Origin of the sequence: Microbacterium tenebrionis (assembly GCF_903645325.1) — a bacterium.
GTDB classification, from domain to species: domain Bacteria; phylum Actinomycetota; class Actinomycetes; order Actinomycetales; family Microbacteriaceae; genus Microbacterium; species Microbacterium tenebrionis.
Genome location: NZ_CAHJXQ010000004.1, coordinates 1 through 57,319 on the forward strand (window position 1 = coordinate 1; position 57,319 = coordinate 57,319).

Genomic DNA, 57,319 nt, shown 5'->3' on the forward strand with positions numbered 1-57,319 from the left:
CGACCTGGCTCGACTACTACAACCTAGACAGGCACCACCTCGGCATCGGAGGCCGCACCCCCATCGACCGAATCAACAACGGTCGAGGTCAGTACAGCTAGACACCCAGTCCGACCCGGAGGCTGGATCAATTCGCCAGTCGCCGTCCTTCCAGACGAGCTTTACCGACAACGAGCCGGCAGCCTGATCTGGAACGCCTGCTCGAAGCTCGATCACGGCAGACTCGTCGTCGAATGCGACGATGCGGTAGCCCATGAACTGGATGCTCGCCAGGTCCGCGTCGGGGGTCCGGACCTTGGCGCCGTTCTCTACTGCCTCGACATGCTGGAGGGTCTCATCCTTCAGCGGGCCGTCGAGCAGCGCGTACTCCAGCAGCGCTCGTGTGCCTTTCCCAGGGGCGTCCACGTTCCCGTGCACAACGTAGTGATAGGTGGCGAGGAGGGCGCCGGTCTGTGTCTGGGCGAAGCCCACACGGTATCCGTCGCGCTCGGTGCAGGGACCGGCGCCGTCGACGATCGGCAGAGCTGCCCACCTAACTTGAGTCATGCGGCGGAGCCGTGGACGACCTCGAAGGAGCAGGAATGGCAGCCCCCGAACGCCCGCAGCAGCGCCCGCAGCGTCCTCAGATCGTCCTGGAGGTGGCCGAGCGGATCCGCCTGACCCCGCACCTCGTGCGGATCGTCGCCGGTGGGCCGGGCATCTCTGCCGTCGAGGACAACGGATCCACCGACGCGTACACGAAGATGCTCTTCGCTCCGCGCGAGGCAGGGCTCACGCCGCCGTACGACATGGACCAGCTGCGCGCCCTGCTGCCGATCGAGATGCTGCCGACGCGCCGCACCTACACGATCCGCCGATTCGACCTGGATGCCGGACAGATCTGGATCGACTTCGTGACGCATGGCGACGAGGGTATCGCCGGGCCCTGGGCGGCGTCGGCGCAGCCGGGGGACCCGGTCGTGCTCGGTGGGATCGGCGGCGGGTACGCCCCGGATCCGGATGCCGACTGGCACCTGCTGGCGGGCGACGAATCGGCGATCCCGGCCATCGCCTCGGCGCTGGAGGCGATGCCGGCGGATGCTGTGGGCACAGCCTTCCTCGAAGTGCAGAACGAGTCCGAGCAGCTCGAGCTGACCGCGCCGGCGGGCGTCGAGGTGCGCTGGCTGCACCGTGGCGACCATGCTGCCGGCACGACCGACCTGATCGTCCACGCCGTGCGCGAGCTCGAATGGCGAGACGGCCGCGTGCAGGTCTTCGCGCACGGCGAGCGGGGCGCCATGAAGACGCTGCGCCCGCATCTGACCGACGAGCGGGGAGTGGACCGCTCGCAGCTGTCATTGTCGGCGTACTGGGCGCTGGGCCGCATCGAGGACGCGTTCCAGGCTGAGAAGCGCGAGGCGATCGGTCAGATCTGAGCGGCCACCGCGGTCGCGCGGGAGCGTGGGACAATGGAGGCATGTCCTCCCCCGAACCCCGTGAGACCGTCGAAGCGACTGTGCGGCGCGTGCCGCGCTACGGCGTGTTCATGGCGATCGGCGTCGTGCTCGGCATCATCGCCGCCGGCATCCTGACGATGGTTGGCAGCTACGAGCCGTCCGAGGTGCTCGACGTCGTCTACCCACCGGGCCAGGTCTTCGGATTCGCGCTGCTGTGGACGGTGCCGATCGGCATCGCGCTCGGCGGGCTCGTCGCCATCCTGCTCGAGCGCATCGCCCGTCGCCACGACCGCGTGGTGCGCGTCGACCGCGAGACGGTCATCGAGCAGGACTGACCGCTACGCCAGCTCGCCGATGATCGGTCGGATGGCGGCGTCGAAGGCCACGACGTCGCGCCGCATCCCGTCCGTCACGGCGACCGTGAGCGCGCCGATCCACCAGATCCCCCGCTGCGAGAACGGCAGCACCTGCACGTTCAGCTCGAACGAATGGGCGCGCCGTCCCACCTCGCGCTCGAACTCCGCGATCGCACTGGCGTAGGCGCGGTAGGCGCCTCCCCCGGTGGCGGTCTTCATCGTGTCGAAATACCTGCCCCGGGCCTTCTGCGCGTACTGCAGAGCGGATGGCGCGAGCGGAGCGATCGCCTCGCGCAGCTCATCCGCGCCGGTGGTGGGGAGCGCGACCAGCGTGTCGAAGCCGTCGATGAGCTCGAGCGGGACGTCGGACGGGTGCGCGCGCGGCTCGACGGTCATGTCCCAGTACTCCCGCCACTGCTCCTCGAGCGCGGGCGTCGCGTCCGCGGCATCCGGCGCGCGCACCGGCAGGTCGCGCAGTGCGGGCAGGTCGTCGGGCACTCGGATGCCGAGCATCTGCCGCAGCGCGAGCGCGATGAGCACCGGCACTCCGGCGTCTTCGCGGATCAGCCACTGCGGCTTGTCGGACATGGCCCCATCCTATGGAGGTCAGTCCGGCAGGGAAGGGCAAGCGGGAAACTCAGTGGGTGTGCGGCCGGTAGTCTTGTCTCGTGGCTGCCTCCCCCACCAACCCCTATTCCGAAGCCGGTGTCGACACCGCTGCCGGCGACCTCGCCGTCGAGCTGATGAAGTCGTCGGTGCGCGCGACGCACGGCCCCGAAGTGCTCGGGGGAGTCGGCGGCTTCGCCGGCCTCTTCGACGCGAGCGCCCTGCTCGGCTACACCAAGCCGCTGCTCGCGACCAGCACCGACGGCGTCGGCACGAAGGTCGCGATCGCGCAGGCCATCGACAAGCACGACACGATCGGGCAGGACCTGGTCGGCATGGTCGTCGACGACATCGTCGTGGTCGGCGCCAAGCCGCTGTTCATGACCGATTACATCGCGTGCGGCAAGGTCGTCCCCGAGCGGATCGCCGACATCGTCCGCGGCATCGCCGACGCCTGCACGGCCACCGGTACCGCGCTCGTCGGCGGCGAGACCGCCGAGCACCCCGGGCTCCTCGGCCCGCGCGACTACGACGTCGCCGGGGCTGCGACAGGCGTCGTCGAGGCGGATGCCGTGCTCGGCGCCGATCGCGTCCAGGACGGCGACGTCGTCCTCGCGCTGGCATCGAGCGGCCTGCACTCCAACGGCTACTCGCTCGTGCGTCACATCATCACGGGTGCGGGCATCGGCTACGGCGACAACGCCGCCGACTTCGGCGCGACGTGGGGCGAGGCGCTCCTCGAGCCGACCCGTCTGTACACCCTGCCGCTGCTGCGCCTGATCGATGCGCTCGCCGACGGCAGCATCCACTCGCTCAGCCACGTCACCGGCGGCGGCATCGCCGCCAACCTCGCCCGCGTCCCGCCCGTCGGCAGCTGGGCGGAGGTCGACCGTTCGACGTGGTCGCCGAGCCCGGTCTTCCGCGTGCTCAGCGACATCGCCGGCACGCCCCTGGAAGAGACCGAGGGCACCTGGAACCTCGGGATCGGCTTCCTCGCCGTGATCGAGGCGGGTCAGAAGGATGCTGCGATCGCGGCTCTGGCCGCCGAGGGCATCGACGCCTGGCAGGTCGCCACGGTCTCCACCGGCGCGCGTCCTGCCGGTGCATTCGAAGAGGGCGCCAAGGGCGTCGACGGCGGAGCGGTGCGGCTGGTCGGCTCGTACCGGGACAGCGCCCGCGGCCACAACTGAAGAACGGATGAAGTAACACCCCATGTGCGGAATCGTCGGAATGGTCGCAGGCGGCCCCGTCAACCAGGACATCTACGACGCACTCCTGCTGCTGCAGCATCGCGGGCAGGACGCGACCGGCATCGCCACCGCCGAGTCGAACGGCATCATGCACATCGCCAAGGCCGAGGGCCAGGTGCGTGAAGCCTTCCGCACCCGCGACATGCGATCGCTGCTCGGGAACGTCGGCCTCGGCCACGTCCGCTACGCGACCAAGGGCACGGCATCCAGTGAGGAGGAGATGCAGCCGTTCTACGTGAACGCCCCGTACGGCATCGTCCTCATCCACAACGGCAACCTCACCAACACCCGTGAGCTGACCGCCGACATGGCCAGGCGCGACCGCCGGCACCTGAACTCCTCCAGCGACACCGAGCTGCTGCTGAACGTGCTCGCCGGCGAGCTGCAGCACACCACCAGCGACGTCGACCTCGACCCGGAACGCATCTTCGAGGCCGTCGGGCGCACCCACGAGCGCATCGAGGGCGCCTACGCGGTGATCGCCGTGATCGCCGGCTACGGGCTGCTCGCCTTCCGCGATCCGTTCGGCATCCGTCCGCTCATCCTCGGGCGGCGCAGGCGCGTCGAGGCCGACAGCGCGAGCCGCGACGAATGGATCGTCGCGAGCGAGTCGCTGGTGCTCGAGAACGGTGACTACGAGGTCGTGCGCGAGGTCGCCCCCGGCGAGGCCGTCTTCATCACGAATGACGGCGAACTGTTCACCCAGCAGTGTGCGGCGGACCCGAAGCTCTTCCCCTGTGCATTCGAGTACGTCTACCTCGCCCGCCCCGACTCGATCATGAACGGCATCGCCGTGTACGAGTCCCGGCTTCGCATGGGTGAGCGGCTCGCCGACACGATCGCCAAGCACGTCCCGCGCGACAAGATCGACGTCGTCATGCCGATCCCGGACTCCGCACGGCCGTCCGCGATGGAGGTCGCCCGCAAGCTCGGCATCGAGTACCGCGAGGGCTTCTACAAGAACCGCTATGTGGGCCGGACCTTCATCATGCCCGGGCAGGCCGTGCGCAAGAAGAGCGTCCGGCAGAAGCTCAACGCGATGTCGACCGAGTTCCGCGGCAAGAACGTCCTGCTCATCGACGACTCGATCGTGCGCGGGACGACGAGCAAGCAGATCATCCAGATGGCGCGGGATGCCGGCGCCCTCTCGGTCACGTTCGCCTCGGCCGCGCCGCCGGTGCGCTTCCCGCACGTCTACGGGATCAACATGCCGTCCAAGCACGAGCTCATCGCCCACGGACGGACGATCCCCGAGATCGCCGCGGAGCTCGGCGTCGACCACCTCGTGTACCAGGAGGTCGATGACCTGAAGGCGGCGATCATCGAGGGCTCCGAGGTCGCCGACCTCGACATGAGCTGCTTCGACGGACGCTACGTCACCGGAACGGTCACCGAGGAGTACCTCGACTGGGTGGAGAGCTCGCAGTCGTCGTGAGCACCGCCGCGCCCTTGTGGCGGGGGCGGGCTCTGGCCGTCCTCGGCATCCTCCTGTGCGCGTTCTCGTTGCGCTCGGCCGTGGCGTCGCTGTCGCCGGTTCTCGATCACATCGCCGCGGACTTCGAGCTGCCCACCGCGGTCGTCGGGCTCATCGGCACCGCGCCGCCGGTGTGCTTCGCGGTGTTCGGACTGTGCACGCCGCTGCTCGAGCGGCGATTCGGCATCGAGCGAGTGACGATCATCGCCTTGATCGTGATCGCCGCAGGGCTCGTGCTGCGCGGACTCGCGTTCGACGCGACCGGACTGCTGCTCACCTCCGCCCTCGTCTTCGCCGGGATCGGGATGGGCAACATCCTCGTGCCGCCGCTGGTCAAGAAGTACTTCCCCGACCGCATCGGCATGATGCTCACGCTCTACACGACGGCCATGGCGCTGTCGACGTTCCTCCCGCCGCTGGTCGCGGTGCCGGTGGCGGATGCCGCGGGCTGGCGGGCCTCGCTGGGACTGTGGGGTGTGTTCGCGCTCGCCGGTGCCGTGCCGTGGATCCTGATGCTCGTGTCCGGGCGCGCCGCGTCGCAGCCCGAGCCGGTCGCGCAGCCGGAGACCGTCGCACGGACATCGCCTGCGGGCTTCTCCGATCCCGCCGAACTCGCGACCGGTCCGATCGTCGTGGCGCCGGCCGACTCGCAGGTGTTCTTCCGGCTGCTGCGACTGCCGCTCGCCTGGGCGATCGCCGTGGTGTTCGGCACGTCATCGACCATGGCCTACGTGTCGTTCGCGTGGCTCCCGGCGATCGTCACCGACACCACCGGGGTGTCGGCGACCGTCGCCGGCCTCCTGCTGTCGCTGTTCGCGATCATGGGACTGCCCGCCTCGTTGCTCGTGCCGACGCTCGTGGTGCGCTTCCAGGCGACACGGACGCTGTTCCTCGTCGCCGTGGGGTGCGGGCTCGTCGGCGTCACCGGTCTCCTGTTCTGGTCCGACGCGGTCACGGTCTGGCTGTGGGTCGCCCTCTTCGGGCTCGTCGGCATCCTGTTCCCGCTGGCGCTCGTGCTCATCAGCATCCGTGCCCGCACGACGCAGAGCGCCGTGGCGCTCAGCAGCTTCGTGCAGAGCACCGGCTACATCTTCGCGGCCGTGTTCCCGTTGCTCGTCGGAGTTCTGCACGAGGCGACCACCGGATGGACGGTGCCGCTGATCGTCCTGGCCGGGGTTCTCGTCATCGCGATCCCGTTCGGTGTCATCGCCGGCCGCCGTCGCACGATCGAGGACGAGTGGGAGGCGCGGTACGGGCGCTGGTGATCAGCGGATGCCGCGGCGTGCGGTCGTGCGACCCCTCAGGCGTACGACAAAGACCCCGCTGCCACGGCAACGGGGTCGACGAGTCGGTGGGCTCAGGCCCTCTCGAGCTCGTCTTCGTCTTCGTCCGCGTACTGGTCGGCCCACTTGTCGACGTAGGCGTTCTCGTCGTCCGACGGGTGACCCAGTTCGCGCTCGAGCGCGGAGTAGTTCACCGACGGACTGTACGCCTTGAGTTCGCGGGCGATTTTGGTGTGTTTCGCCTTCTGACGGCCACGGCCCATGCGCGAGACCCCCTAACGAGTTCAGCTGCCGGGCGAACTGGCGCCCGGGGCATTTCACGACACCGGCGTGCGGCCGGTAAGAGTAGCATTCAGAATAGCACGAGGGCCAGGTCCTCTGGCCTTCGCCGGCAGGTGAAGGGAACGATCATCATGACAGACCAGGCCTCCTCCCCGTCCGACGAACTGGCCCAGAACGCCGAGCTCCAGAAGGCCGTGATCGTGGGCATGCAGCCCGATCAGGCCGGTCACGTGCTCGATGAGGCCGCGCGCTACGCGAAGCTGCTGGGAGTGCCCCTCGTCGTCGCCCACGTCGACGTCACGCGCTTCGTCACGTACGAGGATCCGGACGGCTACGTGCACTCCGCGCCCATCGATCTGAACATCGAGGCCGGGGCCGCGGAGTTCGAGGCGGTGCAGGCTGCGGCGGCGACCGCTCTGAAGGGCACCGACCTGAAGTGGACGGCACGTCAGCTCGTCGGCGACCCGGCTCTGGCGATCAAGCAGCTCGCGAACAAGCTCGACGCGCAGCTGATCGTCGTCGGCACCCGCAAGCGGGGCCTGGGCGAATCGATCCGCGAGTTCTTCACCGGCTCGGTGGCCGCCCGGCTCGCCCACCGGCAGCACCGCTCTGTTCTCGTGGTGCCGCGGGAGGACGCGGTTCCGGACGACCAGCCCGAGATCTGGACCGAGTAGCGCCGTCCAGCCCCGCACAGACCCCGCGTCAGCGACGAGACCCCGTCGTACACGCGTCGCTACGGCGGGGTCTCGTCGAGAAGACGGGGTCTCTGGATGATTCAGCGCTCGGGGGAGTCGAGCGCGCGCGTGACGGCGTGCGCTGCGGCATCCAGCGCGTTCTCGAGTTCGGTGACGACGGTCGCTGCAAGTACCCCGCCGCGGGCGACGTGCGTGCGCAGGTCGGTCCGCACCTGGGCGCGGAAGGCGTTGACCGCGGCATCCGCCCTGTGCAGCTGTTCGCGGCTGCCCGCCCGCTCGTCGCCCGTCGGCGTCGAGGTCGGCAGACGCGACTGCGCCGCCGTGCGTTCTGCGCCTGCTGCGGCGGCGAGGTCGGCGCGCAGGCTCTTCATCGCCGACTGCACGCTCTGGCGCACCTCGTTGGCGATCAGCCGGACGGAATCGGCGAGTCCCGATTCGATCCCGGCGAGGTCCCCCTCGCGCTCGGCGAGCTCGGCGCGTCCGGCATCGGTGATCGCATAGATCGTGGTGCGGCCGTCGACGGTCTTGGTGACCAGGCCCTCCCCTTCGAGCTTCGCCAGCCGAGGGTAGATGGTGCCGGCGCTCGGCGTGTACGTGCCGCCGGTGCGGTCGGTGAGCGCCTGGATGATGCCGTATCCGTGCTGCGGCGCCTCGGCGAGCAGCGACAGCAGGTACAAGCGCAGGTCGCCGTGCGAGAAGACGGCCGGGGTCACGAGTCCCACTCCTCATCGTCAGCGACGGTCGTGAGTGCCCGGCGCAGCACCGTGGTGTCGCCCGAGACGGAGTTCGAGCGGACGTCGACGAAGGACCCGGCCAGCTCGCCCGTGGATCCGGTGAAGCTCGTCGGTCCGGAGGTTCCGCGGTCGATGCCGTCGATCGTGACCTTGCCGCTCAAGGAGCGCACGACGTAGTTCGCCGGCAGGGTCTCCTCGAGTCGGATCGTGCTGTTGCCGGAGACCGTGTTCAGGTTGATGGCGCCCACGGCACCGGAGGCATCCACCCAGATACTGCCGGAGACCGTGTCGACGGTCGCCTTGCGCACGGATCCGGTCAGTGCGACGTCGCCCGAGACGCTGTTCGCGTTCGCGGTACCCGTGAGGCCGCGCACCTGTACGTCGCCGGAAACGGAGTTCAGAGTGAGGTCGCCGGTGTGGGTGTCGACGATGATGTCGCCGGAGACGGTGTTCAGGCGCGCGTTGTTCGCGAGGCCCGACACGAGGGCGCCGGCGCTGACGACGCCGAGGTTCAGGGCGATGCTGCGGGGGACGGCGATGCTGACCTCGGCCTTCGGTCCGCCGGAACCGAAGTTGCGGAAGACCTCGAGGAAGTTGTCCCAGCCCAGCTGCGGGTGGTCGATCTCGATCTGGGTGCCGTCGGATTCGATGCGGAGGTCCTTCACGGTGACGCCGCTCACCTCGATGCGGATGCCGGGGTCGTCGTGGGCGATGACGTCGACCTGCCCGCCGACCAGGCCGACCTTGAGTCGGGTCGCCTGGGCGATGTCGATGACGCGTTCCTCGCCGGGGGCGATGAGCCACTTCTCGGTCATGTTCTCTCCTGAGTTCGTTGAATCGCGATATATCGCGTTAAAGAGAGTAACACGATATATCGCGACTTCGTCAAGATCCTTCGAGATTTGCCTTGACCTTGACGTAACGTCAACTTCTACCGTTGAAGTATCGAGAACGGAAGGGATGCTGTGAGCGCACAGGACTGGTCGATCCAGGAGATCGCGAAGCTGGCGGGAACCACGAGCAGAACGCTGCGTCACTACGACGACATCGGACTGCTCGCCCCGTCGCGCGTCGCCGAGAACGGCTATCGGCACTACGACCAGGCGGCCCTCGTCCGTCTGCAGCGGATCCTGCTGCTGCGCGAGCTCGGGCTCGGGCTGCCGCAGATCTCTGAGGTGCTCTCCCGCGAGGGAGTGCGCGAAGCATCCGCTCTCGAGACGCACCTCGCGTACCTGCGCGAGGAGCAGAATCGGCTGTCGCGGCAGATCGCGGCGGTCGAATCGACCATCAACGCACTGAAAGCAGGTGAATCTCTCATGGCAGAGAACATGTTCGACGGGTTCGATCACACCCGGTACAAGGAAGAGGTCGAGGAGCGCTGGGGCAAGAAGGCCTACGCCGACGGCGACCGCTGGTGGCGGAGTCTCTCCGCCGACGAGAAGGCCGAGTGGCAGCAGCGCGTCTCGGATCTCTCCCGCGACTGGGCCGCCGCCGCCGAGAGCGGCGCGGCACCCGAGTCCGATGAGGCCCAGGCGCTCGCGAAGCGCCACGTGGACTGGCTGACAGGTGTGCCCGGCACGCCGACATCCGCCCTTCGACAGGCTCAGGGACCGAATGCTGAGGTCAAGGCGTACGTCACGGGACTCGGTGAGATGTACGTCGCCGACCCGCGCTTCGGCGCGAACTACGCCACGGCCGACGGCAGCACACGCGGCGCGGAGTTCGTCCGCGACGCGCTGCGCACCTACGCCGAGGCGAACCTCTGATAGCCGGCGTCCCACCAGTCGAGCACTCGCGTGCCGATCAGGGTCAGCCAGCGCGACGGCTCCCCTTCCCCGACATCGACGTCGAACCACGTCCATCCGGGGAGGGGAGTCGTCTGCAACCAGGTGCCGTCCGGCTGCCTCATCGAGCGCACGAGCTCGACGGCTTCGTGCATCCGCGCATCCGGGGCTGAGCCCTCTGCGAGCGACGCATCCCGGAAGTGATCGAGCGCCGTCAGTGCGCTGTACCGATGCCTGTTCGGGTAGACGAACTCCGTCACGAAATCCCCCACGATCTCCCCGGTGGACGCCCGCCGCATGAGCCCCGTTCGAGCAGATACTCCTCGCCGCCGTGCCGTGCCTCGCGCATCGAGAGGTCGCCTGTGAACAGCCCGTAGGCGAGGATGCCGCGCACGGCGTTGAGCGTCGAGTGGAAGGAGGAGCGCACCGAGTCGCCCTCCTCGGCCTCGCAGTTCCACCCGCCGTCCGCGAGGCGGTGCGCCGGGAACCACCCGGCCAGGCGCGAGACATCGGCGCCGAGCCACGCCCCGGCTGCGAGCGTGTACGAGTTGATGCAGACGTCGACCTCGCCGCCCCAGAAGGGCATGTCGTCGTGCTCCCACGGGCAGCTCTCCGCGAGCCTGCTGACGATGCCCTCGAGTGCTGCGGCATCCACGCCCCATTCGCGCAGGTCCTTGAGCGACCAGCTCGTCGCGACCCACGGCTGGCCCGGCTCCTCGCGCTCGTCGCTGTCGAAGAACCCGGCCGGGAAGTGCGCGCCGCCCGCCCAGCGGCCGTCCGCGTCCTGCTTCGCCAGCAACGCTGCGCCGAAACCCTCCGTCGCGACGCGCTCCCGCGTCGCCTGCCACACCTCCTCAGGCGCCCCGACCAGGTCGCGTTCGACCTGGCAGCGGATCGCCGGGTCGGAGTCGAGAAGCCATTCCAGGGTCTGTGCGGAAGCCGGCATGCCCCGCAGGCTACTCCGCTCGCGGCGTGCACGGGAGGAGATCTCACGAAACGGAGTGCGGTGCGCCCGGCATCCGTCCTCCCGTCCGTGAGATCTCCTCCGGATCGAGGCGGGCGGATGCCCGGACTAGAGTTGCCGCGTGACCCTCCGCCGGCTGCTCCTCGTCGTGATCGGCGGGATGCTGGGCACGGCGGCACGGCTCGGCATCGGACTGCTGGTGCCCGACGTCGGCGGATTCCCCGTCGCGACGCTGATCGCGAATGCTGTCGGGGCGCTGCTCATCGGCATCCTGGCCGTACGGCTGCCTGGCTCCTCGGACCGCCGGGTCTTCCTCGGCACCGGCATCCTTGGCGGCTTCACGACATACAGCGCCTTCGCCGTCGGCACGGTCGAGCTCTGGTCGCAGGCGCCGCTGCTCGCCGCAGCGTACGCGGCCCTCACCATCGTGCTCGGCGTCGCGGCAGCCGTCGCGGGGATGCGCGTGGGCAGGAGGCGACAGGCATGACGCCGCTTGTCTTCCTGCTCGCCTCCGTCGCCGGCGGCGTCGGCGCCGGCCTGCGCTATCTCGTCGATCTCGGGATCATGTCGCTGACACGCGGGCGCTTCCCCTGGGGGATCGTCATCGTCAACCTCACCGGGTCGTTCGCGCTCGGGGTGGTCACGGCATCCGTCCCCGATGCCGCTTTCATCGTCGGGGCGGGCCTGCTCGGCGGGTATACGACCTTCAGCACGGCGATGCTCGACGCGATCGCACTGTGGCGCGACGGCGATCGACCCGCGTCGGTCGGGCACGTGATCGGAACGTTCGCCGGTGCGGTTCTCGCCGCGCTCGCCGGACTCGGCGTCGGCTTCCTGATCTGAGAGCAGTCCGACTCAGCCGGCGCACAGATCTGTTCTGTACAAACGTACATGTACAGATGTCCAGGAGGACCATGCCCGAGTCCACGCGTCGTCGTCGCGATCCCGAGGCCCGGCGGAGCGCGATCGTGCTCGCCGCGGCCGAGCTGATCGTCGAGGTCGGCGTCGACGCGATCACCCATCGCCTCGTCGCCGCGCGCGCCGATGTGCCCCTGGGTGCCACGACGCAGTACTTCGACACGCTCGACGATCTGCGTCAGGCCGCGCTGGCGCTGCTGGTCGAACACGTCGAAGCGCACCTGCAGCGGATGCGCGACGCGCTCGCCGCCGACGGCGCCTCCGCCGCGTCGATCGCCGAGTTCGTCTCTGCCGCGCTGACCGATGCGCCGGCCGTGCACGCCGACCGCGCTGTCGTCACCGCCGCCGTGCACGACCCGAAGCTCCGCGAGCTCATCCGCACGTTCTCGCACGCGATCATCGGCATGCTCGAACCCGCGCACGGGGCGGAGCGGGCGACGGCTGCAGCGGTCTTCCTCGACGGCGTACTGTGGCACTCGCAGATCAACGACGTTCCGCTGCCTCGCCACATCATCGAAACAGCGCTCGCCGGCATCCTCGCAGGCGACCAGAGCACCACCTGACCCAGAGAGAACCATTCGTGTCGAAACTCGCCGTTCTGAGTCTGCGCAACCGTGCGCTGATCGCCCTCATCACGATCGTCGCCGCCGTGTTCGGCGGGCTCGCCCTGACGAACCTCAAGCAGGAGCTCATCCCCTCGCTCGAGCTGCCGTCGCTCGTCGTCATGACGACCTACCCCGGAGCATCCCCCGAGGTCGTCGAGAACGATGTCTCCACGCCCATCGAGACGGCGATCCAGGGGGTGCCGGGGCTCGAGGAGACCAGTGCGACGAGCACGACGAACGCCTCGATCATCCAGGCCACGTTCACGTACGGCGAGAACCTCGCGACCGCCGAGCAGAAGATGCAGCAGGCGATCAACCGGATCTCCTCCACGCTGCCCGACGACGTCGAGCCGCAGGTGCTCTCGGTGTCAATCGACGACTTCCCCGTGATTCAGGTCGCGGTGACCGGGTTCGCGGATGCCGAGACCGCGCAGGCCGATCTCGAGAACGTCGCCGTCCCCGCGCTCGAGGACGTCGACGGCGTGAACGCCGCCGAGATCATCGGCGGGCTCGGGCAGCAGATCACGATCACGCCCGACCAGGCCGAGCTCGCCGCAGCCGGCGTCAGCACACAGGCGATCCGCGACGCGCTCGATCAGAACGGCACCCTGTTCCCCGGCGGCGACATCACCGAGAACGGCGAGACGCTGACGGTGCAGACCGGCGCGAAGATCACCTCGGTCGACGAGCTCGCGGCGCTCCCGCTGGTCGGAACGGATGCCACGATCGCCGACGTCGCGACCGTCGAGCTGACCACGGAGCCGGTGACCTCGATCTCGCGCGTCAACGGCGAAGAGGCGCTGACGATCTCGATCACCAAGCTCCCCGCGGCGAACACCGTCGAGGTCTCCGACGGTGTCATCGCCGCGATCGACGAGCTGAAGGCGACCTTCCCCGATGCGGAGTTCACGGTCGTCTTCGACCAGGCGCCGTTCATCGTGCAGTCGATCGAGACGCTGGCCACCGAGGGCCTGCTCGGGCTCGTGTTCGCGGTGATCGTCATCCTCGTGTTCCTCCTGTCGATCCGCTCGACGCTCGTGACGGCGATCTCGATCCCGACGAGCGTGCTCATCACCTTCATCGGGCTCCAGGCGTTCGGCTACTCGCTGAACGTCCTCACCCTCGGCGCCCTGACGATCGCGATCGGACGCGTGGTCGACGACTCGATCGTCGTGATCGAGAACATCAAGAGGCACTATGTCGGCGATGCCGACAAGGGCGACGCGATCCGCCTCGCCGTGAAGGAGGTGGCCGCGGCGATCACGGCATCCACCATCACGACGGTCGCGGTGTTCCTGCCGATCGTCTTCGTCGGCGACATGGTCGGCGAGCTGTTCCGGCCGTTCGCGATGACGGTCGCGATCGCGATGGTCGCATCGCTCCTCGTGGCGCTGACGATCGTGCCGGTGCTGGCGTACTGGTTCCTCAAGCCCGGCAAGGAGCTCACGGATGCCGACGGCCAGGTGATCGACCCCGAGCATCCGGATGCCCCGCCCACACCGCTGCAGCGCGGCTACCGACCGATCCTGCACTGGACTCTGAAGCACTCCGGACTCACGGTGATCATCGCCGTCGTCGTGCTCGGCGCCACGCTCGCGGCGGCGCCGCTGATGAAGATCAACTTCCTCAGCGACACCGGTCAGAACACCATGACCGTGACGCAGGACCTCGGCCCGTCCGCGAGTCTCGAGGCCAAGGACGAGGCTGCCGCCGTCGTCGAGGACGCCCTGGAGGGCATCGACGGCGTCGAGAACATCCAGGTGTCGATCGGTTCGAGCGGTTCGGCGCTGCGCGACGCCTTCTCCGGCGGTGCCGGGGTCACGTACTCGATCATGACGGAGTCGGGCGTCGACCAGGAGAGGCTCCGTGCCGATGTGCAGGATGCCGTGGACGGTCTCGAGGGCGTCGGCGAGATCAGCGTCGCGGCCTCCGCCGGATTCGGGTCCACCGACATCGAGGTCGACATCACCGCACCGAACAGCGAGGCGCTCTCGGATGCTGCGGATGCCGTGACCGCCGAGCTCGAGGGACGCGACGGCATCGGCCAGGTCACGAACAACCTCGCCGCATCCCTGCCCTACATCGCCGTGGTCGTCGACCGCGACGAGGCTGCTGCGCGCGGGCTGAGCGAGGTCTCGGTCGGATCGCTCGTGTCCAGCACGATGCGCCCGCAGCAGATCGGCTCGGTCGAGCTCGACGACACCGCGTTGACCGTGTATCTCGCGGCATCCGAACCGCCGGCGACGATCGACGAGCTGCGCACGCTCACGATTCCGACCGCCACCGGGCTCATCGAGCTGCAGGACGTCGCGACCGTCGAGCAGGCCGAGGGGCCGACGTCGATCACGACCGAGCAGGGCCGGCGGACCGTCACCATCACGGTGCCGCCGTCGTCGGACAACCTCGCCACCGCCACGGCGTCGGTGAACGCGGCGCTCGAGGCCGTGGATCTGCCGGACGGCGCGTCCGCCTCGGTCGGAGGCGTCGCGTCGCAGCAGGCCGACTCGTTCTCGCAGCTCGGACTCGCGATGCTCGCCGCGATCCTCATCGTCTACGTCGTCATGGTCGCCACCTTCAAGTCGCTGCGCCAGCCGCTGCTGCTGCTCGTGTCGGTGCCGTTCGCCGCGACCGGCGCGATCCTGCTGCAGATCGTGACGGGCGTCCCGCTGGGCGTGGCATCGCTGATCGGCGTGCTGATGCTCATCGGCATCGTGGTCACGAACGCGATCGTGCTCGTGGATCTCGTGAACCAATACCGCGAGAAGGGTCTGTCGACGGCGGATGCCGTGATGGCCGGCGGTGAGAAGCGTCTGCGCCCGATCCTCATGACGGCGCTCGCGACGATCTTCGCGCTTACGCCGATGGCGCTGGGGATCACCGGGCACGGCGGGTTCATCTCGCAGCCGCTCGCGATCGTGGTGATCGGCGGTCTCGTGTCGTCGACCGTGCTGACGCTGATCGTGCTGCCGACCCTCTACAACCTCGTCGAGGGTGCGCGCGAGCGCCGGGCCGCCCGCAAAGCGGGGCCCGATGCCGCGGCGTCGGGCGGCAGCGACGATCCCGCGCCGGAGGACCCGGACCACCCGGACCACCCGCTCACGCGTCGGGAGCTGCGCGAGCACCACTGACCCATCCGCACAGACCTCCTCTAGCTACGAGACCCCGTCGTATTCACGTCGATACGGGGAGGTTTCGTAGGCACGGAGAGGTCTGTGGGAGGAGGCGTGCGTGCGGGAGGCGCGCGTGCGTGCGGGCGGGGCGGGGCGGGGGCTCAGCCGAGCTCGATGCCCCACTCCAGCGTCCAGGTCTCGCCGGGCGCCAGGCGCCGGATGCCGAGACCGCTGTTGAACGCGTCGGCGGGAGCCGTCATCGGCTCGATGGCGACGGCGAGGTCCTGGCCGGGGTACGCCTCGGTCGTGTACACCTGCACGTAGTCGAAGCCCTCGCCCTGCCAGAGCGTGAGCCGACGGCCGTCGGGTGCGGCGAGGGTGTGCCGCACGCGTCCGTCCGCGTCGCGGTCGAGGTCGGTGAAGCCGGTGTCGAGGTCGACGTCTCCGAGCCGCACGCCGTCGCGCAGCGACTCGGGCGCCGGTGAGGTGCCGGTCGGCAGCATCCGATCATCGACGTCGAACTGGGTCGCAGCCGGAACACGCAGCACGAGCTCGCGCGGATCCGCGTCGCCGATCGTGATGAACGGGTGGGTGCCGAGCGCGACCGGCGCGCTCTCGGAGGACCGGTTCGTGAGCTCGTGCGTGACCAGGACGCCGGCAACCGTCAGCGTGTACGTGACCGTCGTCGCGACCTCGTACGGGTACCCCGTCTGCGGGTGGATCGTCGCGCTCAGGGTGACCGCGGCATCCGTCTGCTCGATCCCGTAGGCGGTGAAGCGCAGCAGCCCGTGGCTCGCGTTGCCGAACTTCGGCTCGGTGATCGCGAGCTGGCGCACCGTGTCGCCGTCGGACCACCTGCCGTCGCGGATGCGGTTCGGCCACGGTGCGAGGACGACACCGGAGCACGACGGGGTCGGCACGTCCTCGGGATAGCGGGCGACGAGGTCGACCCCGCAGATCGCGAGGCCGCGCAGGGATGCTCCGACCTGGGCGATCTGCGCCGTCACAGCGCCGCGGGTCAGGTGGATCTGGGTTCCGGTGGGGGAGAGGGAGGTCACCTGCACATCGTACGAGGGCTCTCCCAGGTGCGTCCGGTAGGCTTGGGGCGTCGGCTTCGGGCACCCGCGTCACGCGGGGGATCTGAATCAAAGTGTGAGCCCAGGGGCCGATGGTTCATAAACCATCACATGAATGGCCCCGGCCGATGGATGCTCGGGTATGTCCGCCGTGCGCTGATCTCTGTGCGCCGCCCGCGGATGCTGTTCTCGTGTCAGAGACAGTCAGGAAACACCATGCCCAAGAACGGCAAGCCCAAGGGCGGTCGCCCGTCCCGCAACTTCGAGCCGCGCTACGCGAAGAAGACCTCGTTCCACGACCGTCACGCCGGCGGGCGGCCCGGTGCCGGTCGCCCCGATCGTGATAACCGTGACGAGCGCACGGATGCTGGCGACCGCGGCTTCTCCTCCGACCGCAGCCGCACGTCCGATCGCGGCTTCGACCGCCGCCCCGGCAGCAAGAGCCCTTCGACAGGCTCAGGGCAGGCCGGGCGGCGGCCTGGCAGCCGCAGCCCGAGTCATCGCGGCTACCGCCCCGCCGAGGCCGACGGCGGCGCGCCCAAGCGCCGCTGGACCGACCAGGAGCGCGCCGGTCGCGACGAGGCTCGCGGCATCCGCGGCCGCGCCGCGTCCGGACGCCGCGAGGCACCCCATCACCGCGACGAGCGCTCGCAGGACTCCCGCGGCTCGTACGGCGAGCGTCCGCGCTACGGCAATGACCGCGCCGCCGGCGACCGCCGGTACGAGGACCGTCCCCGCCGCGACGAGCGCGGCGGCGACCGCCCCCGCTTCCAGGGCGACCGCCCTCGTTTCCACAGCGACCGCAGCGACCGCCCTCGCTACAACGATGACCGCAGTGGCGACCGTCGGTCGTTCAACAACGATCGCAATGACCGCGCCGCCGGCGACCGTCGGTCGTTCAACGATCGCAATGAGCGCGGCGGCGACCGTCGGTCGTTCAACAACGATCGCGATGACCGTGGCGGCGATCGTCGGTCGTCGGGTCGCGACGATCGTCCGGCTCGCGACGACCGTCGGTCGTTCAACCGTGACGCTCGTCCGGCCCGGGATGACCGTCCGGCTCGGGATGGTCGTCCGTTCACGAACGACCGCAACGAGCGCCCGCGCCACAACGACGACCGTCCGCGCTTCGACCGCGACGAGCGCCCCGCACGCGATGACCGCCGTCCGTTCACCCGTGACGACCGCACCCGTCGTGATGACCGTCCCCGTTTCGACCGCGACGACCGACCGCGTCGCGACGACCGGGGCGCGACTGACCGCGCCCGCCGTGACGACCGCGCGCAGCGTCCGAGCCGCGACGACTGGAACAAGCAGGCTCCGGCGCGCTTCGAGCCGACCGAGGACGTCGTTCACGAGCGCCTCGAGGCCCAGGTCGTCGCCGCCCCCGAGGTCGAGGGCACGACGTTCGCCGACCTCGGACTCGGCTCGAACATCGTCGAGACGCTGACGAACATGGGCGCCACCGCGCCGTTCCCCATCCAGGGCGCGACGATCCCCTCGATCCTCGAGGGGCGCGACGTGCTCGGCCGGGGCCGTACCGGCTCGGGCAAGACCATCGCGTTCGGGGCGCCGCTCGTCGAGAGCATCCTGACCTCGCAGGCCGGCAAGCGCCGCGAGATCGGCCGCGCGCCGCGCGCGATCATCCTCGCGCCGACGCGTGAGCTCGCGCTGCAGATCGACCGCACGGTGCAGCCGATCGCCCGCAGCGTCGGCCTGTTCACCACGCAGATCTACGGCGGCGTGCCGCAGGGACGCCAGGTCGGTGCGCTCAAGAAGGGCGTGGACATCGTGATCGGCACGCCCGGTCGCGTCGAGGATCTCATCAACCAGGGCAAGCTCGACCTGTCCGACTGCCGCATCGCCGTGCTCGACGAGGCCGACCACATGTGCGAGCTCGGCTTCGTCGAGCCCGTGCAGCGGATCCTCCGTCACACGCAGGAGGGCAGTCAGAAGCTGCTGTTCTCGGCGACGCTCGACCGCGAGGTCGCAGCCCTCGTCGACGAGTTCCTCGTGGACCCCGCCGTGTACGAGGTCGCCGGCGAGGACCAGGACTCGAGCACGATCGACCACCGCGTGCTCGTGATCGACCACCGCGACAAGGCCGAGATCCTCACCTCGATGGTCGACCGCGACGGCAAGACGCTCGTCTTCGCCCGCACCCGCGCTTACGCCGAGATGCTCGCCGAGCAGTTCGAGGATGCCGGCATCCCGGCCGTCTCGCTGCACGGCGACCTGAACCAGGCCAAGCGCACGCGCAACCTGCAGAAGATGACCTCGGGTCGCGTGAACGTGCTCGTCGCGACGGATGTCGCAGCCCGCGGCATCCACGTCGACGACATCGATCTGGTGATCCAGGCCGATGCTCCCGACGAGTACAAGACCTACATGCACCGTGCCGGCCGTACCGGCCGTGCGGGTCGCTCGGGCCGGGTCGTCACGCTCATCACGCGTCAGCGTCAGCGCCGTATGAACGAGCTGCTCGAGCGCGCCGAGATCGACGCGCCGTTCGAGCCGGCGCGCCTCGGCGACGACGTCATCGAGGAGCTCGCTGGACGCATGCCGTCCGACGCCGACCTCACCGCCTGATCGCTGTCGGCGCGCGCCCCGCTCTCACACCGCGGGGCGCGCGTGCACGGCGGAGCTCAACGTCGTGCCGTTCAGGTCGAGGTAGAGCTGCCGCTCGGTCACGGTCAGCGTGGCGGCGTTGCGGCGCTCGAGAAGTCCCGCCGCTTGGTCGACGAATCCGGGGTCGAAACTGAACACCTCGATCGCCTCGGCGTTGTAGATCTTCTTGCCTGCCCACGGCGCGATGACCTTGACGGGATCGCGGTGCGTGTACACGGCGACGCGTTCGGCGAGCCGACTGCCGTGGTGCAGGCGCTCGGCATCGGGTGCGCCGACTTCGATCCACGCCGTGACGGCGCCGGTCAGGTCGCGCGCGATCACGGCCGGCTCGTCCGTGGACGAGATGCCCGAACCGAATTCGATCCCCTCGACGTATTCGAGGCAGTAGGCCAGCAACCGGGTCACCATGTACGCGTCCGTCTCGGACGGATGCTTCGCCACGCGCAGCGCGAGATCGTCGTAGACGCCGCGGTCCATGTCTGCCAGCTGCACCGCGAACGTGTGGATCGTCGAACCGATTGCCATAGCTCTCGAGCCTACGCGGCGCGGTGCCAGGCTCAGAACAGCGTCGGCTGCGGGGGAGGCGCCGGTGGTGTGAGGACGGCCGGCCTGGTGAGCGTTCGCTCCGGATAGGCGTCATCCGAGTGCCGGGCCTCGAGCCCGTGCGCGCGGATCAGTGGTCGGATCCGTTTCGCCAGCCATTGCCGGTACGCCCTCGGCGCCTCGGCGGCAGCCCCCGGGTAGAGCCCGCGATACGACGACATCAGCTCGGGATGCTCGCGCTCCAGCCACTGCAGGAACCACGGCTTGACGCCGGCGCGCAGGTGCAGCGCGCCGTAGATGACGTGGTCGGCTCCGGAGGCCTTGATGCGCCGGAGCGCCTGGTCGATCTGCTCCACCGAGTCGGTCAAGTGCGGAAGGACGGGCATGAGGAACACGCCGACCCGGAACCCCGCATCCGTCAGCGCGCGCACGGTGTCCAGACGCGCCTGCGTCGACGGCGTGCCCGGTTCGATCGAATGCTCCAGTTCGTCGTCGTACATCGCGATCGACATCTGCACGTCGACGGGCACCGACGTCGCAGCCTCGACCAGCAGTGGGATGTCGCGCCGGATCAACGTGCCCTTCGTGAGGATCGAGAACGGCGTGCCCGACTCCGCCAGAGCCCGGATGATGTCAGGCATGAGCCGGTAGCGCCCCTCCGCCCGCTGATACGGGTCGGTGTTCGTGCCGAGGGCCACGGTTTCGTGGTTCCACGTGCCGCGGCGCAGCTCGCGCTGCAGGACCTCGGCGACATTCGTCTTCACGACGATCTGCGAGTCGAAGTCTCCGCCGCCATCGAGATCGAGGTAGTGGTGCGTCCCACGAGCGAAGCAATAAACGCAGGAATGACTGCATCCGCGGTACGGGTTGATCGTCCAGCTGAACGGCATCCGTGATCCGCCGGGGACGCGATTGAGCGCCGACTTCGCCAGCACCTCGTGGAAGGTCATGCCGGCGAACTCGGGCGTCGTCACCGAGTGGACGATGCCGGTGCGGTTCTCGAGGCCGGGGAGCGCTGCGGCATCCGCATCGTCGATCGTCTGTCCCTGCCACCGCATGCCATCATTCGAACAAAAAATCGAAGACAAGTCAACCCGATGTGCGATTTATGTTCGATCCGACTTAAGCGACAATGGAACGATGAGCGACGCCCGGTACCCGCGGCACGCGTCGCGTCCACACCGTGCCCTCTCCGTCGCGCTGCCGATCGGGATAGCGGTCACCGCGCTCGGAGCGCTGTGGGCGCTGGCCGACGTGCCGATGGCGGTCGACGCCGCTGTGCCGCCAGTCCCCGCCGCCGCGGGCGAGCTTCCCGGTGTCGAGGTCGCTTCGACCCTCGCCGCCGACCCGTGCGCCGACACGGCAGTGGCCGGAGCGCTCGATGCGGGAGACGATGAGGCGCTGGTCGCGGCCTTCGGTGGCGGCGCTGCGTTCCGCGAGGCCGTCGTCGCGGGGAACGCCCCCTGCATTTCGCTCGCGGACCCCACCCGCGCGTGGGTGGTCGTCAACAAGGCGCGCCCCCTCGTGCCGACCGACTACGTCCCCGCCGATCTCGTCGCCTCCCCGATCCAGCAGACGACGGCATCCCGCCTGATCCACCCGGATGCCGCCACCGCCCTCGCCGCGATGTCAACCGATCTCGCGGACGCCGGTGCGGGCTCGCTCGGGATGAACAACTCCTACCGCTCCTACCTGCTCCAGGTCTCGAACTACACCGGTTTCGTGAGCACCGAGGGGCAGGAGAACGCCGACCGGGGCTCCGCTCGCCCCGGGTTCAGCGAGCACCAGACCGGTCTCGCCGTCGACGTCGTCGCGTGCAGCGCCGGCTGCGGCGAGATCGCCGGGTTCGGCGGGACGCCCGAGAGCGACTGGGTCGCAGCGCACGCATGGGAGTACGGGTTCATCGTGCGGTACGAATCGGGCGCGACCGGCACGACCGGCTACGAACCCGAGCCCTGGCATCTGCGGTACATCGGCCCGTCGCTGGCCGCCGCGTATCACGAGGGCGGCTACCACACGCTCGAGGCGTTCTTCGGGCTGCCCGCCGCCCCCGACTACGCGCACTGAATCCACGTGATCCGGCGGTTCTGTGGCATCCCACAAACGCGGAACCCGGTCTCACGCATCGTGGGATGCATTCTCACAACGCCCTGCCCCGGCATCCCCGCTCCGGCATAGACTCGCCGGAGCAAAGAAGCCAGACACGTTCGGGAGGACGGCATGGAACGCGACATCTACGACGAGGACCACGAGGCATTCCGCGACCTGGTCAAGGACTTCGTCAAGCGGCACGTGAGCACCGAGAGCATCGAGAAGTGGGAAGCCGCGGGCGAGATCGACCGCGAGACCATGCTCGCCGCCGGTGAGGCGGGCCTGATCGGACTCTCGGTCCCCGAGGAGTTCGGCGGCGCCGGGATGCTGCAGGACTACCGCTTCCGCACCATCGTCATGGAAGAGGTCATCGCGGCCGGTGCCGGTTCGCTGGCGGGCGCCTTCGGCATCCAGGACGACCTGGCCGTCCCCTACCTCGTGCACATGGGCACGCAGGAGCAGAAGGAGAAGTGGCTGCCCCGCATGGCCAGCGGTGAGGTGCTCGGCGCTCTCGCGATGACCGACCCTGGTGCGGGCTCCGACCTCCGCGGCATCAAGACCAACGCGAAGAAGGTCGACGGCGGCTACATCGTCAACGGCGCGAAGACCTTCATCTCGTCGGGCACCACCGCCGACATCGTCGTCACGTTCGTGAAGACCGGCGAGGGCAACCGCCCCGACGCATTCAGCCTGCTCATCCTCGAGAAGGGCATGGAGGGGTTCGATCAGGGCAAGAAGCTCAAGAAGATGGGCTTCCACGGCTGGGACACCGCCGAGCTCAGCTTCACCGACGTCTTCGTGCCCGATGAGAACCTCATCAGCGGCAAGGAGGGTCAGGGCTTCATCCAGCTGATGATGAACCTGCCGCTCGAGCGCCTCTCGATCGGTGTCGCCGCGGCCGCTGCCGCGCAGGCCGCGACCGACTGGACCATCGCCTACACGAAGGACCGCGAGGCGTTCGGCGAGCGGATCGCCGACTTCCAGAACACCCGATTCCAGCTCGCCGACATGGTCACCACGACCGAGGTCATGTGGGCGTACATCGACCGCGCGCTGCTCGCCTACAAGGACAGCAAGCTCACCGCCGAGGATGCCGCGAAGGTCAAGTACTGGGCCACCGAGCGCGAGTGGGAGGTGCTCGACACCGGCGTTCAGCTGCACGGCGGCTACGGCTACATCATGGAGTACCCGATCGCCCGGGCCTTCACCGACGCCCGCGTGCACCGCATCTATGGCGGCACCAACGAGATCATGCGCGACCTCGTCGGCCGTCAGATCGCCGGCAAGCGCTGAGGCGCTTGGCGGCCATGCTACTCCGGTAGCACTCTCGGTGCTACCGGAGTAGCATGGCCCGCATGGGCACCACGAAGATCAGTCTCAGCCTGAGCGAATCCGACCTGGCCTTCCTCGACGCGGAAGCGCTGGGCGGGCGGTACGCGTCGCGCTCGGCGGCAGTGCAGGACGCTGTTCGACTTCTGCGGGAGAGCCGCCTCGCGGACGCCTACGCGGAAGCGTTCGCCGAGGGCTACGACGAGGACTGGGACCTCGCGGCCGACGACGGACTGGCGTCGGCGTGACCGTGAGCCTGTTGCGCCGAGGCCAGATCGTCGTGGTGTCCTTGGATCCGGCGGTGGGGTCGGAATCCCGCAAAACGCGGCCCGCAGTGATCGTCAGCAACAACGCTGCGAACGGCGTGGCGGCGCGCACTCCGAACGCGACGATCACCGTCGTGCCGGTGACGTCGAACATCACGCGGGTGCTGCCTTTTCAGGTGCTGCTTCCGGCAGCGGCGACGGGTCTCGATCGGGATTCGAAGGCTCAGGCCGAGCAGATCCGCACGATCGCGGTGGAACGAGTCATCCGTCCTGTCGGCTGGGTTCCCGCCGAGCTCATGGGCGCGATCGACGAGACGCTCCGGACGCATCTCGCGCTGTGAGCAGCGCCCTCAGCGCCGCCCGACGCCGGCGGCGCGCAGTCGATCGGCGATGAGGATGCCGAGCGCGGTCGCGCCGATGCAGCTGGCGAACGTGACCGCGAAGAAGAGGATCTGCGACCACAGCGGCTGCGATCCCATGTGGAAGAACTCCCACGAGAACAGCGGGTAGACCACGCCGAGCACGGCCGCTCCGGCGTAGTGCATCCAGGTCTTCCAGTACCGCCACAGCACGAGCATGAACGGCAGCTCGGCCGGCAGCGCCCAGGACGCGTTCGTGATCACGCTGTAGAAGCCGTACCCCGAGAACGGCACGATCACGAGCCCGGCGATGATGCCGACGAGGATGCCGACCAGGGGCCGGCGCAGCAGCCGCAGCGCGATCACCGACGGCAGCACCCACAGTCCCGTGATCGCCACCGACAGCGTCGGGTTGCCCAGCGACAGCAGCACGGTCGAGAGCCAGTTCGCGGGCGCCAGCAGCAGCCCGCCGGCCACGCCGAGCGCGGCGCAGGTCAACAGCAGCGTCGTCGGCATCGCCGATCTGCGCGGGGCGGTGCCGCTCATGCCAGCGGCTCCGCGGCGATCTCACGGGCCGTCTTCGAGCTCGGCGATGCGGCGCCGACCTTCCAGTAGCCGCAGAAGCTGACGGCGTTCCGATCGACGCCGCGCTCGGTGACGAGCTGCTTGCGCGCCCCGGATGCGAGCGCCTGCTCTCCCGCCGCGTACGCGTGGAACGGAGCATCCGGCAGAGCGATCCCGCGCAGCGCCTCGAGCGCGAGCGCCCCGGGCACGGCCGCATGCGGTCGCGCGAGCCACTGCACGCTCACGTCGACCGGATGCGCGAATCCGAGGGCGTCGTCCTGGCTCTGCACCTCGATGATCACGGTTCCGGACGCCGTCTCCGGCAGCGATGCGCAGATCGAGGCGATCGCCGGCAGCGCCGTCTCGTCGCCGATGAGCACGACACGATCGGTGCCGCGCTCCGGGTTGAACATCAGCCCCTCGTCGATGATCAGCACGCGGTCACCCGGCTCGCAGGTCTCCGCCCAGCGGGATGCCGGACCAGCCGTGCCGTCGGCGGCTGAACCGTGCAGGGCGAAGTCGACGTCGATCTCGGCTCCGCGATCGCCCGCGGCCGGCCGGTACGCGCGCACCGTGTAGTTGCGCATGACCGGTCGCTCGCCGTCGGGGATCCGCAGGAACTTGAGGTAGCCGAACAGCTTGTGCGCCTTCGCCGGTACGCGTTCGAGTCCGGTGTCTCCGGCGACCGGAATGAACAGCCGGAACCACTGGTCGTAGCCCATCGGACGATACTTCTCGATCTCGCCGCCGCCGAGGGTGACGCGCATCCAGTGCGGCGCGAGCCGTTCGGTGCGGAGCACCTCGAGGGGGATGAGCTGCGTGCTGTGCGGCTTGACCTGTTTGCTGAATGCCATGCTGTGCCTCTCAGGCGGGTGCCCACGGGAACGTGAGCGAGAAGATCAGGGCGGATGCCGCGATGAAGGCGGCGATGAAGACGGTGTCGCGGGTGCGGAACGGCACGAGGTGTCGCTCGGTCCGTGTCGGGTGGGCGCCGAAGGCGCGGGCATCCATCGCCAGGGCGACGCGCTCGGCATGCCGGATGGCACCGGCCAGCAGCGGCACGATGTACCCCCAGCCGCGGGCCAGGCGCGCGAACGGCCCGCCGCCGCCGTGATGGCCGCGCACCCGGTGGGCTGCGCGGATCACGCTCAGCTCGTACCCGAACCGCGGCACGAAGCGGTAGGCGGCCAGCGCCGTGTAACCGATCCGGTACGGAACGCGCAGCTGCTGGATGCTCGCGCGCACGAGGTCGGGCCCGGTCGTGGTGAGCCCGCCGATGAGGGCGAGGGCGAGGATGGATGCCAGTCGCAGGGCGGTGGCGAACCCGATCTCGAGGGCGCCGGTGAACAGCGTCCACCCGCCGACCCGGAGCAGCGGCGCGGTGCCGTCGACGCCGGCGGCATCCACCCACAGCGAGAACCCGAATCCGATGAGTGCGACACCGAGAGGGATCGCGAGGAAGAGCAGCGCCGCCGTGCGCGCGGTGATGCGGGTGCCGGAGAGGATCAGCGCATAGGCGAGCACGATGAACCACAGCGGCGTCTCGAGATCCTGCACGAAGACGAGCAGGACGATCGCCGGCAGGACCGCCGCCACCTTGGCCAGAGGATTGAGATGGTTCAGGTAGAGCCGTGCCGGGGCCGGGACTCCGGGCGAATACGGGTCGATGGGCGCCGTGGGCGAGGTGATGGCGGTCATCCGGCGGCCTCCGCGAGGATGCCGCGCAGCCGCGGATTCAGGGCGCGGTGCAGCGCGGGGAGGCGGAGGCCCGCCGACTCGAAAAGCCCGTCCGTGGCGAACAGCTCGACGGTCGGTCCCGATGCGTGCACCCGCCCCTCGGCGAGGATCACGGTGTGCGTCGCGTGGTCGGCGACGAGTTGCAGGTCGTGCGTGACGATGAGGACCGTGGTGCCGTCTGCGCGGAGGTCCGCCAGCAGGCGCAGAAGCTCGTCGGCGCGGGCGCGGTCCTGCCCGAAGGTCGGCTCGTCGAGGGCGAGCACACCGGGGCGGGTGATCAGGGCTGTGCCGACCGATAGCCGCCGCTTCTCGCCGCCGGAGAGCAGGAACGGATGCACCTCGGCCTTGTGCTCGAGCCCGAACCGCCGGAGCATCTCGCCGACGCGTTTCGCGATCTCGGCATCGGGCACGCGGCGAAGGCGGAGCCCGTGGGCGAGCTCGTCGAAGACGGTGTGCGCGATGAACTGGTGCTCAGGGTTCTGGAACACGAAGCCGATGCGCGAGGCGATCTCGCGCGGGGACGCCCGACCCGGGTCGAGGTCGCCGATCACGACGCGGCCGCGTGGCGGCGGGACGACCCCGGCCAATGCCTGCATGAGGGTCGTCTTGCCGGCGCCGTTCGCGCCGACGACGGCGGTGAGGGAACCTGCGGGGATGTCGAGGTCGATGCCGTGCAGGATCTCGGCGCGGCTGCGCTTCACGGTGAGGTTCCGGGCCTGGACGATCGCCGCGGCCGATTTCGACTCGCCTTCGGCTCGCTCAATCCGTTTCGTCTCGCTGCGCTCGCTCAACGCCCCGTGGGGAGATCCACTTGCGGGTCGCCCACCATCCCCGCGAGCTCCTCGGGGGTCAGCGGCAGCGGAGCGTCGTCGGGCAGGATGCCGCGTTCGCGCAGCATCCGACCCGCGAGCGTCGCGGCGGGCAGCCACACGCCCATCGTCAGCAGTTCGTCGGCGTTCTCGCGCAGCACCTGCCCGACCGGGCCGTCGAACGCGAGCCGCCCCTGCTGGTCGAGGACGATCGCCCTGGTCGCGAAGCGCATCGCGGCATCCAGGTTGTGCTCGACGAGGATGATCGCCCGATCGCCGGTTGCGACGAGATCTGCGAGCGCCTCGTAGACGTCGTCGATGCCCTGAGCGTCGAGGTTCGCGGTCGGCTCGTCGAGCACGATCACGGGCGATTCCATCGCGATGGCGCACGCGATCGCCAGACGCTGGCGCCCTCCGCCGGAGAGGCGATCGGGGTTCCACCCGCGACGGTCCCACAGCCCGACACGGCGCAGTGCCTGCTCCGACCGCGAGAGCACCTCGTCGACAGGAAGGAGGAGGTTCTCGAGCGCGAACGCGACCTCGTCGAGCAGGGTGCCCGTGACGATCTGCGCATCCGGGTCCTGGAACACCATCGCGACGTCGGCGCTGAGTGCGGCAACCGGGGTCTCGGCGGTGCTCCGGCCCCGGACCTCGACCGAGCCGGTGACGGTCGCGGGCACCGACTGGGGGACGAGGCCGTTCAACGCCAGCGCCAGGGTGGACTTGCCCGATCCGCTCGGGCCGAGCACGAGCACGACCTCGCCGGGCGCGACATCGACGCTGACGGACCTCGGTGAGGGGTGCGTCGCGCCGGCGTGGGTGATCGACAGATCACGCACGCGGAGATGAGGCGCGGACGGAGGCACCCCTTCAGGTTAGCTGAGCCTTACCTGATGCGCATACGACCGCATGCGGGGCGCGACGGGTCAGACGCGGATGACGCCCGCTCTGCGCAGGGCGCTGCCGATCGCGAGCCCGATCACAGTCCACGCCACAGGACCGATGACGAACAGCACGGCGAAGCCGGCCGCCGCCCACGGTGCAAGCGTCGAGACGTGGAATGCGAACCACAGCGGCACCGCGATCACGATGCCGGTGACGGCGGAGGACAGCAGGAACCGCCAGGGCTCCCAGTGCCGGTATCGGGTGAGGGCGGACACGCCCTCCTGCACGCCCCCGAACACGACGGCGGCGAGCAGATAGCGCCCGGCCATGGCGGGGACGAAGGCGAGGCCGATCAGCGCTGCGATCGCATGCGTGATGAGTGCCACCCACGGAGCCCGCAGAACCTGTTGGGCGATGACCCCGGGGAGGACGTGGAATCCGAGGACGAGTCCGTACAGCGGAATGGCGCCCGCTGCGGCGATGACGTGGAGGCCCGCCCATCCGGCCGAGACGAGTCCCGTCGCGACGCCGACAGCGGCGCAGATGAGCAGCACGCGGGTCGACGGGACGCGGTTCTTCGGCACCAGATCAGCCTAGCGGCGCGGTCGTCGCACGGGCCCGGCGGCAGCCGGTGAAAAGCCGTTCGTCGCCCGGTCGGTGCCGCTCGTCGCATCCGCCCGCCGATCGCCCCGCATCGGCCCCGTCCGGTTCCTAGCGTTGGATCACGCAATGACGCGCACACAAGGAGCATCCATGTCATCACCTTCTTCGCGCCGCTCACGCGCCGGCGCCACCCTGGACGGCGAGCCCGAGCTCGTCGGCGATCCGAACCTCCCGCCCACCTCTCTCACTCCTGAGCAGGATGCCAAGGAATCCCGCTGGACTCTGCCGAAGATCATCCTCTGGGCCGCGATCGCGCTGCTGGGCGCTGTCGCCTGGACGATGCTCGCGATCGTCCGCGGTGAGACCGTCAACGCGATCTGGTTCGTGTTCGCCGCGGTCTGCACCTACCTGATCGGCTACCGCTTCTACTCGAAGGTCATCGAGCGCTACATAACACGCCCGAACGACCGGCGTGCGACGCCCGCCGAGGTCAAGCAGGACGGCAAGGACTTCGTCCCCACCGACCGGCGCATCCTCTACGGCCACCACTTCGCCGCGATCGCCGGCGCCGGCCCGCTCGTCGGGCCCGTGCTCGCCGCGCAGATGGGCTACCTCCCCGGCACGATCTGGATCATCGTCGGCGTCGTGCTGGCCGGCGCCGTGCAGGACTACACGGTCCTCTTCTTCTCGATGCGCCGCGGCGGCCGCACGATCGGCCAGATGGCGCGGCAGGAGCTCGGCAAGATCGGCGGCTCGGCCGCGATCATCGCCGCCCTCCTCATCATGATCATCATCGTGGCGATCCTCGCCCTCGTCGTCGTCAACGCCCTCGGCGAGAGCCCGTGGGGCGTCTTCTCGGTCGCGATGACGATCCCGATCGCGCTGTTCATGGGGGTGTATCTGCGCTTCCTGCGCCCCGGCAAGGTCACCGAGGTCTCGATCATCGGCTTCGTGCTGCTCATGGGCGCGATCATCGGCGGCGGCTGGGTCGCGGGCACCGAGTGGGGCGCCGCGATGTTCCACCTCGACCGCGAGGTCATCGCCTGGGGCATCATCGTCTACGGCTTCATCGCAGCGATCCTGCCCGTGTGGCTGCTGCTCGCCCCGCGCGACTACCTGTCGACGTTCATGAAGATCGGCGTCATCGTCATGCTCGCCGGCGCGATCGTGATCGTGCGCCCGGAGATCTCGGTCCCCGCCGTCACGGTCTTCGGCGAGAACGGCCTCGGTCCGGTGTTCGCCGGGCCCCTGTTCCCGTTCCTGTTCGTCACGATCGCCTGCGGTGCTCTGTCGGGCTTCCACGCCCTGATCTCGTCGGGGACGACCCCGAAGCTCATCGAGAAGGAGCGTCAGACGCGCTTCATCGGCTACGGCGGGATGCTCATGGAGTCGTTCGTCGCGATCATGGCGCTCGTCGCCGCGATCTCGATCGACCAGGGCATCTACTTCGCGATGAACGCGTCGGCGGCATCCACCGGCGGCACGGTCGAAGGCGCGGTGGCGTTCGTGAACTCGCTGGGGCTCACGGGCGTGAACATCACGCCGGAGATCCTCACCGGCACGGCCCAGGCCGTCGGCGAGCCGTCGATCGTCTCGCGCACAGGTGGCGCCCCGACACTCGCGCTCGGCCTCGCGCACATCATGCAGCAGGCGCTGGGCGGTCAGGCGCTCATGGCGTTCTGGTACCACTTCGCGATCATGTTCGAGGCTCTGTTCATCCTCACGGCTGTGGATGCCGGCACCCGTGTCGCCCGCTTCATGCTGCAGGACACGATCGGCGCCTGGTTCCCGAAGTTCCGCGACGTCTCGTGGCGTCCCGGCGTCTGGATCTGCACCGCGATCATGGTCGCCGGCTGGGGCTACATCCTCATCCTCGGCGTCACCGACCCGCTCGGCGGCATCAACACGTTCTTCCCGCTGTTCGGCATCGCCAACCAGCTGCTGGCGGCGATCGCGCTCGCCGTGGTGATGGCGATCGTCGCCAAGCGCGGCAAGAACTACCTGCGCTGGCTGTGGATCGTGGCTCTTCCGCTCGCCTTCACCGCTGTGGTCACCATCACGGCATCCATGTACAAGATCTTCTCCCCGGTGCCCGCCATCGGCTATTGGGCGAACAACGTCAAGTACCGGGAGGCACTCGCGTCGGGCGACACGAGCCTCGGCGAGACCGCCGTGCTCGAAGCCGTCATCCGCAACACCGCCGTGCAGGGCACGCTGTCGATCATCTTCGTGGTGCTCGCGATCATCGTGATGATCGTCGCGGTCCTCGTCACGATCAAGGCGATCCGAAACGGCGGCGGCGAGAACACCGAGGACGAGCCGGTGGCTTCCCAGCGCTACGCGCCTGCGGGCTTCATCCCGACCAAGGCCGAGCGCGAGCTCGAGAAGGAATGGGAGCCGATCCTGGCAGACGAGCACCGGACGTCGGCGCACTGATCCATTGATGCAGAATCGGAGGATGGCCTCCATGACGAATCAGACGGATGCCGTGACCGACCCGCTCCGCGCGCTCGCCGCGTGGACGGTCAGGGTCGGTCACGGCATCCGCTGGTACATGCGGGGTCTCATGGGCGACACCGCCTACGAGACGTATCTTGCGCATCACCGGCGGACCCATACGGACGAGCAGCCCATGACCGAGCGGCAGTTCTGGCGAGACCGCATGGACGAGCAGGACCGCAACCCGGGAGCCCGCTGCTGCTGATCGGATCAGCCGGCCGGTGCCGCGACCCCGATGCTCCACACGAAGTCGGGGACGGTGCCGTTGACGGTCAGATCCCCGAGCTGCCGCGCCTTGAACAGCCACGGGTTGTGCGAGGCGACCGCGCGGGCGTTGCGCCAGTGCCGGTCCAACGACCGGGACGCGCTGATCGCGGACGCGCCGAGCGTGTCGAACAGCCGCGTCGCAGCGGCGGGAACCGACTGCGAGAGCACGACCTGGGCGCGGGCTGACGCGAATTCAGCGGCCACCACGGCGTCGCGATGCGCTGCGCCGTCAGGATCGTGCGCGGTGTCGGCGGCGAGCTGGACGGCTCTGGCGACCTCGTTCACGAGAGCGCGCGCCGTGAAGGCGGTGGCGTCGATCTCTCCGATCGTCTGCAGGACCTGAGGATCGTGCTGCGTGCGCGTGGCGTTGCCGTGGCTGTACGTGCGGGTGCGGGCGGCCACGGCGTCGGCGGCATCCCGGCGCGTCGCCGAGGCGATGCCGGCGAGCACCGTGAGCAGCACGAGCTGGTAAACGGCCGTCTGGTAGCGGAAGCGATCCGCGAAGGCGCCCAGGTCTGCCTCGTCCACGCTGGCGTCCGTGAACTCGGCCGTGCCGGTTCCGGTCACGGGTTGACCGAAGCCGTCCCAGTCGTCGTCGACACGGACCCCGGGCTGACCGGTGCGGATGAGTGCGGTCGCGGCGGTGCCGTCGGCATCGACTGTCGCATCGATCCAGTCGGCGAAGATGCTGCCGGTCGTGTAGAACTTCTTCCCCGTCACCGACCACCCGCCGTCAGCGGCGCGCGTCGCCCGCGTGGCGTTCGTGCCGAGCGCGACGCCGCCGGTCTCGCTCCAGGCGTTGCCGACGAGGTCCCCGCCGACGATGCGGTCGATCCACGCCTGTCGATGCTCCGAGGGCGGCGCCGCGAGCAGGTGCTCGACGAACGCGATGTGTCCGCGGAAGATCTGCGGCAGGTTCGAGTCGGCCTCGGCGAGTTCGACGAGAAGCTCGGCGAACTCGACCCATCCCAGTCCCTCTCCGCCGTCCTCCCTCGGGATGCGGAGGCATCCGAGACCGGCGAGCGTGAGCGCCTTCACCTGAGCCCGGGGGAGAGCCCGCTCGCGTTCCCTCTCCAGCACCCCACCGGCGATGCCGGGGAGGAGCGATCGGATGGCACTGACCGCGTCTGCGTGCGTCATCAGGTGTACAGCGAGATCGGCTGCAGCTCGCCGTTGAGCACCCAGGCGCCCACCTCGAGCTTCTTGTAATCGACCGGATCGTGCAGCGAATGCGTCCGCACGTTCCGCCAGAACAGGTCCAGACCCACCGAGGCCTTGGCCGAACTCGATCCGGTGATCTCGAAGATGCGGTTGGCGACCTCCACGCTGGTGTCGCTGGAGACGACCTTGAGCTGCGCGATCGCGATCTCGAGATCGCCCCGCACCTGGGCGGTGACGTCGTCGCCGAGCGCGGCGACTTCGTCGAAACGGCGCCCGCGCAGATCGGCGAGGGCCTCGACGGCGGCGATGCGCGACGAGAAGTCGCCGACCACGCGCTGCACGAACGGGTCGTCGCGGTAGCGGTCGACCGTCGAGAGGAACCACGAGTTGTGGCGATTGCGGGCGAGTTCGACGCCTCGCGCCAGCGCGCCCTCGGCGATCCCCAGGTAGATGTTGCCGAAGGCGAGCTGGATCCCCGGTGTGATGAGGCTCGCGAAGGGCTCATCGGTGAGCGGCGCGAGGACATCCGCCGCTTCCACCCTGACCTCGTCGAAGCGCACGGAGCCGCTCGCGGACAGACGCTGACCGAGCGCGTCCCAGTCGCCGAGGTAGCGGATGCCCGGTGCGTCGTGATCGAGCACGACCAGCAGCGACTCGCCGTCGCGGTCGCCGCCGTTCACGATGGCGGACGCGAGCACGACGTCGCCGGCCGAGGCGCCCGTCGAGAAGCGCTTGAGGCCGGTGAGGCGGTAGCCGTCTCCCTCCGGCGTCAGCACGAGGTCGGGGTCGACGGGATTCACCGAGTCGCCCCAGACCCAGTGCCCCTGCACCGAGCGGCGGTACCAGTCGGCCTGCGAGGCGGGGTCGGCTGCGAAGCCGATGTTGCCCGAGTTGATGTAGTGGTAGGCGAGCACCTGCGCGACCGAGGCGTCGGCACGGGAGAGGATGCGCACGACCCGGAAGGCGCTCTCCCAGTGCCCGCCCCCGCCGCCGAACTCGGCCGGGTGCAGGAGGTCGACGAGGCCGGCGTCGCGCAGCACGTCGAGCTCGTCGCGGGGATCGGCGCCCCGTCGGTCGCGCTCCAGAGCGTCGGAGCGGAGCACATCGGCGACGCGCTCGGCGACAGCATCCCAGTGGGACAGCTCGGCGGGATCAGCCGTGCCTGTCCAGGGGGTGCGCGCTGCGGAGAGTGAGATGTCGGTCATCCTCTGCTTCCTTCCGTGATGAGGTCGGTCGTCGTGTCGAAAGCGGCCGGTCGGATCCCGTCGGCCGCGGAGGGGCGGTTCGCGTATGCACCGCGGTAGGCGTGCGCCGGATGCCACGTGGGCACGGTCGGCGAGCCGTCGCCCTGGAGACGCCCTCGCAGGGTCGTGCCGGGCAGGTCGTCACGGAGATGACCGCGTCGGCGGAGCTCGGGGACGGCGTGCTCGACGAAGTCCTCGAAGGTGCCGGGGGTGACCGCGTAGGCGAGGTTGAAGCCGTCGACGCCGCCGACGTCGACCCAGCGCTCCAGCTCGTCGGCGACCGTCGCGGGGCTGCCGACGATGACGGGGCCGATGCCGCCGATGCCGACGTACTCGGCGATGTCGCGCGGCGTCCATTCGCGCTCAGGGTCCGCCTTGGTGAAGATCGACAGCGCGGAGCGCGCGGCATCCGTGTCCACGTACTTCAGCGGCACGTCGGGTTCGAACTCCGACAGGTCCAGTCCCGACCATCCGCCGTAGAGCGCGAGCGCTCCCTCGAGGCTCACGTACTGGCGGTAGTCGTCGTACTTCGCCTGCGCCTCCTCGTCGGTCGCGGCGACGATCACCGTCGCGAGGGTGAGGATGCGCACGGAGTCGCGCGGTCGCCCGATCCGCTCGGCGCGGTCGCGGATGTCGTCGGTGATCGCGCGCGTGATCTCGGGGCGCAGACCGTTGATGAAGATCGCCTCGCCGTGCTTCGCCGCGAACTCCCTGCCGCGAGGCGAAGCGCCGGCCTGGAAGATCACCGGGGTGCGCTGGGGGCTGGGCTCAGCGAGATGGATGCCGGGCACCCGGAAGTGCTCTCCCTCGTGGGCGATCGGATGCACCAGAGTCGCGTCGGTGAACACGCCCGTCTCGCGATCGCGGACGACGGCGCCGTCCTCCCACGAGCCCTCCCACAGCTTGTAGGTGACATCGAGGAACTCCTCGGCGATCCCGTAGCGGTCATCGTGGGCGATCTGCTGCGAGAGCCCGAGGTTCGTCGCGGCGGAGTTCAGATAGCTGGTGACCACGTTCCATCCGATGCGTCCCCTCGTCGCGTGGTCGAGTGTCGAGAACCGTCGAGCGAGGGCGTAGGGCTGGTCGTAGGTCAGCGCCACGGTGACGCCGAACCCCAGGCGCTCGGTGACGTGCGACATGGCCGAGATCGGCACGATGGGGTCGCCGAGAGGCACCTGCGCCGCGTCTCCGAGCGCGGGGGCCGCCGAGTCGCGGTACACGTCGTAGACACCGAGCACGTCGGCCAGGAACAGGGCGTCGAAGCCGCCGCGCTCGAGCAGCCGAGCGAGGCTCGTCCAGTAGTCGAGGTCCGTGTAGCGGTGCGCCTCGTTGTCCGGATGGCGCCACAGGCCCGGTGCCTGGTGGGTCACGCACGACATGTCGAAGGCGTTGAAGATGAAGCGTCGGGTCACGGAGGGTCCTTCTCGAGCGGAGATCGTGCCCCGAGGTTACTGAGCGGAGCGGCCCGGGATGGTGCTCGGCGTCGTCAGATGACGCTGGATGACGCCCTGCGTCGGACGATGACGGAGCCCGAGCGGCGGCGGCTCGAGCGTCCCTACGATGACGTCGTTCCCACGCCTCGCTCCTGCACGAGCACCCATACCCGAGGAGTTCCCATGAGTCATCACATCCGACGCCGGATCGCCGTCACGACAGCCGCGGCGCTGTCGGCATCGCTCGTGCTGGCCGGCTGCGCCGCCGACACGACGTCCGCCGATGGCAGCGCCGACGGAGACTTCTCCGGTCAGACGCTCAGCGCACTGCTGATCACCTCTCACGAGGGAGCCGCCAACTGGCTCAAGGAGGAGTTCACGGAGCGCACGGGCGCCGACGTCGAGCTGACGATCGTCCCCTACGACGAGATCGGCTCCACGCTCGCCCTCGACCAGCAGTCCGGGGCGAACACGTTCGATGTGGCGGCACCCTGGTACGTCTCGATCGGCGACCTCGCCGCGAACGGCTCCATCCAGGACCTCACCGACTGGATCGACTCGACGCCGTCGATCGAGACCGATGACTTCATCCCCTCCATCTACGACCCGTACACGCTGTACGACGGACGCCGGTACGGGCTGCCGTTCGACGGCGACACCCACGTGCTGTTCTCGAACACCGAGATCCTCGAGCGCAATGGCATCGACGCCCCGCCGACGACGTGGGACGAGTACCTCGAGGACGTCAAGACGATCACCGAGAACGAGAGCGCCGACGGCGTCTACGGTGCCGCGGTGTTCGGACAGAAGTCGCCGCTGATCCTCGGGGCGTCGTTCGCGAACCGCCTCGCGGGCTTCGGGGGCAGCTTCGTCGACGAGGAGGGCAACCCCACGATCAACTCGCCGGAGGCCGTCGCCGCGGCGCAGGCGCTCGTGGACGTCAACGAATACGCGTTCCCGACTCCCGCCGAGACGGATTTCGGCGTCGGCAACGGCGCCTGGTACGACGGCAAGGTTGCCTTCATCGAGAACTGGACCGACCTCGGCGTCGGGTCGGAGACGAACCCCGACTCGACCGTCGCCGGCAAGTGGCAGGTCACCACGCTCCCCGTGGGCGGGGAGGGCGATGCGTCCCGTGCGTCGCTGGTCGCCGGCTTCACCTGGGTCATCGCGGCGAACACGCAGAAGACCGATCTCGCCAAGGCGTTCATCGAGTTCGCGGCGTCGAGCGAGATCAACTCCGAGCTCCTCGTGGCCGATCCGCAGACGGGCATCGACCCGAACCGTGAATCGTCGCTGGAGAGCGAGGCGTACGGCGAGGCCTACCCCGAGCTCCAGGAGGTCAACCGTGCCACGCTGTCCGGATCGCTCGCCTGGCCGACGGGCAAGAACGCCTCGCAGGCCGCCCAGATTCTGACCGACGAGCTCGCCAAGCTCCTCGCCGGCGAGGGCGGAACCGCCCAGGAGACGCTGGACCGGGTGCAGGCCGAGTGGGAGCACATCCTTGGCTGATGCCCTCGCGGTGAGCCCGCGCCGCGCTACCGGTCCCGGTTCGGGGTCAGCGGCTCGGGCTCACCGCCTGTTCATCTCCCCGACGGTCCTCGCCGTCCTCGTACTGGGCGCGTATCCGCTGGCGTTCATGATCGCCGCCGCCGCCACGGAGTCGAGCCTCGGACGCCCGTTCGCCTCGTTCACGGGAACACGAAACTTCGAGACCGTCCTCGCCGACGGGGATGTGGTCGCCTCGCTCGCACGCACGGTCGGCTATGCGCTCGCCGTTTCGGTGGCCAGCACGGTTCTCGGAGTCGTCGTGGCACTGGCGCTCGTGAACGCCACACGGGCCGGCTCTCTGGTGCGCACGCTGCTCCTGCTCCCGATGATCATGCCGCCGGTCGTGGTCGGCACGCTGTGGAAGCTCATCTTCAACCCGGGCGGCGGTCTCATCGACGCGATCCTCCGTGGCTTCGGCGCGGAGCCTGCGTCCTTCGCGCCGCTGTCGTCGAGTCTGTGGGCCCTGCCCGCGATCGGGCTCGCCGATGTGTGGCAGTGGACGCCGCTGGTCGCCCTGCTCGTGTACGCCGCCCTGCTCACGCAGGACGCCTCAGTGCGGGAGGCGGCGGCCCTCGACGGCGCGCACGGATTCGCCTTCTTCCGGCACATCACGTGGCCGACCATCGCCGGCACCGTCGGGGCCGTCCTCCTCATCCGACTGGTGATCGCCCTGAAGGTCTTCGACCTCGTGTTCGTCATGACATCCGGCGGACCCGGTCAGTCGACCACGACGACCTCGTACCTCATCCACCAGATCGCCTTGAAGGAGTTCGATGTCGGGCGGGCGTCGGCGGTGACACTGCTCTTCGCGGTGATCGTCACGGCCGTCACCGTGCCCATCGTCCTGCTGACACGAAAGGCTGCGCATGAGTGAGGTCTTCTCAGCACGCGCGCGGCGCACGGGCGGAGCGCTGCTGATCGTCGCGCTCACCGTCACCGTGCTGCCGCTGCTCTACCTGGTCTCGGTCTCGCTGATGGGACGCGGTGAGACGGTCTCCGGGGCTCTGGTTCCGGCGGCGCCGCAGTGGGGGAACTGGGGCGACGTGCTCGCATCGAGCATCCCCCAGTCGGTGCTCAACTCGCTGCTCGCCGCCGTCGGTGGCGCTGTTCTCACTCTCGTGCTCGCGACGCCGGGCGCCTGGGCGATCGCCCGCTACCGCACGGGCGGTCGCACCCTCGGCGCGACGCTCATGAGCCCGTGGCTGCTTCCGCCGATCGTCGCGGTGGTGCCGCTGCTGACCTTGCTGCGGGTGCTGCACCTGAACAACACGCTGGTCGGGCTGACGCTCGTCTACGCGCTCGTCAACCTGCCCGTAGCCGTCTGGCTGCTCGAGGGGTTCGTGCGCCGGATCCCGCACGAGATCGACGAGGCCGCGGCGCTCGACGGCGCTGGGGCCTTCCGCACCCTGGTCTCGGTGATCGCTCCGCTGCTGATCCCGAGCCTGGTGGCCGTCGGCATCATCGTCGCGATCCTGAACTACAACGAGTTCCTGCTGGCGACCTTCCTCACGCAGAGCGCCGACACCCAGACGTTCCCGGTCGCGCTGTCCCTGTTCTACGGAGACCGCACTCCGCACTTCGGCAAGATCGCAGCGGCGTCATTCATCGGTGTGATCCCGGTGTTCGCGGCGGCGGTGCTGTTCCAGCGGTGGCTCGTCGGCGGGCTGACGGCGGGGACGCTGCGCTGAGGCGAGAGCCGCCGGCGAGTCCCTAGGCTGAAGCCATGACTGACGCCGTCGTGCTCGCCGCCGTTCTGGGCGTGCTCGGCGGCATCGTCCTCACAGTGCTGCTGCTGCTCGCGTGGCGGCTCGCGCGCGGAACAGCCGATCTCGGAAGCGCCGCAGAACGGGCGTCCTACGAGGTGATGCACCACGCGAGCCTCGCAGCCCGCGATCTGCGCGGCGGGCTGCGCGGGCCGGACGTCGCCCGGGCCGCACGGCACTTCCGGGTGCTGCTGGGCAGCGCCGCCGTCGCGATCGTCGCCGATGAGGTCAGCGTCGCGACCGACGGCTCGGCTGACGGGCTCGAGGCATCCGCTCTTCGGATCGCCGCCCGTGTCCGCGATTCCGGTAGGCGTCAGGTGTTCCCGAGCCCCGACGGCGAGGCGCTCGAGGCGGTCGGTGCGCCGATCATCGTGGACGGCGCCGTCGTCGGCGTCGTGGTCGCCTTCGCAGCGCCGGTCCGCGCCGCACTGGTGCGTGCGGCGGGCGAGGTCGCCGATTGGTGCGCAGCCCAGGTCGAGCTGGGGGAGCTGGATGCTTCGCGCACAGCGCTCGTCGAGGCCGAGCTGCGGTCGCTGCGGGCCCAGATCTCGCCGCACTTCATCTACAACGCCCTCACGGCGATCGCATCGTTCACCCACGTCGACCCGGAGCGCGCCCGGGACCTCGTGCTCGAGTTCGCCGACTTCACGCGCTACTCGTTCCGGCGCCAGGGGGAGTTCACGACTCTGGCGGAGGAGCTGCAGAGCATCCACTCCTACCTCGCCCTCGAGCGCGCCCGCTTCGGCGACCGTCTCGAGGTGACGCTGCGGATCGCGCCGGAGACCCTGTCCACCGTCATCCCGTTCCTGTCCGTCCAGCCGCTCGTCGAGAACGCCGTGCGGCATGGACTGGAGCCCGGCGAGGGCGGCGGGACGATCCGCATCGCGTCGGTGGACGACGGAACCCATACCGAGATCACGGTCGAGGACGACGGCGTGGGGATGGATCCCGAGGTGCTGCGGACGCTCCTGACCTCGGCGGTCGACGGCGCGCACGTGGGCCTGCGCAACGTCGACACGCGCCTGCGTCAGATGTACGGCAGAGACGGGGGACTGGTCGTGGAGACGAACACTGGCGCCGGTACGCTGGTGCGGATGCGGGTCCCGAAGTCGCAGCCGATGCACGACCCCGCACGGGATGGAGTGCGATGATCGACGTCCTCGTCGCCGATGACGAGCAGCCCGCGCGAGACGAACTGGCCCACCTGCTGCGGCGAGATCAGCGCATCGGCGAGATCGTCCTCGCGGCATCCGGCGCGCAGGCGCTGCGCGAGCTCACCGAGCGGGCCGTGACGATCGCCTTCCTCGACATCCACATGCCGGGGCTGGGCGGCATGGACCTGGCTCGCTCGCTCGCGGCGCTCGCCGAGCCGCCCGCCGTCGTGTTCGTGACGGCAGACGACGCGCGCGCGGTCGACGCGTTCGACGTGCGCGCCGCCGACTACCTGCTCAAGCCCGTGCGCACCGATCGGCTGCGGCGCGCGATCGATCGCGTTCTCGAGCTGGGCGGCGCCGCGGCGGCCCCGCCGGGCGACGAGGTCCTGACCGTCACCGTCGGGTCGAGCGTGCGCTTCGTGCAGCGCAGCGAGGTGCGCTGGGTGCAGGCTCAGGGCGATTATTCGAGGCTGCACACGGCCGACGGGACCGGCCATCTCGTGCGCATCCCGATCTCGGAGCTCGAGCAGCGCTGGGCCGACGGTTTCGTCCGCGTGCACCGCTCCTATCTGGCAGCGGTCGCGTCGATCGACGAGGCGCGGCTGTCGGGCGCCGAACCGTCCGTGTCGGTCGGCGCGGTCGTGCTCCCGGTCAGCCGTCGCCTGCTCCCCGGCGTCCGTGAGGCGCTCGTCCGCCGCGAGGGCGCGCGATGACCGAGCATCCCCCGCGGCGTGTGCGGGTGACCGCAGACGGGCCGTCCGTCGCCCGCTCCCTGAGCCTGTCGAAGGGTGCCGCGGCCACCCGGGGCATCGCACTGCCAGGATCGCCGGTCGACGACGCGGATGCCGTGTACGCGCGCGCCCTGCGCCGCAGCCAGCTGCGCCTCGCGCTCGGCACGGTCGCGGGCTTCATCATCGTCACGGCGGTGCTCACCCTCGTCATCGTGCTGATCCCCGAGATCGATCGCGTGATCGTTGCGGGGCTTCCGTTGTCGTGGATCCTGCACGCCTTCGCCTTCTACCCGGTGATCATCCTCTTCGCGCTGCTGTACGCGCGCGGGGCCGCACGCAACGAGCGGGCGTTCCGAACGCTCGACGAGCACGGATGAACCCCGTCTTCGACCTCGTCGGAGTCGCGCTGGTCATCATCGCGACGCTGCTCATCGGCGTGTACGGGCTGCGGGTGTCGCGCACGACGGGCGACTTCTTCGTCGCCTCGCGCACCGTGCGGCCGGTGTGGAACGCTTCGGCGATCAGTGGGGAGTACCTCTCGGCGGGCACCTTCCTGGGGCTGTCGGGACTCGTGCTGCTCGAGGGGGCCCGGGGGTTCTGGTTCCCGATCGGGTACGCCGCCGGCTACCTGCTCGTGCTCGTCTTCGTCGCGGCTCCCCTGCGGCGCAGCGGCGCGTACACGATCCCGGATTTCATCGAGGCGCGGCTGGAATCCCAGCGCGCGCGACGCGTGACCAGCCTCGCCGTGCTCGTCATCGGATGGCTCTACATCGTTCCGCAGCTGCACGGGGCGGGCCTCACCCTGACCGTCGTCGCAGGGCTCCCGCCCTGGGCCGGCGAGGTGGCGATCGCCGTGCTCGTGGCGGGTTCGGTGGCGGCGGGAGGCATGCGTGCGATCACGTACGTGCAGGCGTTCCAGTACTGGCTGAAGCTCCTCGCCCTGCTGATCCCGCTCGTGTGCATCGCCTTCGCCCTGACCGGCGGTCCGCACGACATCGATCCTGTGGCGGTGTTCCCCGTCGAGGCGGGGCCCGCAGGGTTCGGGCTGTACGAGACCGTCTCGCTCATGCTCGCCCTGCTGCTGGGAACCATGGGCCTGCCGCACGTCCTGGTGCGGTTCTACACGAGCCCCACAGGCGTCTCGGCACGGCAGACGACAGTGCTCGTGATCGTCATGGTGAGTGCTTTCTACGCGGTCTCGAGCGGGATGGGCCTGGTCTCGCGGATGCTCGCGCCCGACCTCGCCGATCCGGCGGTCGCCGACACGGCCGCGCTCGTCCTGCCGTCGCGCGTGTTCCCGGGCCTGTTCGGCGAGCTGCTCACGGCGCTCGTCGTCTCCGGCGCCTTCTCGGCGTTCCTGGCGACATCGGCCGGCCTCATCGTGTCGCTCGCGGGGGTGGTGAGCCAGGACGTGTTCTCGGGGTCCGTGCGCTCGTTCCGGATCTCCGCCGTTCTCTGCGCGGCTGTTCCGCTCGCGATCGCCCTCGTGACGACGCCGGCCGGGCTGGGCTCGAGCGTCGGGATGGTGTTCGTGTTCGCGGCATCCATGCTCTCGCCCGTCGTGCTGCTCGGCGTCTGGTGGGCGGGGCTGACGGCGCGAGGCGCCGTCGCCGGCATCGTGACCGGGGGCGTGGCCTGCGCGCTGTCGCTCATCGTGCACGCGGCCGTGGGCGGCATCGGCGTCGCAGCGCCCCTGCTGGCGCAGCCCGCTGCATGGACCATCCCGCTGGCGACGGCGGTGAGCGTCGGGGTCTCCCTGCTCGACACCCGGGGCACGCCGAGTCGGGCCGACCGCTATCTCGCCCGGCTGCACACCCCGGAGCGGGGATAGGCCCGGCGCACCAGAAGGCCGGGGTCGACTCCGCCCTAGGTCGCAGTCCGTATGGCGAATCGGCCAATAGCGTCCTCTCCGAGGCGCCGTTAGCTTGAGCGACAGTGCCGGTCACGGGACCGCACACGATCATCGGAGAACCTCTATGGGTCGATCACCTCTCCGGTTGACGGTCGGCGTCGCACTCGCCGCTCTCGTCATCGGATCCTCGGCAACCGCAAGCTTCGCAGGCGTCGAGGGGGTGACGCATCCGACACCCGTCGACGGGACGCCAGGTCATTACATCGTCGTGATGAAGGCCGACCCGCTCGCCACCTACGAAGGCGACACCACAGGGCTGCGTCGCACCAAGCCCGACAAGGGCAAGTCGCTCGACGCGCACTCCGCCGACTCGCAGAAGTACGTCGCGCACCTGAAGAACGAGCAGCGCAAGCTCACGCAGACCGAGGGCGTGACGCCCGATGCTACCTATCAGGTCACCCTCAACGGCTTCAGCGCAGACCTCTCGGGCGAGCAGGTCGACGCGCTGCGCTCCTCGAAGGACGTCCTGGGCGTGTTCCCCGACGAGATCCGTCACCCGGACGCGCAGTCCTCCACCGACTTCCTCGGCCTCGGCGACGACAAGAAGGGCAAGGGCGGCGTCTGGGAGGAGACCGGAGGCGTGGGGCACGCCGGCGAGGGGGTCGTGGTCGGTGTCATCGACACCGGCATCGCTCCGGAGCATCCGTCCTTCAAGGGGGACAAGCTCAAGAAGAAGAACAACAAGAAGAGCGACGGCCAGCCGTACACCGATGGCTCCTACGTGTACTTCGACAAGTCCGACGGCACGCAGTTCCGCAGCGCCATCGTCGGCGGCCAGGACTGGGATAAGCACGACTACACGACCAAGCTCGTGGGCGGCCACTACTTCTCCACCGGCGCCGCCGCGGCGGGCTTCGACTTCCAGTACGACTACCTCTCGCCGCGTGACGGCGACGGACACGGGTCGCACACCGCCAGCACGGCCGCGGGCAACTTCGGCGTCGAAGCGCAGGTCGAGGATGTCGAGTTCGGCACCATCTCGGGTGTCGCGCCGGCGGCGAAGGTCTCGGCCTACAAGGCCTGCTACGTCGGCCCGGATCCGCTGGTGACGACCGACGACATCTGCGCGCTCAGCGACCTGATCGCCGCGATCGATCAGGCGGTCACCGACGGTGTCGACGTTATCAACTACTCGATCGGTGGCGGCGCGCCGTCTTCGGTGCTGCAGCCGGACGACATCTCGTTCTTCAACGCGGCAGCTGCGGGCGTGTTCGTCTCCGTCAGCGCCGGCAACTCCGGACCGGACGCCTCGACCGCCGATCACGCATCGCCGTGGTACACCACGGTCGCGGCATCCACCATCCCGACCTGGGAGGGCACGGTCAGCTTCGACGGTTTCGCGCAGGCCGGAGCATCCGTGTCCGTGCCGTTCGGCGAGACCGTCACGGGACCTGCGATCTATGCGGGCGATGCGGCGGCAGCAGGCGCTGCGGACCCGCGGCTGTGCCAGCCCGGCGCCCTGGACCCCGCCAAGGTGAGCGGACACATCGTGGTCTGCGACCGCGGTGTCAACGCCCGTGTCGAGAAGTCGCAGGTCGTGAAGGATGCCGGCGGCATCGGCATGGTGCTCGTCAACGTGCCCGGTGAGGCGGACTCGCTCGACAACGACTTCCACGCCGTTCCGACCGTCCACCTCTCGGCGGTGCACCGCGAGGCCGTGCTGGCCTATGTGCAGGGCGGGGCGGATCGCCCGATCGCCCTGACCGGTGAGAACACGACGGAGGAGACCACTCCGGTTCCGCAGATCGCGGGCTTCTCGAGCCGTGGACCCATGCAGGCCGACGGCAGCGACGTCATGAAGCCCGATGTCGCCGCCCCCGGTGTGGCGATCCTCGCCGCGACGAACAATGCCAAGAAGGACAAGCCGACCTTCGGCATCCTCTCGGGCACCTCGATGGCGTCGCCGCACGTGGCGGGTCTCGGCGCGCTGTACCTCGGCGAACGGCCGACCGCGTCGCCGGCCGAGGTCAAGTCCGCGCTGATGACCACGGCGTACGACACCGTGAACGCCGACGGATCGAAGAACACCGACCCGTTCGCGCAGGGCGCCGGTCAGGTCGATGCGACGCGGTTCCTGAACCCGGGGATGCTGTATCTGAACGGCGCGGCCGACTGGGCGGCGTTCCTCGAGGGCAAGGGACTGGCGGAGTTCGGCGCCATCGAGCCGATCGACGGCAGCGACCTCAATCTCGCGTCGATCTCGATCGGCACGCTCGCCAGCGCGCAGACGGTTACGCGCACCGTGACGTCGACGGCGGCGGGCACGTACACCGTGAGCGCTGACGTCCCGGGTGTGAACGTGAGCGTCGAGCCGTCCACGCTGTCGTTCGGCGGCGCCGGTGAGACCGCGACCTACACGGTCACGTTCGACAACGCCTCGGCACCCGTTGAGGAGTGGGCCACCGGTTCGCTCACCTGGACGGGCGACGCGGGTGCCGTGCGCACGCCGGTCGCCGTGTTCCCGGTGACGGCGGATGCTCCGGCCGAGGTCGCGGGCACCGGTGTCGACGGTTCGACGACGGTCGAGATCACCCCGGGGATCGACGGCCAGCTGCCGTTGAACCTCGCCGGCCTCACGCCGTTCGAGTTGCTGGCCGTCCCGGACAACGCGGTCGAGGGGCACTCGGGAGATGAGAACTCGGGCGACGCCAACAAGGACGTCGCGTGGATCGTGGACGTGCCCGAGGGCACGACGCTGTCGCGCTTCGATCTGGACTCGTCGGACGACGAGGGCAGCGACCTCGATCTGACGGTCTACCGGGTGGTGTCGGCGGACGACCTGCGGTACTACGAGTCGTGGCAGTCGGCGACGGCATCCGCGGACGAGCGGGTGACGATCCCGACGCCGACGCAGGGCACCTATCTCGTCGTCGCGAACGTGTACTCGACGAGCGGACCGATGACGTGGGACATGACCTACGCGAACGTCTCGGAGTCCGGTGAGGGTGCGTTCACGGCGACCCCGAATCCGCTCGAAGCGGTTCAGGGCCAGCAGACGAGTTACGACCTCAGCTGGTCGGGGCTCACCGCCGGCACTCGCTATCTCGGTGTCGTGCAGTACGGCGACTCCGCGGTGCGGACTGTCGTGACGGTCGACGCCGAGTAGCGGCTGGTCGAGGAGGGCGTCCCGGGCTTCGGCGCGGGGCGCCCTTCTCGCGTTCGGCCGGGAACGACCTGCGGGGCGACGGTCCGCTCGGGCGATCGCGCGCCCGTTCAGGTGAACATGACGCGGAGGGGCGGTTCGTCGGTGTAGGTGCGGCCGAGGGGGCTGGTCCAGAGGATGACGCCGTCGTCGAGTTGCTTGGCGGTCCATCGGTCGCGGTCGTCGACGTCGGGATGCTTGAGAGGGTGGTGGCTGGTGCAGAACAGGCTGAGGTTGCACAATGCTGTCGGTCCGCCCTGGGCGTGGTCGTGGTTGTGGTCGATCTGGCATCGGTGGGCGGGTGCGCGGCACCCGGGGAATCGGCAGTGCTGGTCGCGGGCGCGAAGGAAGCGTTTCATCCCCGCCGTGGGGACGTAGTTGTCGGTTCGGGTGACCATGCCTTGGGGGGTGAGGAAGAGGCGGTCCCAGCTGGTCGCGTTTCCGGCGAGGGTGAGTGCGGCGTCGGTGGTCATGGGGCCGTGCCCGTCGAGGAGGGTGAGGAGATCGCCGCCGCTGCCGCTGGTGTCGCTGCCGGTGCTGTTGCCGGTGCTGCTGCCGCTGTTGGTGAGGGCTGAGGCGGGGATCGTGACCTGCACGGTCGCCTTGATCGATTCGAGTGAGGTTTCGGTGACGCTGGTAGGGGCGGTGGTGAGGAGCAGGTCGGCGAGGATGTCGGCGCGGAGCTGGTCGAGGGTGCGGGTGTCGTGTTCGAGGGGACCGTATCCGTCGTGCATCGGCGTGGACTCGTGGAACACCGTGCTGCGGTCGTCGAGATCGTCGCGTCGGCCGATCGGGGCGGACTGGTCGGCCTGCTCCCTGTCGAACTGCTCGATGTAGGCGCCATCGATGTGCGCCGGCAGGGCCGCAGAGGCGGCGTCGGATACATCGCCGGACACATTGCCGGGCGCGGCGTCGGCTGCAGTGGCGTGCGCGTCGTCCGGTGCGGAGGCAGGGTCAGCGTCAGACGTCCTGGAGGCATCCGTGGTCTCTTCCCAGGGCGGTGCCTGATCGAACTCGCGTTCAAGGCGGCGCAGGAGCGCGTCGTCGAGGGCATCGGGCGGGGGAGGTCCGGTGGGTTTCTGCTGTGCGAGGGCGGCCTCGCGTTCGGCGCGGATCTTCTCCAACGTGGACCGGCGGGGACGCCGCTGGCCTTCCGGGCGGGCTTGGATGACCTGGTTGCTCATCCGGGTGAGCCTGTCGTGGATCGCGTAGGCGAGGACTTCGGGAAGGATCGCGATGAGCACCGCCCTCCCGTCCCCATCCGCCTTCACGGTCACGGCACGCTCCCCCCTGGCCCGCCGGTGCTGCTCGGTCGTGCCCAGGGGGAACACGGCCGCGGCGACCTCTCGGGCGGCCGCCCGGGTGCGGGCCGCGGTCTCGCGCTGCGCGAACGGCACGACTCGCTCCTCGTACTCGGCACGCACGCTCCCGGCCTCGTACCCGGACACGTTCGGCGCCGCGGCCACGATCACGTCCGCATGGCGCTTGCTGATCGTCCCGGACGCGAGCGCCTCGAACGTCGCCGGGAGGGTGCGGGCCAGCATCCACGCCGCCGAGATCTGCTGAGCGAACGTCGACGGCGACACATGCCCGGCAGCGGCGTACTCGGCGCACATCGACCGGAACGCCATCTCATCCCCGTCCAGACGCTCGTGCGCGAGCAGGTCGAGACGCCGCGCGAGCAACTCGACCCGTTCCGCCTCCAGCGCCCCGATCCGCGCCCCGACACCCACCCAGTCATCCAGCAGCTCGCCCTGAAGCACGAGGGAATCCTCGAGTGCCTGGGCCTGCGGGCTGAGCGTTGACATGCTCCTATTTTAGAACAAAGTTTCGAATCCTACAAGGGTGAGGCGCAAGAGATCGCGAGCTCACCGGATGCTGCGCGGGTCGATCATTCCGGGGTGGCCTCCGTCGGATCATCGGGCAGTTGCGGCCACCGGATCTCGGCGCCGGGAACGTCGTTGCGCTTCAGATAACGAGCGATGTACGGGCAGTACGGCACGATCGTGTCGCCCGACGCCACGGCATCCGCCAGCGCCTGTGCAGCCAGAACCGGCGCGAGCCCTCGGCCCTGGAATGCCGGATCGAGTTCGGTGTGCACGAACAGGATCTCGCCCGGGCGCTCCTTGTACTCGGCGAAACCGGCGAGGACATCGCCGACGCGGATCTCGTAGCGCGACGTCTCGGCGTTGCGGGTGACAGTGGGCTCATCGGTCATGGCTGCTCCCTTGCTCGGCGCCCGTCGGGCGCGCGTTATCCCCACCCTAGAACCGCCCGTGTCGGCGCGGGTCGTTACGCTGGAGGGATGCCGCAGACATCCCGTGACCCGTACGAGGATCTGCCGTGGCCGGATGCTCCGTGGGACGATGCTCCTCCTCCGGAGGAGATGGACTGGGAGCCGCAGGGCGCCGGCTACGAGCCGCCGCTCGACTGGGGCGACGGTCCGCTGACCCCGGTCGCGGCACCGGCATCCGCCGCGACGCCGTCCCGGTTCGCGACGGCGGCCGAGGCGCTGCACACGGTCTTCGGCTACGACGCGTTCCGCGGCGACCAGGCGGCGATCGTCGACCGGGTCATCGCCGGCGGGGATGCCGTCGTGCTCATGCCGACCGGTGGCGGCAAGAGCATCACCTATCAGGTGCCGGCGCTCGTCCGCGAGGGCACCGGGCTCGTGATCAGCCCGCTCATCGCGCTCATGCACGACCAGGTCGACGCGCTGCGCGCGAACGGCGTCAACGCCGCGTACCTGAACTCCACCCAGGCTCCCGCCGAACGCGCTGAGGTCGAACGCGCCTATGTCGCCGGCGAGCTCGACCTCATCTACGTCGCGCCCGAGCGACTGTCGTCCACCGCGACCACGCGCCTGCTGCAGCGCGGCACGCTCAGCGTCATCGCGATCGACGAGGCGCACTGCGTGTCGCAGTGGGGCCACGACTTCCGCCCCGACTACCTCGCCCTCGGCGACCTCGCCGAGCGGTTCCCCGGCGTGCCGCGCATGGCGCTCACGGCGACTGCGACCCGGGCCACGCACCGCGAACTCACCGAGCGCCTGCACCTCGACGACGCCGAGCACTTCGTCGCGAGCTTCGACCGGCCGAACATCCAGTACCGCATCGTTCCCAAGGTCGACCCGCGAAAGCAGCTGGTCTCGTTCATCCGCTCGATGCCCGCGGGCGCGGCCGGCATCGTCTACGCGCTCAGCCGCAAGTCCGTCGAGCAGACCGCGACCTACCTCGCCGCCCAGGGTTTCGATGCCCTGCCGTACCACGCGGGCCTCCCCGCCGAGGTGAGGGCCGCCAACCAGGCGCGCTTCCTCCGGGAGGACGGCGTCGTCATGGTCGCCACGATCGCGTTCGGCATGGGGATCGACAAGCCCGACGTCCGCTTCGTCGCGCACATCGACCTGCCGAAGTCCGTCGAGGGCTACTACCAGGAGACCGGTCGCGCCGGCCGCGACGGCGAGCCGAGCGTGGCGTGGATGGCGTACGGCCTCGGCGACGTCGTGCAGCAGCGGCGGCTCATCGACCAGAGCCCCGGCGACCGCACGTTCAAGATGCGCATGGGGCAGCATCTCGACGCGATGCTCGCGCTGTGCGAGACGGTCGAGTGCCGCAGGCAGAACCTGCTGAACTACTTCGGCCAGGAATCCGGCCCGTGCGGCAACTGCGACACCTGCCTCGAGAAGCCCGACACCTTCGACGGGCTCGTGCCGGCGCAGAAGCTGCTCTCGACGATCGTGCGCCTCAAGCGCGAGCGCAACCAGGCGTTCGGTGCGGGGCATCTCATCGACATCCTGCGCGGATCCTCGAACGACCGCATCCGCCAGCAGAAGCACGACGGGCTCGCGACCTACGGAATCGGGGCCGACCTGTCGGATCAGGACTGGCGCAGCGTCGTACGCCAACTGCTGGCCCGCGGCATCCTCGTCGCCCAGGGCGACTACGGCACGCTCGCCCCCGGCGAGGCGGCCGCCGGTGTGCTGAAAGGCGAGACCCCGGTGCCGCTGCGCAAGGACACGATGGGCAGGGTGAGTGGTGGCGGCCGCGCGCGCAAGGCGTCGGCCGCATCGGATGCCGTGGCCGAGGGCGACCGCTCGCTGTTCGAGGCTCTGCGCGTCTGGCGCGCCGAGACCGCGCGCGAGATCGGCAAGCCGGCGTACATCGTGTTCGGCGATGCGACGCTGCGGGCGCTGGCCGAGCTGCGCCCGGCATCCATGGCAGACCTCGACGGCATCACCGGGATCGGTGAGAAGAAGCGCGAGGCGTACGGTGACGCCGTGCTCGCGGTGGTCGCCGCGAACTGAGGCGACTGGGGCGGTTTCGACTCGCTCCGCTCGCTCAACCCGTTTCGTCTGCGCGGCGTGCGGCCGCTCCGCTCAACGACCCGCGGTGGCGTATGGCTCCGCATGAACGGCGACCGTCGCCGAGCCACCGAGCAGCTTCGAGACCGGGCAGCGCGCGTGCGCCTGCGCGAGCACGCGCTCGGTCTCGTCGAGCGACGCGCCTTCGACCGACAGGTACGCGTCGACATGGAACTCGTAGCCCGGGCCGTCCGCCGCATCGTGCAGCTCGACCTCGACGCGCACCGCCGTGCGCTGCTCCGGCGCGACGAAAACGCGTGCCGTCGCGTTCAGGCAGGTCGCCCAGGCGAGGGCGAGCAGTTGCTCCGGGTTGCTCGCCGCCGGGTCGCGATCGGGGTTCAGGGGAGAGGCCACCGCGACCCTCATACCGCCGGTGACGCTCGAGACGCCCGTCCCGCCGTCGCCGTTGCTCGCTTCCGTCCGATACCGCATGCTCATCCCTCCATCCTCCCTGCCTGCCCACCACGTCGGCGGATGCCGTATCAGTTCGGTCGGTTACGGCTCCGGATAACCGACCGAAGTGATACAGCATCCCCGCGTTCACGGCATCCTGTCGGCTCGCGACAACCGGCCCAGGCCACGCCCGCCGTCACGATTGGAGATTCCGCACAGCACGCTTCGCCTCGGGTTGGAGAAGTTCTACGGTTGAAGCATCCTTACTTCTCTCTGAGAGGAATATCATGGTCGACGCCGTCCGCACTTCGCAGAAGACGGAAGACAAGAGCCCGCAGATCGATGTGCCCCGGGTCACCGACCTGCTGCTCGGCACCTGGGCGGACACCCGCCGCACCGCGCGCGAGATGATCAAGGACCCCGCGTTCTGGCGCGACGACTCGCTCGGCAAGGACGAGCACCGCGAGCGCGTGCTCAGCCAGCTGCACCTGCTCGTGCAGAACAGCGCCGTGCACCGCGCGTTCCCGAAGGAGTTCGGCGGCGAGGAGAACAACGGCGCCAACATCGCCGGCTTCGAAGAACTCGTCGCGGCCGACCCGAGCCTGCAGATCAAGGCCGGCGTGCAGTGGGGCCTGTTCGGCTCGGCCGTGCTGCAGCTCGGCACCCAGGAGCACCACGACAAGTGGCTGCCCGGCATCATGGATCTCTCCATCCCCGGGGCCTTCGCGATGACCGAGATCGGGCACGGATCGGATGTCGCTGCGGCCGCGACCACGGCGACCTTCGACCCCGAGACCGACGAGTTCGTCATCAACACGCCCTTCCGGGCGGCGACGAAGGAGTACCTGGGCAATGCCGCGCTGCACGGTGTCGCGGCCACGGTCTTCGCGCAGCTCATCACGAACGGCGTGAATCACGGCGTGCACTGCTTCTACGTCCCGCTGCGCGGCGAGGACGGCAACGACCTCCCGGGCATCAGCCGCGAGGACGACGGGCTCAAGGGCGGGCTCAACGGCATCGACAACGGCCGTCTCGCGTTCGACAACGTGCGCGTCCCGCGCACCAACCTGCTCAACAAGTACGGCGACGTCGATGAGAACGGCGTCTACACCAGCCCGATCGACAACCCCGGTCGCCGCTTCTTCACCATGCTCGGCACGCTGGTGCAGGGCCGCGTCTCGCTCGACGGTGCAGCGTCCTGGGGGTCGGCCCTGGGCCTGTACATCGCGATCACCTACGCGACTCAGCGCCGCCAGTTCGACGGAGCGGACGGGCAGGAGGTCGTGCTGCTGGACTACGGCAAGCACCAGCGCCGGCTGCTGCCGCGCCTGGCCACCACGTACGCCCAGATCTTCGCGCACGACGAGTTCCTGCAGAAGTTCGACGGGGTCTTCTCGGGCCGGACCGACACCCCGGATGACCGGGAGGACCTCGAGACGCTCGCCGCGGCGCTCAAGCCCCTGTCGACCTGGCACGCGCTCGACACCCTCCAGGAGGCGCGCGAGGCCTGCGGTGGATCGGGCTACATGTTCGAGAATCGCCTGGTCGGGCTGCGTCAGGACCTCGACATCTACGTCACCTTCGAGGGGGACAACAACATCCTGCTGCAGCTGGTCGGCAAGCGTCTGCTCACCGACTTCGCGAGCCAGTTCAAGGACAAGGATGCCGCGGCACTCGCCAAGTACGCCGTCGGCCAGACTGCGGGCAAGGTGTTCCACGGTGCGGGCCTGCGCCGATTCGGTCAGGCGATCGCCGACTTCGGTCAGGTCGCCCGTTCGGTCGAGAACGGACTGCGCGCCGAGCAGCAGCACGAGCTGCTCGCCGACCGCGTGCAGCAGATGGTCGCCGATATCGCCGGCCGCCTTCGCCCGGCCGGCAAGGACAGGGTGCTCGGCGAGAAGCTCTTCAACGAGAACCAGGCCGACCTCATCGAAGCCGCTCGCGCCCACGGCGAACTGCTGCAGTGGGAGGCCTTCACGGATGCCGTGAACAGCATCCCCGACGAGGGGACGCGGCAGGTGCTCACGTGGCTGCGCGACCTGTTCGGGCTGCAGCTCATCGAGAAGCACCTCGCGTGGCACATCATCAACGGCCGCCTCTCGACCCAGCGCGCCGCAGCGGTCTCCAGCTACATCGACCGGCTGTGCCTGCGTTTGCGCCCGCACGCCCTCGACCTCGTGAACGCGTTCGGGTACGAGCCCGAGCACGTCCGGGCGCCCATCGCGAGCGGCATCGAGCAGCAGCGCCAGGACGAGGCCCGTGCGTACTATGCCGAGCTCGCGGCATCCGGCAACGCTCCCGTCTCCGAGAAGGCGCTGAAGAAGGCCGCCAAGAAGTAGCCGCGCCCGCGGTGCGTACGCTGGGCGCATGACCTCCCTCCTCACCGGAACCGACGGGCGCGCGCGCTGCGCGTGGGTCGGGACGGATGCCGAGTACGCGCGCTATCACGACGAGGAGTGGGGGACGCCGCTGCACGGCGACCGCGCACTGTTCGAGAAGATGTCGCTGGAGGGCTTCCAGGCGGGCCTGAGCTGGATCACGATCCTGCGCAAGCGCCCGCGCTTCCGCGAGGTCTTCGAGGGCTTCGTCCCGGAGCGCGTCGCGCAGTTCGATGAGGACGACGTCGAGAGGCTCATGGCGGATGCCGGCATCATCCGCAATCGCGCGAAGATCCTGGCCACGATCGGCAATGCGCGCATCGTCGCCGAGATGGCGGAGGGTGAGCTGGATGAATTCATGTGGTCGTTCGCGCCACCGGCATCCGCTGCTCGTCCGGCATCCTTCGCCGATGTACCGGCCGTCACGGCGGAATCGACCGCGATGAGCAAAGAGCTTCGGAGGCGAGGGTTCCGGTTCGTCGGCGCAACCACGATGTACGCCCTGATGCAGTCGGCCGGAATGGTCGACGATCACGTCGAGGGATGCTGGCGCGCAGCCTGATCCGGTGGGCATCTCTCCCCGTCGTGGCCCTTCATGCCCTGCGGTTAGTATGTAGCGGTGCGTCCGGTCGATCTGCGTCCGTGGGCAACATGTGAACGTGTACCGGGGGGATACCGAGGATGAAGGCGCTGTCGTGGTTGCGCACCAAACCCAAGACAGCCGCATCCATTGCGGGGATCACAGCCGGGATCGTGGCGATCGGCACCCTCGCATTCGCGTATGAGGGCAACCCCACCACCAAGGTCGATCTGAACGACGGCAGCGTGTGGATCACCAAGTCCTCCGCGCTCATGGTCGGCCACTTCAACAATGAGTCGGCGCTGATCGACGGCGGTCTGCGCACGACGGGCGAGAGTTTCGACATCGTCCAGGACGAGTCGACGATCCTCGTCACCGACACCTCGAACTCGACCCTCACGGCTGTCGATCCCGCACGCGTCTCGCTCGAGGACAGCACCACCGTCCCCGGCGGCGCCAAGGTCGCCCTCGGCGAGCAGACGACCGCGATCCTCGACCCGCAGTCCGGTAACCTCTTCGTCGTCCCCGTCAAGGGCATCTCCGGGTTCGAGCTCGAGGGCGCCGAGCCGACCGCTGAGCTCGGCAAGAACTCCGATGTCACCGTCGGCGTCGACGGCACCGTCTACGCGGTCTCCGGCGAGAAGTCCGAGGTCGTCACGATCCCCGTCGACAACCAGGGCGAGCCGCTGGATGCGCAGACGGCATCGCTCGGCGAGCTCGACACGTCCATCGCGCCGACCATCACTGCGGTCGGCACGACCCCGGTCGTCCTCTCACCCGCCGACAGCGCGGTCATGACCCCTGGCGGGTTCCGCACCGAGATCACCGGTGCGGATTCCGCTGTGCTGCAGTTCGCCTCGGCGCCGACCGACTCGGTCGCCGTCGCCACGGCATCCCAGCTCCTCGAGGTTCCGCTCGACGGCGGCGACCCGACGGGGACGGATGCCGGCGGCGAGGGCAGCCCTGCCGCACCCGTCTCGCTCCTCGGCTGCACCTACGGCGCCTGGTCGGGCACGGGGCAGTTCTTGCGCGACTGCCCGTCCGACGCAGACGACGTGCACGAGGAGATCCCTGGGATCCAGACGTCCGCATCGCTGACGTTCCGCGTCAACCGCGAGGTCATCATCCTCAACGACACCGTCGGCGGCGCCGCGTGGCTCACCGACGAGAGCCTGCAGCAGGTCGACAACTGGGACGACCTCACCCCGCCCGAGGGTGAGACCGAGGACGAAGAGGACACCACACAGGAGACGGTCGAGACCACCCTGCCGGTGCGCACGGCCGAGAACACACCGCCCGTCGCCGAGGACGACTCCTTCGGAGTGCGTCCCGGCCAGACCACGGCGCTCCCCGTGCTCGACAACGACAACGACGCCGACGGCGACGTGCTGGTCGCCGCGCTGACCGGCAAGCAGCCCTCGATCGGCACCGTCCAGCCGATCTACGACGGCGGATCGCTGCAGATCGCCGTCGGCGAGGAGGCCTCGGGCTCGGCATCCTTCACGTACGAGGTCGATGACGGACGCGCGGGCAAGGACACCGCGACCGTCAGCCTGACCGTGAAGGACTGGGACACCAACACCGCTCCCAAGCCGAAGCGCAAGACGGCGCTGGCGATCGAGACCGGCGGCACGGTCTCGTACAACATCCTCCCGGACTGGATCGACCCCGAGGGCGACGACATCTACCTCCGCGAGGTGATCGCCGCGCCCGGTGACGAGGTCGAGTTCACCACCGACGGTCAGATCACCTACCGCGCGACCGCGAGCCTGCAGGGCCGCAAGGAGGTGCAGGTCGTCGTCGCCGACGCGCTGGGCGAAGCGGCGACCGGGACGATCGTGCTCGACGTCCGCCCATCGGGCTCCACGCTCCCCAAGACCAACGCCGACCACGTGCAGACGCGCGTCGGCGAGCAGGTGACCGTCTCGCCGCTCGCGAACGACTCGAGCTCCGGCCGCGAGCCGCTCCGGCTCACGCGCGTGAACGGCGACGAGTCACCGGGTGCGGCGATCGAGCCGGACTACCCGAACAAGACCTTCACCTTCAGCGCCCCGGCCCCCGGCGTCTACTACGTGCTGTACGAGGTCGCCGCCGGCCCGAACGGCGTGCCAGGCATCGTCCGGGTCGACGTCGCCGACGCCGCTGAGCAGGATCTGCCGCCGATCGCCGTGCGCGATGTCGCGCTGCTGCCGACCGGTGGCGAGGTGCTGCTGGGCGTGCTGAACAACGACACCGATCCGTCCGGCGGCATCCTCGTCGTCCAGTCCGTCAGCGTCGAACCCGGCAGCGGGATCTCGGTGTCGGTGCTCAACCACGAGTCGCTCCGCATCGGCGACCAGGGGGCCCTCGACGAGCAGGTGACCATCACCTATCGGATCTCGAACGGGTCGAAGACGGCCGAGGGCGAGGTGATCGTCATCCCGATCCCCGCGCCGGACAAGATCATGCCGCCGGTGGCGACGCCGGACAAGGCCGTGGTTCGCGTGAACGATGTCGTCACGATCCCCGTGCTCGACAACGACAGCAGCCCGATCGGCGACGCCCTGTCTCTCGAACCCGAGCTCGTCGAGCCGCTCGTCGATCCGGAGGACGGCGAGATCTTCGTCTCGCAGGACACCGTGCGCTTCAAGGCGGGCCCCGAGGCGAAGACCGTCTATGCCACGTACGAGGTCTCGGACACCCGCGGCAACAAGGTCGGCGGGTACATCACGATCCAGATCGTGCCGGAGCAGGACGAGAACGCCGCCCCCCGTCCGAAGGACATCACCGCGCGCGTGCTGAGCGGCAACACGGCCAACATCGCCGTGCCGCTCGACGGCATCGACGAAGACGGCGACTCGGTCGAGCTCATCGGCCAGGCGACCAGCCCTGAGAAGGGCCGGATCACGGAGGTCGCCCAGAACTACTTCGTGTACGAGGCGTACGCCGACTCCGCCGGCGTCGACACGTTCTCCTACCGGGTCCGCGACCGGCTCGGCAAGGAGGGCACGGCGACCATCCGTGTGGGCATCGCCGCCGCGGAGGACATCAACCAGGCGCCGTATGCGGTTAAGGACTCCGTCGTCGTGCGGCCAGGACGCGAGATCGCCGTCCCGGTCATGGCGAACGACTCCGATCCCGAGGGCGACAAGATCTCTCTCGTCGAGGACGGCCTCGTCGAACCCGACGTGGAGGGCATGAGCGCCCGCGTCTCGGGCGACCGCATCCTCGTCCAGGCGCCCGACCGCGCGGTCGAGACCTCGTTGCAGTACACGATCGTGGACGCGCGGGGCGCGGAGGCACAGGCCGTGCTGCAGATCAGCGTCGACGAGGACGTCCCGCTCGTCGCTCCGATCGCCCGCGACGACCGCGTGCTCCCGGCCGACCTCACCGACGGCGAGCTCACCACCGACGTGGACATCCTCGCCAACGACGAGGATCCGGACGGCACGACCGAGGGTCTGACGGTCGAGGTCGGCGACGGCGGCACGCTCCGCCAGGACGGCACGGTGCGCGTCACCGTCGGCGAGCAGATGCAGCTCATCCGCTACACGCTGACCGACCGTGACGATCTGTCGACCTCGGCGTTCATCTTCGTGCCCGCGGTGAAGGACCTCCGGCCCGCTCTCACCTCGACCAAGCCGGTCGAGGTGGTCAGCGGCGAGACCAAGGAGCTGCCGCTCGACGACTACGTCACCGTCGCCGGCGGCGGCTCGGTGACGCTGACCGAGCACGCCAAGGTCTCCGCGGCCCACAGCGACGGCTCGGATCTCGTCAAGGACGGAAGCACGCTTGTCTACACCTCGGCAGACCGCTACTTCGGCGAGGACGGCGTCTCCTTCGAGGTCACCGATGGCACGGGACCGGATGACCCGGAGGGTCGCAAGGCCACGCTGACGATCCCGATCACGGTGCTGCCCCCCGACAACCAGCAGCCCGAGTTCACGCGCGGCGAGGTCAATGTCGCGCCGGGCGAAGAGGCCACCACGCTCGACCTCGCGGCTCTGACGACCGACCCCGATCCTGAAGACGCCGGCAGACACACGTACCAGTTGGTCGGGAACGCCGGCGACGGCGTGAGCGCGCGCGTCGAGGGCGACACACTCTCGGTCGAGGCTGCATCGAACGCGCGCAAGGGCACGTCGCAGACCCTGACGATCCGCATCTCGGACGGCGAGACGGAGCCCATCGAGGGCACGGTGGTCGTGAACGTCACGGCCTCGACGCGCGAGCTCGCGACGGCGAACACCGACACGATCGACGAGGCGAACCAGGGCGAGACGATCATGGTGCCCGTCCTGGACAACGACACGAACCCGTTCCCGGACACCCCGCTGAATGTCCGAACCGTCAACATCGAGACCGGAGTCGGCAGCGCCGAGGTC

The 57,319-nt window shown here is 69.4% G+C and carries 50 protein-coding genes and 1 pseudogene (1 of these 51 cut by a window edge); 30 read left to right on the top strand and 21 right to left on the bottom strand.

Translation table 11 applies throughout. The annotated features are described in order from the left end of the window. Positions 1-72: 72 nt before the first annotated feature. Complete coding sequence (locus tag HWX58_RS07700; protein ID WP_508619501.1) at positions 73-588, bottom strand: DUF8175 domain-containg protein; 516 nt, start codon at positions 586-588, stop codon at positions 73-75. Here HWX58_RS07700 and HWX58_RS07705 point away from each other — a divergent pair. Together HWX58_RS07705 and HWX58_RS07710 are read left to right on the top strand one after the other, a co-directional pair. Further along, on the top strand, positions 582-1,415 hold the full coding sequence (locus HWX58_RS07705; protein WP_175986655.1) for a siderophore-interacting protein: 834 nt from the start codon (positions 582-584) through the stop codon (positions 1,413-1,415). The two genes, HWX58_RS07700 and HWX58_RS07705, sit on opposite strands and share 7 nt — an antisense overlap. A 41-nt stretch (positions 1,416-1,456) precedes the next feature. Beyond that, a complete protein-coding gene (locus tag HWX58_RS07710) occupies positions 1,457-1,771 on the top strand; it encodes a potassium transporter Trk (protein WP_175986657.1) in 315 nt (104 codons plus the stop codon). A gap of 3 nt (positions 1,772-1,774) precedes the next feature. Here HWX58_RS07710 and HWX58_RS07715 read toward each other — a convergent pair whose 3' ends face one another. Beyond that, positions 1,775-2,380: a zinc-binding alcohol dehydrogenase gene (locus HWX58_RS07715; protein WP_175986659.1), complete on the bottom strand. Its 606-nt coding sequence runs from the start codon at positions 2,378-2,380 to the stop codon at positions 1,775-1,777. Between the two features lie 80 nt (positions 2,381-2,460). Here HWX58_RS07715 and purM point away from each other — a divergent pair, with 80 nt between their 5' ends. The 3 genes from purM to HWX58_RS07730 are packed head-to-tail and all read left to right on the top strand — an operon-like array spanning position 2,461 to position 6,387. Beyond that, positions 2,461-3,588, top strand: coding sequence for a phosphoribosylformylglycinamidine cyclo-ligase (gene purM, locus HWX58_RS07720; RefSeq protein WP_175986661.1), 1,128 nt, complete (start codon positions 2,461-2,463; stop codon positions 3,586-3,588). Positions 3,589-3,610: 22 nt separating this feature from the next. Further along, positions 3,611-5,083, top strand: coding sequence for an amidophosphoribosyltransferase (gene purF / locus HWX58_RS07725; protein WP_175986663.1), 1,473 nt, complete (start codon positions 3,611-3,613; stop codon positions 5,081-5,083). After that, a complete protein-coding gene (locus tag HWX58_RS07730) occupies positions 5,080-6,387 on the top strand; it encodes an MFS transporter (protein WP_175986665.1) in 1,308 nt (435 codons plus the stop codon). The genes purF and HWX58_RS07730 overlap by 4 nt, the downstream gene beginning before the upstream one ends. Before the next feature lie 92 nt (positions 6,388-6,479). On the opposite strand, the gene HWX58_RS07735 is transcribed toward HWX58_RS07730, so the two are convergent. Further along, positions 6,480-6,668, bottom strand: coding sequence for a DUF3073 domain-containing protein (locus tag HWX58_RS07735; RefSeq protein ID WP_175986667.1), 189 nt, complete (start codon positions 6,666-6,668; stop codon positions 6,480-6,482). Between the two features lie 150 nt (positions 6,669-6,818). Here HWX58_RS07735 and HWX58_RS07740 point away from each other — a divergent pair, with 150 nt between their 5' ends. Further along, on the top strand, positions 6,819-7,361 hold the full coding sequence (locus HWX58_RS07740; protein ID WP_175986670.1) for a universal stress protein: 543 nt from the start codon (positions 6,819-6,821) through the stop codon (positions 7,359-7,361). A 101-nt stretch (positions 7,362-7,462) separates the two neighbouring features. On the opposite strand, the gene HWX58_RS07745 is transcribed toward HWX58_RS07740, so the two are convergent. Both HWX58_RS07745 and HWX58_RS07750 read right to left on the bottom strand, forming a co-directional pair. Next, complete coding sequence (locus HWX58_RS07745) at positions 7,463-8,095, bottom strand: PadR family transcriptional regulator (RefSeq protein ID WP_175986673.1); 633 nt, start codon at positions 8,093-8,095, stop codon at positions 7,463-7,465. Then, a complete protein-coding gene (locus HWX58_RS07750) occupies positions 8,092-8,931 on the bottom strand; it encodes a DUF4097 family beta strand repeat-containing protein (protein WP_175986675.1) in 840 nt (279 codons plus the stop codon). The genes HWX58_RS07745 and HWX58_RS07750 overlap by 4 nt, the downstream gene beginning before the upstream one ends. 150 nt (positions 8,932-9,081) lie before the next feature. On the opposite strand from HWX58_RS07750, the gene HWX58_RS07755 reads away from it, so the two are divergent. After that, positions 9,082-9,882 (top strand): MerR family transcriptional regulator, encoded by an 801-nt coding sequence (locus HWX58_RS07755; protein ID WP_175986677.1) that lies wholly within the window; start codon positions 9,082-9,084, stop codon positions 9,880-9,882. Here the strand turns inward: HWX58_RS07755 and HWX58_RS07760 are convergent. Continuing rightward, positions 9,861-10,846: pseudogene (locus HWX58_RS07760) on the bottom strand (squalene cyclase). The gene HWX58_RS07755 and the pseudogene HWX58_RS07760 sit on opposite strands and share 22 nt — an antisense overlap. Positions 10,847-10,985: 139 nt before the next feature. Between HWX58_RS07760 and HWX58_RS07765 the strand changes: the two are divergent. From HWX58_RS07765 to HWX58_RS07780, 4 genes are all read left to right on the top strand, one after another. Then, positions 10,986-11,351: a fluoride efflux transporter FluC gene (locus tag HWX58_RS07765; protein ID WP_227529914.1), complete on the top strand. Its 366-nt coding sequence runs from the start codon at positions 10,986-10,988 to the stop codon at positions 11,349-11,351. Continuing rightward, the gene (locus tag HWX58_RS07770; RefSeq protein ID WP_175986680.1) at positions 11,348-11,707 is read left to right on the top strand and encodes a fluoride efflux transporter FluC; all 360 of its coding nucleotides are present in this window, start codon (positions 11,348-11,350) and stop codon (positions 11,705-11,707) included. The genes HWX58_RS07765 and HWX58_RS07770 overlap by 4 nt, the downstream gene beginning before the upstream one ends. Positions 11,708-11,778: 71 nt before the next feature. Continuing rightward, positions 11,779-12,345, top strand: a complete 567-nt coding sequence (locus HWX58_RS07775) for a TetR/AcrR family transcriptional regulator (RefSeq protein WP_175986682.1) — start codon at positions 11,779-11,781, stop codon at positions 12,343-12,345. A 17-nt stretch (positions 12,346-12,362) separates the two neighbouring features. Beyond that, the gene (locus HWX58_RS07780) at positions 12,363-15,515 is read left to right on the top strand and encodes an efflux RND transporter permease subunit (protein WP_175986684.1); all 3,153 of its coding nucleotides are present in this window, start codon (positions 12,363-12,365) and stop codon (positions 15,513-15,515) included. A 143-nt stretch (positions 15,516-15,658) separates the two neighbouring features. Here HWX58_RS07780 and HWX58_RS07785 read toward each other — a convergent pair whose 3' ends face one another. Next, positions 15,659-16,555, bottom strand: a complete 897-nt coding sequence (locus HWX58_RS07785; protein WP_175986686.1) for an aldose 1-epimerase family protein — start codon at positions 16,553-16,555, stop codon at positions 15,659-15,661. Between the two features lie 234 nt (positions 16,556-16,789). On the opposite strand from HWX58_RS07785, the gene HWX58_RS07790 reads away from it, so the two are divergent. Beyond that, positions 16,790-19,162 (top strand): DEAD/DEAH box helicase, encoded by a 2,373-nt coding sequence (locus HWX58_RS07790; protein WP_175986688.1) that lies wholly within the window; start codon positions 16,790-16,792, stop codon positions 19,160-19,162. 24 nt (positions 19,163-19,186) lie between these two features. On the opposite strand, the gene HWX58_RS07795 is transcribed toward HWX58_RS07790, so the two are convergent. Further along, positions 19,187-19,726, bottom strand: coding sequence for a YaeQ family protein (locus tag HWX58_RS07795; protein WP_175986690.1), 540 nt, complete (start codon positions 19,724-19,726; stop codon positions 19,187-19,189). A 32-nt stretch (positions 19,727-19,758) separates the two neighbouring features. Next, positions 19,759-20,802, bottom strand: a complete 1,044-nt coding sequence (locus tag HWX58_RS07800; RefSeq protein ID WP_175986692.1) for an Rv2578c family radical SAM protein — start codon at positions 20,800-20,802, stop codon at positions 19,759-19,761. 82 nt (positions 20,803-20,884) lie between these two features. On the opposite strand from HWX58_RS07800, the gene HWX58_RS07805 reads away from it, so the two are divergent. The 4 genes from HWX58_RS07805 to HWX58_RS07820 all read left to right on the top strand — a co-directional run bounded on the left by HWX58_RS07805 (position 20,885) and on the right by HWX58_RS07820 (position 23,771). Continuing rightward, positions 20,885-21,811, top strand: coding sequence for a M15 family metallopeptidase (locus HWX58_RS07805; RefSeq protein WP_175986695.1), 927 nt, complete (start codon positions 20,885-20,887; stop codon positions 21,809-21,811). A 153-nt stretch (positions 21,812-21,964) separates the two neighbouring features. Continuing rightward, complete coding sequence (locus HWX58_RS07810) at positions 21,965-23,128, top strand: acyl-CoA dehydrogenase family protein (RefSeq protein ID WP_175986697.1); 1,164 nt, start codon at positions 21,965-21,967, stop codon at positions 23,126-23,128. A 62-nt stretch (positions 23,129-23,190) separates the two neighbouring features. Continuing rightward, a complete protein-coding gene (locus HWX58_RS07815) occupies positions 23,191-23,412 on the top strand; it encodes a ribbon-helix-helix domain-containing protein (RefSeq protein WP_175986699.1) in 222 nt (73 codons plus the stop codon). Positions 23,413-23,414: 2 nt separating this feature from the next. After that, entirely contained in the window at positions 23,415-23,771 is a 357-nt protein-coding gene (locus HWX58_RS07820) for a type II toxin-antitoxin system PemK/MazF family toxin (protein ID WP_284690603.1), read from the top strand. 9 nt (positions 23,772-23,780) lie between these two features. On the opposite strand, the gene HWX58_RS07825 is transcribed toward HWX58_RS07820, so the two are convergent. The 6 genes from HWX58_RS07825 to HWX58_RS07850 form a co-directional block, all read right to left on the bottom strand. Continuing rightward, positions 23,781-24,335, bottom strand: coding sequence for an ECF transporter S component (locus HWX58_RS07825; RefSeq protein ID WP_175986701.1), 555 nt, complete (start codon positions 24,333-24,335; stop codon positions 23,781-23,783). After that, positions 24,332-25,207 (bottom strand): siderophore-interacting protein, encoded by an 876-nt coding sequence (locus HWX58_RS07830; protein WP_175986704.1) that lies wholly within the window; start codon positions 25,205-25,207, stop codon positions 24,332-24,334. The genes HWX58_RS07825 and HWX58_RS07830 overlap by 4 nt, the downstream gene beginning before the upstream one ends. Before the next feature lie 10 nt (positions 25,208-25,217). Beyond that, positions 25,218-26,051 (bottom strand): energy-coupling factor transporter transmembrane component T, encoded by an 834-nt coding sequence (locus tag HWX58_RS07835; RefSeq protein ID WP_175986706.1) that lies wholly within the window; start codon positions 26,049-26,051, stop codon positions 25,218-25,220. Further along, on the bottom strand, positions 26,048-26,881 hold the full coding sequence (locus tag HWX58_RS15380) for an energy-coupling factor ABC transporter ATP-binding protein (RefSeq protein WP_175986709.1): 834 nt from the start codon (positions 26,879-26,881) through the stop codon (positions 26,048-26,050). The genes HWX58_RS07835 and HWX58_RS15380 overlap by 4 nt, the downstream gene beginning before the upstream one ends. After that, a complete protein-coding gene (locus tag HWX58_RS15385; protein WP_175986711.1) occupies positions 26,878-27,738 on the bottom strand; it encodes an energy-coupling factor ABC transporter ATP-binding protein in 861 nt (286 codons plus the stop codon). Before HWX58_RS15385 ends, HWX58_RS15380 begins: the two co-directional genes overlap by 4 nt. A gap of 87 nt (positions 27,739-27,825) precedes the next feature. Beyond that, positions 27,826-28,368: an ECF transporter S component gene (locus tag HWX58_RS07850; protein WP_175986714.1), complete on the bottom strand. Its 543-nt coding sequence runs from the start codon at positions 28,366-28,368 to the stop codon at positions 27,826-27,828. Between the two features lie 169 nt (positions 28,369-28,537). On the opposite strand from HWX58_RS07850, the gene HWX58_RS07855 reads away from it, so the two are divergent. Both HWX58_RS07855 and HWX58_RS07860 read left to right on the top strand, forming a co-directional pair. Then, entirely contained in the window at positions 28,538-30,823 is a 2,286-nt protein-coding gene (locus HWX58_RS07855; protein ID WP_175986716.1) for a carbon starvation CstA family protein, read from the top strand. Between the two features lie 31 nt (positions 30,824-30,854). Further along, positions 30,855-31,091, top strand: coding sequence for a YbdD/YjiX family protein (locus HWX58_RS07860; RefSeq protein WP_250646148.1), 237 nt, complete (start codon positions 30,855-30,857; stop codon positions 31,089-31,091). A 5-nt stretch (positions 31,092-31,096) separates the two neighbouring features. Here HWX58_RS07860 and HWX58_RS07865 read toward each other — a convergent pair whose 3' ends face one another. Genes HWX58_RS07865 through HWX58_RS07875 form a run of 3 tightly spaced genes read right to left on the bottom strand, consistent with a single transcriptional unit; the run spans position 31,097 to position 34,970 of the window. Continuing rightward, on the bottom strand, positions 31,097-32,293 hold the full coding sequence (locus HWX58_RS07865) for an acyl-CoA dehydrogenase family protein (RefSeq protein ID WP_175986721.1): 1,197 nt from the start codon (positions 32,291-32,293) through the stop codon (positions 31,097-31,099). Then, positions 32,293-33,519 (bottom strand): acyl-CoA dehydrogenase family protein, encoded by a 1,227-nt coding sequence (locus HWX58_RS07870; protein WP_175986724.1) that lies wholly within the window; start codon positions 33,517-33,519, stop codon positions 32,293-32,295. The genes HWX58_RS07865 and HWX58_RS07870 overlap by 1 nt, the downstream gene beginning before the upstream one ends. After that, positions 33,516-34,970, bottom strand: a complete 1,455-nt coding sequence (locus HWX58_RS07875; protein WP_284690604.1) for an LLM class flavin-dependent oxidoreductase — start codon at positions 34,968-34,970, stop codon at positions 33,516-33,518. The genes HWX58_RS07870 and HWX58_RS07875 overlap by 4 nt, the downstream gene beginning before the upstream one ends. 204 nt (positions 34,971-35,174) lie before the next feature. Between HWX58_RS07875 and HWX58_RS07880 the strand changes: the two genes are divergently transcribed. From HWX58_RS07880 to HWX58_RS07915, 8 genes are all read left to right on the top strand, one after another. After that, entirely contained in the window at positions 35,175-36,503 is a 1,329-nt protein-coding gene (locus HWX58_RS07880; RefSeq protein ID WP_175986726.1) for an ABC transporter substrate-binding protein, read from the top strand. Next, positions 36,496-37,416 (top strand): carbohydrate ABC transporter permease, encoded by a 921-nt coding sequence (locus HWX58_RS07885; RefSeq protein WP_250646149.1) that lies wholly within the window; start codon positions 36,496-36,498, stop codon positions 37,414-37,416. Before HWX58_RS07880 ends, HWX58_RS07885 begins: the two co-directional genes overlap by 8 nt. Further along, the gene (locus tag HWX58_RS07890) at positions 37,409-38,230 is read left to right on the top strand and encodes a carbohydrate ABC transporter permease (protein ID WP_175986729.1); all 822 of its coding nucleotides are present in this window, start codon (positions 37,409-37,411) and stop codon (positions 38,228-38,230) included. Before HWX58_RS07885 ends, HWX58_RS07890 begins: the two co-directional genes overlap by 8 nt. 35 nt (positions 38,231-38,265) lie before the next feature. Then, positions 38,266-39,456, top strand: a complete 1,191-nt coding sequence (locus HWX58_RS07895; RefSeq protein ID WP_175986731.1) for a sensor histidine kinase — start codon at positions 38,266-38,268, stop codon at positions 39,454-39,456. Continuing rightward, positions 39,453-40,172 carry a LytR/AlgR family response regulator transcription factor gene (locus HWX58_RS07900; RefSeq protein WP_175986734.1) on the top strand — a complete coding sequence of 240 codons (720 nt, stop codon included), beginning with the start codon at positions 39,453-39,455 and terminating at the stop codon, positions 40,170-40,172. The genes HWX58_RS07895 and HWX58_RS07900 overlap by 4 nt, the downstream gene beginning before the upstream one ends. Further along, positions 40,169-40,567, top strand: coding sequence for a heavy metal transporter (locus HWX58_RS07905; RefSeq protein ID WP_175986736.1), 399 nt, complete (start codon positions 40,169-40,171; stop codon positions 40,565-40,567). Before HWX58_RS07900 ends, HWX58_RS07905 begins: the two co-directional genes overlap by 4 nt. Continuing rightward, positions 40,564-42,021 carry a sodium/solute symporter gene (locus tag HWX58_RS07910; RefSeq protein ID WP_175986739.1) on the top strand — a complete coding sequence of 486 codons (1,458 nt, stop codon included), beginning with the start codon at positions 40,564-40,566 and terminating at the stop codon, positions 42,019-42,021. The genes HWX58_RS07905 and HWX58_RS07910 overlap by 4 nt, the downstream gene beginning before the upstream one ends. 145 nt (positions 42,022-42,166) lie before the next feature. Then, positions 42,167-45,208: a S8 family peptidase gene (locus HWX58_RS07915; RefSeq protein WP_175986741.1), complete on the top strand. Its 3,042-nt coding sequence runs from the start codon at positions 42,167-42,169 to the stop codon at positions 45,206-45,208. Positions 45,209-45,315: 107 nt separating this feature from the next. Here HWX58_RS07915 and HWX58_RS07920 read toward each other — a convergent pair whose 3' ends face one another. Next, on the bottom strand, positions 45,316-47,052 hold the full coding sequence (locus HWX58_RS07920; protein ID WP_175986743.1) for an HNH endonuclease signature motif containing protein: 1,737 nt from the start codon (positions 47,050-47,052) through the stop codon (positions 45,316-45,318). Positions 47,053-47,135: 83 nt separating this feature from the next. After that, positions 47,136-47,462: a GNAT family N-acetyltransferase gene (locus HWX58_RS07925; RefSeq protein WP_175986746.1), complete on the bottom strand. Its 327-nt coding sequence runs from the start codon at positions 47,460-47,462 to the stop codon at positions 47,136-47,138. Between the two features lie 87 nt (positions 47,463-47,549). Between HWX58_RS07925 and recQ the strand changes: the two genes are divergently transcribed. Continuing rightward, positions 47,550-49,547, top strand: a complete 1,998-nt coding sequence (recQ, locus tag HWX58_RS07930; protein ID WP_175986748.1) for a DNA helicase RecQ — start codon at positions 47,550-47,552, stop codon at positions 49,545-49,547. Positions 49,548-49,619: 72 nt separating this feature from the next. On the opposite strand, the gene HWX58_RS07935 is transcribed toward recQ, so the two are convergent. After that, on the bottom strand, positions 49,620-50,042 hold the full coding sequence (locus HWX58_RS07935; protein ID WP_175986751.1) for an OsmC family protein: 423 nt from the start codon (positions 50,040-50,042) through the stop codon (positions 49,620-49,622). A gap of 242 nt (positions 50,043-50,284) precedes the next feature. Between HWX58_RS07935 and HWX58_RS07940 the strand changes: the two genes are divergently transcribed. The 3 genes from HWX58_RS07940 to HWX58_RS07950 form a co-directional block, all read left to right on the top strand. Continuing rightward, positions 50,285-52,336, top strand: a complete 2,052-nt coding sequence (locus tag HWX58_RS07940) for an acyl-CoA dehydrogenase family protein (RefSeq protein WP_175986754.1) — start codon at positions 50,285-50,287, stop codon at positions 52,334-52,336. 28 nt (positions 52,337-52,364) lie between these two features. Beyond that, on the top strand, positions 52,365-52,937 hold the full coding sequence (locus HWX58_RS07945; protein ID WP_175986756.1) for a DNA-3-methyladenine glycosylase I: 573 nt from the start codon (positions 52,365-52,367) through the stop codon (positions 52,935-52,937). A gap of 119 nt (positions 52,938-53,056) precedes the next feature. Next, positions 53,057-57,319: the 5' portion of an Ig-like domain-containing protein gene (locus HWX58_RS07950; RefSeq protein WP_175986758.1), read on the top strand. It continues 1,821 nt past the right edge of the window; only the first 4,263 of its 6,084 coding nucleotides appear in the window; the start codon lies at positions 53,057-53,059; its stop codon lies beyond the right edge, outside the window.

Coding starts and splice junctions, on each gene's coding strand:
- HWX58_RS07705 (WP_175986655.1), top strand. CDS start 582: ATGGCAGCCCCCGAACGCCCGCAGCAGCGCCCGCAGCGTCCTCAGATC.
- HWX58_RS07710 (WP_175986657.1), top strand. CDS start 1,457: ATGTCCTCCCCCGAACCCCGTGAGACCGTCGAAGCGACTGTGCGGCGC.
- HWX58_RS07715 (WP_175986659.1), bottom strand. CDS start 2,380: ATGTCCGACAAGCCGCAGTGGCTGATCCGCGAAGACGCCGGAGTGCCG.
- purF (WP_175986663.1), top strand. CDS start 3,611: ATGTGCGGAATCGTCGGAATGGTCGCAGGCGGCCCCGTCAACCAGGAC.
- HWX58_RS07735 (WP_175986667.1), bottom strand. CDS start 6,668: ATGGGCCGTGGCCGTCAGAAGGCGAAACACACCAAAATCGCCCGCGAA.
- HWX58_RS07740 (WP_175986670.1), top strand. CDS start 6,819: ATGACAGACCAGGCCTCCTCCCCGTCCGACGAACTGGCCCAGAACGCC.
- HWX58_RS07750 (WP_175986675.1), bottom strand. CDS start 8,931: ATGACCGAGAAGTGGCTCATCGCCCCCGGCGAGGAACGCGTCATCGAC.
- HWX58_RS07770 (WP_175986680.1), top strand. CDS start 11,348: ATGACGCCGCTTGTCTTCCTGCTCGCCTCCGTCGCCGGCGGCGTCGGC.
- HWX58_RS07775 (WP_175986682.1), top strand. CDS start 11,779: ATGCCCGAGTCCACGCGTCGTCGTCGCGATCCCGAGGCCCGGCGGAGC.
- HWX58_RS07790 (WP_175986688.1), top strand. CDS start 16,790: ATGCCCAAGAACGGCAAGCCCAAGGGCGGTCGCCCGTCCCGCAACTTC.
- HWX58_RS07795 (WP_175986690.1), bottom strand. CDS start 19,726: ATGGCAATCGGTTCGACGATCCACACGTTCGCGGTGCAGCTGGCAGAC.
- HWX58_RS07800 (WP_175986692.1), bottom strand. CDS start 20,802: ATGCGGTGGCAGGGACAGACGATCGACGATGCGGATGCCGCAGCGCTC.
- HWX58_RS07805 (WP_175986695.1), top strand. CDS start 20,885: ATGAGCGACGCCCGGTACCCGCGGCACGCGTCGCGTCCACACCGTGCC.
- HWX58_RS07810 (WP_175986697.1), top strand. CDS start 21,965: ATGGAACGCGACATCTACGACGAGGACCACGAGGCATTCCGCGACCTG.
- HWX58_RS07815 (WP_175986699.1), top strand. CDS start 23,191: ATGGGCACCACGAAGATCAGTCTCAGCCTGAGCGAATCCGACCTGGCC.
- HWX58_RS07825 (WP_175986701.1), bottom strand. CDS start 24,335: ATGAGCGGCACCGCCCCGCGCAGATCGGCGATGCCGACGACGCTGCTG.
- HWX58_RS07830 (WP_175986704.1), bottom strand. CDS start 25,207: ATGGCATTCAGCAAACAGGTCAAGCCGCACAGCACGCAGCTCATCCCC.
- HWX58_RS07835 (WP_175986706.1), bottom strand. CDS start 26,051: ATGACCGCCATCACCTCGCCCACGGCGCCCATCGACCCGTATTCGCCC.
- HWX58_RS07855 (WP_175986716.1), top strand. CDS start 28,538: ATGTCATCACCTTCTTCGCGCCGCTCACGCGCCGGCGCCACCCTGGAC.
- HWX58_RS07860 (WP_250646148.1), top strand. CDS start 30,855: ATGACGAATCAGACGGATGCCGTGACCGACCCGCTCCGCGCGCTCGCC.
- HWX58_RS07865 (WP_175986721.1), bottom strand. CDS start 32,293: ATGACGCACGCAGACGCGGTCAGTGCCATCCGATCGCTCCTCCCCGGC.
- HWX58_RS07870 (WP_175986724.1), bottom strand. CDS start 33,519: ATGACCGACATCTCACTCTCCGCAGCGCGCACCCCCTGGACAGGCACG.
- HWX58_RS07880 (WP_175986726.1), top strand. CDS start 35,175: ATGAGTCATCACATCCGACGCCGGATCGCCGTCACGACAGCCGCGGCG.
- HWX58_RS07890 (WP_175986729.1), top strand. CDS start 37,409: ATGAGTGAGGTCTTCTCAGCACGCGCGCGGCGCACGGGCGGAGCGCTG.
- HWX58_RS07895 (WP_175986731.1), top strand. CDS start 38,266: ATGACTGACGCCGTCGTGCTCGCCGCCGTTCTGGGCGTGCTCGGCGGC.
- HWX58_RS07900 (WP_175986734.1), top strand. CDS start 39,453: ATGATCGACGTCCTCGTCGCCGATGACGAGCAGCCCGCGCGAGACGAA.
- HWX58_RS07905 (WP_175986736.1), top strand. CDS start 40,169: ATGACCGAGCATCCCCCGCGGCGTGTGCGGGTGACCGCAGACGGGCCG.
- HWX58_RS07910 (WP_175986739.1), top strand. CDS start 40,564: ATGAACCCCGTCTTCGACCTCGTCGGAGTCGCGCTGGTCATCATCGCG.
- HWX58_RS07915 (WP_175986741.1), top strand. CDS start 42,167: ATGGGTCGATCACCTCTCCGGTTGACGGTCGGCGTCGCACTCGCCGCT.
- HWX58_RS07920 (WP_175986743.1), bottom strand. CDS start 47,052: ATGTCAACGCTCAGCCCGCAGGCCCAGGCACTCGAGGATTCCCTCGTG.
- HWX58_RS07925 (WP_175986746.1), bottom strand. CDS start 47,462: ATGACCGATGAGCCCACTGTCACCCGCAACGCCGAGACGTCGCGCTAC.
- recQ (WP_175986748.1), top strand. CDS start 47,550: ATGCCGCAGACATCCCGTGACCCGTACGAGGATCTGCCGTGGCCGGAT.
- HWX58_RS07935 (WP_175986751.1), bottom strand. CDS start 50,042: ATGAGCATGCGGTATCGGACGGAAGCGAGCAACGGCGACGGCGGGACG.
- HWX58_RS07940 (WP_175986754.1), top strand. CDS start 50,285: ATGGTCGACGCCGTCCGCACTTCGCAGAAGACGGAAGACAAGAGCCCG.
- HWX58_RS07945 (WP_175986756.1), top strand. CDS start 52,365: ATGACCTCCCTCCTCACCGGAACCGACGGGCGCGCGCGCTGCGCGTGG.